Source organism: uncultured Aliiroseovarius sp. (genome assembly GCF_947497285.1).
GTDB lineage: Bacteria > Pseudomonadota > Alphaproteobacteria > Rhodobacterales > Rhodobacteraceae > Aliiroseovarius.
This window is the reverse complement of record NZ_CANMFT010000003.1, coordinates 171,094-227,525: the sequence shown is the minus strand read 5'-3', so window position 1 is coordinate 227,525 and position 56,432 is coordinate 171,094. Positions and strand designations below refer to the sequence as shown.

54 protein-coding genes, 2 tRNA genes and 1 pseudogene (2 of these 57 only partly in view) are annotated in these 56,432 nt (G+C 58.7%); 23 read left to right on the top strand and 34 right to left on the bottom strand.

The genetic code is table 11. The features are described 5' to 3' along the window. On the bottom strand, window positions 1-4,089 hold the 5' portion of the coding sequence (gene gltB / locus Q0864_RS06680) for a glutamate synthase large subunit (RefSeq protein WP_298567051.1). The gene continues 450 nt to the left of window position 1, outside the view; only the first 4,089 of its 4,539 coding nucleotides appear in the window; it begins with the start codon at window positions 4,087-4,089; the stop codon falls past the left edge of the window. A 60-nt stretch (window positions 4,090-4,149) separates the two neighbouring features. Continuing rightward, window positions 4,150-5,583: an NAD(P)-dependent oxidoreductase gene (locus Q0864_RS06675; RefSeq protein WP_298567048.1), complete on the bottom strand. Its 1,434-nt coding sequence runs from the start codon at window positions 5,581-5,583 to the stop codon at window positions 4,150-4,152. Between the two features lie 219 nt (window positions 5,584-5,802). On the opposite strand from Q0864_RS06675, the gene Q0864_RS06670 reads away from it, so the two are divergent. Beyond that, complete coding sequence (locus Q0864_RS06670) at window positions 5,803-6,606, top strand: undecaprenyl-diphosphate phosphatase (RefSeq protein ID WP_298567045.1); 804 nt, start codon at window positions 5,803-5,805, stop codon at window positions 6,604-6,606. Window positions 6,607-6,666: 60 nt separating this feature from the next. On the opposite strand, the gene Q0864_RS06665 is transcribed toward Q0864_RS06670, so the two are convergent. Beyond that, window positions 6,667-7,653 carry a complex I NDUFA9 subunit family protein gene (locus Q0864_RS06665; protein WP_298567043.1) on the bottom strand — a complete coding sequence of 329 codons (987 nt, stop codon included), beginning with the start codon at window positions 7,651-7,653 and terminating at the stop codon, window positions 6,667-6,669. A gap of 140 nt (window positions 7,654-7,793) precedes the next feature. On the opposite strand from Q0864_RS06665, the gene Q0864_RS06660 reads away from it, so the two are divergent. After that, window positions 7,794-7,880: transfer RNA gene (locus Q0864_RS06660), tRNA-Leu, on the top strand. Between the two features lie 48 nt (window positions 7,881-7,928). Here the strand turns inward: Q0864_RS06660 and Q0864_RS06655 are convergent. From Q0864_RS06655 to Q0864_RS06605, 11 genes and pseudogenes are all read right to left on the bottom strand, one after another. After that, the gene (locus Q0864_RS06655; RefSeq protein ID WP_298567041.1) at window positions 7,929-9,056 is read right to left on the bottom strand and encodes a beta-ketoacyl-ACP synthase III; all 1,128 of its coding nucleotides are present in this window, start codon (window positions 9,054-9,056) and stop codon (window positions 7,929-7,931) included. A gap of 79 nt (window positions 9,057-9,135) precedes the next feature. Next, entirely contained in the window at window positions 9,136-9,783 is a 648-nt protein-coding gene (locus Q0864_RS06650) for an RluA family pseudouridine synthase (protein ID WP_298567039.1), read from the bottom strand. Window positions 9,784-9,821: 38 nt separating this feature from the next. Continuing rightward, window positions 9,822-10,724, bottom strand: coding sequence for an EamA family transporter RarD (gene rarD / locus Q0864_RS06645; RefSeq protein ID WP_298567037.1), 903 nt, complete (start codon window positions 10,722-10,724; stop codon window positions 9,822-9,824). 90 nt (window positions 10,725-10,814) lie between these two features. After that, window positions 10,815-11,366: a GNAT family N-acetyltransferase gene (locus tag Q0864_RS06640; protein WP_298567035.1), complete on the bottom strand. Its 552-nt coding sequence runs from the start codon at window positions 11,364-11,366 to the stop codon at window positions 10,815-10,817. Next, window positions 11,363-13,858 (bottom strand): annotated as a pseudogene (locus Q0864_RS06635) (FAD-dependent oxidoreductase); the annotation flags it as partial. The gene Q0864_RS06640 and the pseudogene Q0864_RS06635, both read right to left, overlap by 4 nt. A 39-nt stretch (window positions 13,859-13,897) precedes the next feature. Then, window positions 13,898-14,848 carry a helix-turn-helix domain-containing protein gene (locus Q0864_RS06630; protein ID WP_298567031.1) on the bottom strand — a complete coding sequence of 317 codons (951 nt, stop codon included), beginning with the start codon at window positions 14,846-14,848 and terminating at the stop codon, window positions 13,898-13,900. A gap of 8 nt (window positions 14,849-14,856) precedes the next feature. Next, a complete protein-coding gene (locus tag Q0864_RS06625; RefSeq protein ID WP_298567030.1) occupies window positions 14,857-17,307 on the bottom strand; it encodes an FAD-dependent oxidoreductase in 2,451 nt (816 codons plus the stop codon). A 24-nt stretch (window positions 17,308-17,331) separates the two neighbouring features. Then, window positions 17,332-17,706 (bottom strand): GFA family protein, encoded by a 375-nt coding sequence (locus tag Q0864_RS06620; RefSeq protein ID WP_298567029.1) that lies wholly within the window; start codon window positions 17,704-17,706, stop codon window positions 17,332-17,334. A 10-nt stretch (window positions 17,707-17,716) separates the two neighbouring features. Next, the gene (locus Q0864_RS06615; protein ID WP_298567027.1) at window positions 17,717-18,289 is read right to left on the bottom strand and encodes an XRE family transcriptional regulator; all 573 of its coding nucleotides are present in this window, start codon (window positions 18,287-18,289) and stop codon (window positions 17,717-17,719) included. Between the two features lie 104 nt (window positions 18,290-18,393). Continuing rightward, a complete protein-coding gene (locus tag Q0864_RS06610; RefSeq protein ID WP_298567025.1) occupies window positions 18,394-18,849 on the bottom strand; it encodes a GAF domain-containing protein in 456 nt (151 codons plus the stop codon). 59 nt (window positions 18,850-18,908) lie between these two features. Beyond that, complete coding sequence (locus Q0864_RS06605) at window positions 18,909-20,087, bottom strand: acetyl-CoA C-acyltransferase (RefSeq protein ID WP_298567023.1); 1,179 nt, start codon at window positions 20,085-20,087, stop codon at window positions 18,909-18,911. Window positions 20,088-20,187: 100 nt separating this feature from the next. Here Q0864_RS06605 and Q0864_RS06600 point away from each other — a divergent pair, with 100 nt between their 5' ends. The 3 genes from Q0864_RS06600 to Q0864_RS06590 all read left to right on the top strand — a co-directional run bounded on the left by Q0864_RS06600 (window position 20,188) and on the right by Q0864_RS06590 (window position 22,735). Beyond that, the gene (locus Q0864_RS06600; protein WP_298567021.1) at window positions 20,188-20,535 is read left to right on the top strand and encodes an STAS domain-containing protein; all 348 of its coding nucleotides are present in this window, start codon (window positions 20,188-20,190) and stop codon (window positions 20,533-20,535) included. Continuing rightward, the gene (locus tag Q0864_RS06595) at window positions 20,525-21,031 is read left to right on the top strand and encodes an ATP-binding protein (RefSeq protein WP_298567019.1); all 507 of its coding nucleotides are present in this window, start codon (window positions 20,525-20,527) and stop codon (window positions 21,029-21,031) included. The genes Q0864_RS06600 and Q0864_RS06595 overlap by 11 nt, the downstream gene beginning before the upstream one ends. Before the next feature lie 117 nt (window positions 21,032-21,148). Next, window positions 21,149-22,735: a gamma-glutamyltransferase family protein gene (locus tag Q0864_RS06590; RefSeq protein WP_298567018.1), complete on the top strand. Its 1,587-nt coding sequence runs from the start codon at window positions 21,149-21,151 to the stop codon at window positions 22,733-22,735. 7 nt (window positions 22,736-22,742) lie between these two features. On the opposite strand, the gene hspQ is transcribed toward Q0864_RS06590, so the two are convergent. Then, window positions 22,743-23,069, bottom strand: a complete 327-nt coding sequence (gene hspQ, locus Q0864_RS06585; protein ID WP_298567016.1) for a heat shock protein HspQ — start codon at window positions 23,067-23,069, stop codon at window positions 22,743-22,745. Between the two features lie 222 nt (window positions 23,070-23,291). Here hspQ and Q0864_RS06580 point away from each other — a divergent pair, with 222 nt between their 5' ends. Then, the gene (locus Q0864_RS06580; RefSeq protein ID WP_298567014.1) at window positions 23,292-23,870 is read left to right on the top strand and encodes a transglycosylase SLT domain-containing protein; all 579 of its coding nucleotides are present in this window, start codon (window positions 23,292-23,294) and stop codon (window positions 23,868-23,870) included. A 27-nt stretch (window positions 23,871-23,897) separates the two neighbouring features. On the opposite strand, the gene Q0864_RS06575 is transcribed toward Q0864_RS06580, so the two are convergent. The 5 genes from Q0864_RS06575 to Q0864_RS06555 form a co-directional block, all read right to left on the bottom strand. After that, window positions 23,898-24,500, bottom strand: coding sequence for an outer membrane lipoprotein carrier protein LolA (locus Q0864_RS06575; protein WP_298567012.1), 603 nt, complete (start codon window positions 24,498-24,500; stop codon window positions 23,898-23,900). 103 nt (window positions 24,501-24,603) lie between these two features. Continuing rightward, complete coding sequence (locus Q0864_RS06570; protein WP_298567010.1) at window positions 24,604-24,951, bottom strand: RidA family protein; 348 nt, start codon at window positions 24,949-24,951, stop codon at window positions 24,604-24,606. A 102-nt stretch (window positions 24,952-25,053) separates the two neighbouring features. Then, window positions 25,054-27,966: a DNA translocase FtsK gene (locus Q0864_RS06565; RefSeq protein WP_298567008.1), complete on the bottom strand. Its 2,913-nt coding sequence runs from the start codon at window positions 27,964-27,966 to the stop codon at window positions 25,054-25,056. Between the two features lie 12 nt (window positions 27,967-27,978). Continuing rightward, window positions 27,979-29,163: an aminotransferase class I/II-fold pyridoxal phosphate-dependent enzyme gene (locus Q0864_RS06560; protein WP_298567006.1), complete on the bottom strand. Its 1,185-nt coding sequence runs from the start codon at window positions 29,161-29,163 to the stop codon at window positions 27,979-27,981. Window positions 29,164-29,291: 128 nt separating this feature from the next. Continuing rightward, window positions 29,292-30,620 (bottom strand): amidase family protein, encoded by a 1,329-nt coding sequence (locus tag Q0864_RS06555; protein ID WP_298567004.1) that lies wholly within the window; start codon window positions 30,618-30,620, stop codon window positions 29,292-29,294. Between the two features lie 84 nt (window positions 30,621-30,704). Here Q0864_RS06555 and Q0864_RS06550 point away from each other — a divergent pair, with 84 nt between their 5' ends. Next, window positions 30,705-31,931, top strand: coding sequence for an FAD-dependent monooxygenase (locus tag Q0864_RS06550; RefSeq protein ID WP_298567002.1), 1,227 nt, complete (start codon window positions 30,705-30,707; stop codon window positions 31,929-31,931). 4 nt (window positions 31,932-31,935) lie between these two features. Here the strand turns inward: Q0864_RS06550 and Q0864_RS06545 are convergent, their stop codons facing one another. The 5 genes from Q0864_RS06545 to Q0864_RS06525 form a co-directional block, all read right to left on the bottom strand. Then, window positions 31,936-32,127: a Trm112 family protein gene (locus Q0864_RS06545; RefSeq protein WP_298567001.1), complete on the bottom strand. Its 192-nt coding sequence runs from the start codon at window positions 32,125-32,127 to the stop codon at window positions 31,936-31,938. After that, window positions 32,124-32,768, bottom strand: coding sequence for an LON peptidase substrate-binding domain-containing protein (locus tag Q0864_RS06540; protein WP_298566999.1), 645 nt, complete (start codon window positions 32,766-32,768; stop codon window positions 32,124-32,126). The genes Q0864_RS06545 and Q0864_RS06540 overlap by 4 nt, the downstream gene beginning before the upstream one ends. A 27-nt stretch (window positions 32,769-32,795) precedes the next feature. After that, window positions 32,796-33,704, bottom strand: a complete 909-nt coding sequence (gene trxA, locus Q0864_RS06535) for a thioredoxin (protein ID WP_298566997.1) — start codon at window positions 33,702-33,704, stop codon at window positions 32,796-32,798. Between the two features lie 54 nt (window positions 33,705-33,758). Continuing rightward, window positions 33,759-34,547: an exodeoxyribonuclease III gene (locus Q0864_RS06530; protein ID WP_298566995.1), complete on the bottom strand. Its 789-nt coding sequence runs from the start codon at window positions 34,545-34,547 to the stop codon at window positions 33,759-33,761. Between the two features lie 87 nt (window positions 34,548-34,634). Beyond that, complete coding sequence (locus Q0864_RS06525) at window positions 34,635-35,012, bottom strand: VOC family protein (protein WP_298566994.1); 378 nt, start codon at window positions 35,010-35,012, stop codon at window positions 34,635-34,637. An 83-nt stretch (window positions 35,013-35,095) separates the two neighbouring features. Between Q0864_RS06525 and soxR the strand changes: the two genes are divergently transcribed. Next, window positions 35,096-35,560: a redox-sensitive transcriptional activator SoxR gene (soxR, locus tag Q0864_RS06520; protein WP_298566993.1), complete on the top strand. Its 465-nt coding sequence runs from the start codon at window positions 35,096-35,098 to the stop codon at window positions 35,558-35,560. A gap of 218 nt (window positions 35,561-35,778) precedes the next feature. After that, window positions 35,779-36,591: an endonuclease NucS domain-containing protein gene (locus Q0864_RS06515; RefSeq protein ID WP_298566992.1), complete on the top strand. Its 813-nt coding sequence runs from the start codon at window positions 35,779-35,781 to the stop codon at window positions 36,589-36,591. Between the two features lie 201 nt (window positions 36,592-36,792). Here the strand turns inward: Q0864_RS06515 and Q0864_RS06510 are convergent, their stop codons facing one another. Next, window positions 36,793-37,479, bottom strand: a complete 687-nt coding sequence (locus Q0864_RS06510; RefSeq protein ID WP_298566991.1) for a response regulator transcription factor — start codon at window positions 37,477-37,479, stop codon at window positions 36,793-36,795. 154 nt (window positions 37,480-37,633) lie between these two features. Here Q0864_RS06510 and ribA point away from each other — a divergent pair, with 154 nt between their 5' ends. Both ribA and Q0864_RS06500 read left to right on the top strand, forming a co-directional pair. Next, entirely contained in the window at window positions 37,634-38,713 is a 1,080-nt protein-coding gene (gene ribA / locus Q0864_RS06505; protein ID WP_298566990.1) for a GTP cyclohydrolase II, read from the top strand. Window positions 38,714-38,730: 17 nt separating this feature from the next. Next, window positions 38,731-39,222 carry a L,D-transpeptidase family protein gene (locus Q0864_RS06500; RefSeq protein ID WP_298567574.1) on the top strand — a complete coding sequence of 164 codons (492 nt, stop codon included), beginning with the start codon at window positions 38,731-38,733 and terminating at the stop codon, window positions 39,220-39,222. Here the strand turns inward: Q0864_RS06500 and Q0864_RS06495 are convergent. Together Q0864_RS06495 and Q0864_RS06490 are read right to left on the bottom strand one after the other, a co-directional pair. Further along, a complete protein-coding gene (locus tag Q0864_RS06495) occupies window positions 39,219-39,872 on the bottom strand; it encodes a YggS family pyridoxal phosphate-dependent enzyme (RefSeq protein ID WP_298566988.1) in 654 nt (217 codons plus the stop codon). The genes Q0864_RS06500 and Q0864_RS06495 overlap by 4 nt on opposite strands. Before the next feature lie 96 nt (window positions 39,873-39,968). Then, window positions 39,969-40,805 carry a porin gene (locus tag Q0864_RS06490; protein WP_298566987.1) on the bottom strand — a complete coding sequence of 279 codons (837 nt, stop codon included), beginning with the start codon at window positions 40,803-40,805 and terminating at the stop codon, window positions 39,969-39,971. A 296-nt stretch (window positions 40,806-41,101) separates the two neighbouring features. Between Q0864_RS06490 and Q0864_RS06485 the strand changes: the two genes are divergently transcribed. From Q0864_RS06485 to Q0864_RS06465, 5 genes are all read left to right on the top strand, one after another. Next, entirely contained in the window at window positions 41,102-41,617 is a 516-nt protein-coding gene (locus Q0864_RS06485; protein WP_298566986.1) for a DUF3576 domain-containing protein, read from the top strand. 74 nt (window positions 41,618-41,691) lie between these two features. Then, window positions 41,692-44,235 (top strand): leucine--tRNA ligase, encoded by a 2,544-nt coding sequence (leuS, locus tag Q0864_RS06480; protein ID WP_298566985.1) that lies wholly within the window; start codon window positions 41,692-41,694, stop codon window positions 44,233-44,235. Then, on the top strand, window positions 44,222-44,719 hold the full coding sequence (gene lptE, locus Q0864_RS06475) for an LPS assembly lipoprotein LptE (RefSeq protein ID WP_298566984.1): 498 nt from the start codon (window positions 44,222-44,224) through the stop codon (window positions 44,717-44,719). Before leuS ends, lptE begins: the two co-directional genes overlap by 14 nt. After that, a complete protein-coding gene (gene holA, locus Q0864_RS06470; protein WP_298566982.1) occupies window positions 44,716-45,741 on the top strand; it encodes a DNA polymerase III subunit delta in 1,026 nt (341 codons plus the stop codon). Before lptE ends, holA begins: the two co-directional genes overlap by 4 nt. Beyond that, on the top strand, window positions 45,738-46,328 hold the full coding sequence (locus Q0864_RS06465; RefSeq protein WP_298566981.1) for a glutathione S-transferase family protein: 591 nt from the start codon (window positions 45,738-45,740) through the stop codon (window positions 46,326-46,328). Before holA ends, Q0864_RS06465 begins: the two co-directional genes overlap by 4 nt. Here the strand turns inward: Q0864_RS06465 and Q0864_RS06460 are convergent. The 4 genes from Q0864_RS06460 to Q0864_RS06445 form a co-directional block, all read right to left on the bottom strand. Continuing rightward, the gene (locus Q0864_RS06460; protein WP_298566980.1) at window positions 46,319-47,500 is read right to left on the bottom strand and encodes a TIGR03862 family flavoprotein; all 1,182 of its coding nucleotides are present in this window, start codon (window positions 47,498-47,500) and stop codon (window positions 46,319-46,321) included. The genes Q0864_RS06465 and Q0864_RS06460 overlap by 10 nt on opposite strands. Then, window positions 47,497-48,822 (bottom strand): mechanosensitive ion channel domain-containing protein, encoded by a 1,326-nt coding sequence (locus tag Q0864_RS06455; protein WP_298566979.1) that lies wholly within the window; start codon window positions 48,820-48,822, stop codon window positions 47,497-47,499. The genes Q0864_RS06460 and Q0864_RS06455 overlap by 4 nt, the downstream gene beginning before the upstream one ends. Before the next feature lie 196 nt (window positions 48,823-49,018). Next, entirely contained in the window at window positions 49,019-49,630 is a 612-nt protein-coding gene (locus Q0864_RS06450; protein WP_298566978.1) for an enoyl-CoA hydratase/isomerase family protein, read from the bottom strand. After that, window positions 49,627-50,382: an SDR family oxidoreductase gene (locus Q0864_RS06445; RefSeq protein ID WP_298566977.1), complete on the bottom strand. Its 756-nt coding sequence runs from the start codon at window positions 50,380-50,382 to the stop codon at window positions 49,627-49,629. The genes Q0864_RS06450 and Q0864_RS06445 overlap by 4 nt, the downstream gene beginning before the upstream one ends. A 112-nt stretch (window positions 50,383-50,494) precedes the next feature. On the opposite strand from Q0864_RS06445, the gene Q0864_RS06440 reads away from it, so the two are divergent. The 4 genes from Q0864_RS06440 (at window position 50,495) to Q0864_RS06425 (ending at window position 53,865) form a co-directional block, all read left to right on the top strand. Continuing rightward, window positions 50,495-51,841: a TldD/PmbA family protein gene (locus Q0864_RS06440; protein ID WP_298566976.1), complete on the top strand. Its 1,347-nt coding sequence runs from the start codon at window positions 50,495-50,497 to the stop codon at window positions 51,839-51,841. Beyond that, window positions 51,834-52,607 carry a 3'(2'),5'-bisphosphate nucleotidase CysQ gene (locus Q0864_RS06435; RefSeq protein WP_298566975.1) on the top strand — a complete coding sequence of 258 codons (774 nt, stop codon included), beginning with the start codon at window positions 51,834-51,836 and terminating at the stop codon, window positions 52,605-52,607. Before Q0864_RS06440 ends, Q0864_RS06435 begins: the two co-directional genes overlap by 8 nt. Before the next feature lie 95 nt (window positions 52,608-52,702). After that, window positions 52,703-53,743, top strand: a complete 1,041-nt coding sequence (locus tag Q0864_RS06430) for a LacI family DNA-binding transcriptional regulator (protein ID WP_298566973.1) — start codon at window positions 52,703-52,705, stop codon at window positions 53,741-53,743. Window positions 53,744-53,788: 45 nt separating this feature from the next. Further along, window positions 53,789-53,865 (top strand) — tRNA-Arg (locus Q0864_RS06425). Window positions 53,866-53,875: 10 nt separating this feature from the next. Here Q0864_RS06425 and Q0864_RS06420 read toward each other — a convergent pair. Continuing rightward, complete coding sequence (locus Q0864_RS06420; RefSeq protein ID WP_298566972.1) at window positions 53,876-54,541, bottom strand: hypothetical protein; 666 nt, start codon at window positions 54,539-54,541, stop codon at window positions 53,876-53,878. A gap of 10 nt (window positions 54,542-54,551) precedes the next feature. Beyond that, the gene (locus tag Q0864_RS06415) at window positions 54,552-54,836 is read right to left on the bottom strand and encodes a hypothetical protein (protein ID WP_298566971.1); all 285 of its coding nucleotides are present in this window, start codon (window positions 54,834-54,836) and stop codon (window positions 54,552-54,554) included. Window positions 54,837-54,992: 156 nt separating this feature from the next. Between Q0864_RS06415 and Q0864_RS06410 the strand changes: the two genes are divergently transcribed. From Q0864_RS06410 to Q0864_RS06400, 3 genes are all read left to right on the top strand, one after another. Continuing rightward, a complete protein-coding gene (locus Q0864_RS06410) occupies window positions 54,993-55,556 on the top strand; it encodes a hypothetical protein (RefSeq protein ID WP_298566970.1) in 564 nt (187 codons plus the stop codon). A 117-nt stretch (window positions 55,557-55,673) separates the two neighbouring features. Beyond that, window positions 55,674-56,312, top strand: coding sequence for a ribonuclease HII (locus Q0864_RS06405; protein ID WP_298566969.1), 639 nt, complete (start codon window positions 55,674-55,676; stop codon window positions 56,310-56,312). Between the two features lie 112 nt (window positions 56,313-56,424). Further along, window positions 56,425-56,432: the beginning of a site-specific DNA-methyltransferase gene (locus Q0864_RS06400; protein ID WP_298566968.1), read on the top strand. It continues 1,093 nt past the right edge of the window; 8 of the gene's 1,101 nt are visible here — the first part of the coding sequence; it begins with the start codon at window positions 56,425-56,427; its stop codon lies off the right edge, out of view.

The following is a 56,432-nucleotide window of genomic DNA, read 5'->3' as shown; positions in this document are numbered from 1 at the left end:
CGCACCATACAGGACAGTGTTGCCGATGATGGTGTTTTCAGATGCGACGAGGGGGCTGGCAAGCGGGGGGCGAACCACAATTGTGCCGCCCGACAAACCTTTGCCGACATAGTCGTTCGCATCGCCTGACACCTCGACCTTCAGACCCGGAGCGGCAAAGGCACCCAGCGACTGCCCGGCAGAGCCTTGCAGCTTTACCGTCAGGTGGTCAGGCTGCAAATTGTTGCGCATCCCGAACCGCTTGACGATATGGCTGGAAATCCGTGTGCCCACCGACCTGTGGGTGTTTTGCACGGTATAGGACAGCTGCATCTTTTCACCATCCTCCAGAAACCGGTGTGCGTCGCGCACGATTTCGGCATCCAGCGTATCAGGCACAGGATTGCGGTCGCGGTTGCGGTTGTAGACGATCTTTTCCGCGCCATCGACGACCAGTAGAAGCGGGTTCAGGTCAAGGTCATCCAAATGTGCCGAGCCGCGGCTCACCTGGCTGAGCAGATCGGCACGTCCGATCACCTCGTCCAGTGACCGCACCCCGATCGAGGCAAGGATTTCACGCACTTCCTGCGCATAGAACGTGATCAGGTTGACCACCTTGTCCGCGCTGCCGGTGAACTTGGCGCGCAGGTCTTCGTCCTGCGTGCAGACGCCCACGGGGCAGGTGTTCGACTGGCACTGACGCACCATGATACAGCCCATGGCAATCAGGGCGGCGGTGCCGATGCCGTATTCCTCGGCCCCCATCATCGCGGCCATGACGATATCACGCCCGGTGCGCAAGCCGCCATCGGTGCGCAATGTCACGCGGTCACGCAGGTTGTTCATCGCAAGCACCTGATGCGCTTCGGTCAAACCCATTTCCCACGGCAGACCCGCAAACTTGATCGAGGTCGCGGGCGACGCACCCGTGCCGCCATTGTGGCCCGAAATCAGGATCACATCGGCCTTGGCCTTCGCCACGCCTGCTGCAATCGTGCCAACACCTGACGCGGCCACCAGCTTCACCGTCACCTTACAGCGCGGGTTGATCTGCTTGAGGTCATAGATCAGCTGGGCCAGATCCTCGATCGAGTAGATGTCGTGGTGTGGCGGCGGTGAGATCAGCGTCACGCCTTTGGTGGAATGACGCAGACGGGCAATCAGGTCGGTGACCTTCATGCCCGGCAACTGGCCGCCTTCGCCGGGTTTCGCACCCTGGGCAACCTTGATTTCAAGCTCTTCGCATTGGTTCAGGTATTCGGCGGTCACACCGAACCGGCCCGACGCCACCTGCTTGATCTTCGCCGACGGATTGTCGCCATTCGGTTCAGGGTGGAAATGCGCGGGATCTTCACCGCCCTCGCCACTGTCCGACTTGGCGCCGATGCGGTTCATCGCGACGTTCAGCGTCTTGTGTGCTTCGGGGCTGAGCGCACCCAGCGACATGCCCGGCGTCACGAACCGCTTGCGAATCGCGTTGATGCTTTCCACTTCCTCAATCGGAATGGGCTTGCCCAGCGGCTTAATGTCCAGAAGGTCACGCAGGTGGATCGGCGGATTGGCCCGCATGCGCGCCGAATACTGCTTCCACATCTCGAACGAGGCGCGGTCACAGGCCGATTGCAGCAGATGCATCGACTGCGCCTCCCAGGCATGCGTCTCGCCTGAGCGGCGGGCTTTGTAGAACCCGCCCACGGGCAGCACCTGATTGCCGCCGCCGTAGCCTGCCGCATGGATGTCTTCCAGCTTCTTCTGGATGCCGTTCACACCGATCCCCGAAATACGCGAGGTCATGCCGGGGAAATATTCGGCAACCATCGCACGGCTTAGACCGACAGCTTCGAAGTTCAGGCCACCGCGATAGGACGAGATCACCGAGATCCCCATCTTCGCCATGATCTTCAGAAGGCCTTGGTTGATCGCTTCACGATAGCGACGCACTGCTTCGGTCAGCGAGCAATCAAGCAGGTTGCGATCAATCCGGTCCGCAAGACTGTCTTCTGCCAGATAGGCGTTTACCGTGGTCGCACCACAGCCAACCAGAACCGCAAAGTAGTGCGGGTCAAGGCATTCCGCCGACCGCACATTGATCGACGTGAAGGTCCGCAGACCCTTCTTTACAAGCCAACTGTGAATGGCTGATGTCGCCAAAATCATCGGCATCGCGATGTTGCTTTCGTCCTGCCCTTGATCGGTCAGGATCAAGTGACCAGCACCAGACCGCACGGCCTCTTCCGCTTTGGCGCGGATGTCTTTCAGCGCGATGCGCAGGGCACCATCTTCGCCATTTGCCGGGAAGGTGCAGGCAATTTCGACCATCGGCGCATTAAACGCCTCGGTCATTTTCACAAACTGCTCGTTGCCAAGAAATGGGCTGTCCAGAACGATAATTTCGGTCTGCCCACCATTCTCGTCGAGAACGTTCTTGAGGTTGCCAAACCGCGTCTTCAACGACATCACGCGGAATTCACGCAAGCTGTCGATCGGCGGGTTGGTTACCTGACTAAAATTCTGCCGGAAAAAGTGGCTGAGTGGACGGTATTTCGTCGACAACACCGCCGATGGCGTGTCGTCACCCATCGAGGCCAGCGCCTCTTTTCCGTCCTCAGCCATTGGAGCAAGAATTTGTTCCAGCTCTTCGAGTGTATACCCGGCGGCAACCTGACGGCGGCGCAGTTCGTCACCGGTATAAATCGGTTTCTCGTCGATCGTTGACAAGTTGGTTTCCAGATCGCTGATTTTTCCGACCCATTCCCCGAATGGGAGCGAGGCCGCCAGACGGTCCTTGATCTCGGTGTCGCGATACAGTTTGCCCTCTGCTGTATCCACAGCCAACAGTTGCCCCGGACCAAGCGCGCCTTTCTCGATGACGCTGGCTTCGTCGATCGGGACCATGCCCGCTTCGGACCCGGCAATCACCAGGCCGTCGCCCGTCACGACATAGCGCATCGGACGCAGGCCATTGCGGTCAAGCCCGGCGCACACCCACCGGCCGTCCGTCATTGCCAAGGCAGCGGGGCCATCCCATGGCTCCATCACGCTGTTGCAATAGCTATACATGTCCTTCCAGGCCTGAGGCAAATCCACCGCCTGTTTCGACCAGCTTTCAGGCACCAGCATGGTCTTTGCCATCGGCGCGGACCGGCCGGCGCGCACCAGAACCTCGAACACCGCGTCCAGCGCGGCCGAATCCGAGCTTCCGCCGGGCACGATCGGTTTGATGTCCTCAGCCAGATCACCGAAGAAGCTGGAGGCCATGCGAATCTCGTGGCTTTTCATCCAGTTCAGGTTGCCCTTCAATGTGTTGATCTCGCCGTTATGGGCCAGCATCCGGAAGGGCTGCGCCAACCACCATTGCGGGAAGGTGTTGGTCGAATAGCGTTGGTGGTAGATGGCAAAGGTCGACGCGAACCGTTCATCCATCAGATCCGGATAAAACACGGCAACCTGTTCGGCCAGCATCATGCCCTTGTAGATGATTGAACGGCACGACAGCGACGCAATGTATAGACCGTTGATCTGCGCAGTTGCGGCCGCTTTTTCAATCCGGCGACGGATCACATAGAGCTCGCGCTCGAACTGATCTTCGTCAACGCCTTTTGCGTTGGAAATCAGGATCTGTTCTATCTCGGGGCGGGTCGCGTTGGCCTTTTCGCCAAGGCAGTCGATGTCAACAGGCACGTGGCGCCAGCCGTAGATCGAATAGCCCATCCGCAGGACTTCGGTTTCGACAATTGTCCGGCAGGCTTCCTGCGCGCCGAAATCCGTGCGCGGCAGAAACACCTGACCGACAGCAATCAGTTGATCCTCATGCGGTTCGTGGCCGGTGCGGCGGATCTGGTCGTGGAAGAACGGCACTGGGATCTGCACGTGGATGCCAGCGCCATCCCCGGTTTTTCCATCTGCATCGACGGCCCCCCGGTGCCAGATCGCCTTCAGGGCGTTAATGCCGGCCTCGACCACTTTGCGCGATGGCGTTCCGTCGACGGACACAACAAGACCCACACCGCAAGAGCTGTGCTCGTCTTCTTCGCGGTACAGGCTGTGTTCCGACATGAACTTGCGCTTGGCTTCTTCGCGGCGCACCCAGTTGGCATCATAGTTCGTCATTTCGTTTCTCCTCACGGAAGGTCGCTGGCGAGATCGCCTTGCAGACCCGGAAAAATGTGGTCACTGCGCTGCGATTGCCGCCTTGGCATTCAGCGTCTCAAGAATATTGTCTCCGGCTTCGCGCCCGTCACGGATGGCCCAAACCACCAGCGAGGCGCCACGCACGATGTCGCCCACGGCCCAAACCCCCGGCAAGTCGGTCTGGTGGGTCCCAAACGCAGCCTTCACGGTGCCCCAGCGCGTCACGGCAAGGTCTTTCTCGCCCCAGAGCGTTGGCAGATCTTCGGGTTCGAAGCCCAGCGCCTTGATCACAAGGTTGCTGTCTTCGGTATAGTCTGACCCCTCGATCACTTCTGGGCTGCGGCGACCGGTTGCATCCGGCGCCCCAAGGCGCATTTTCTGAACGATCACGCCTGTCACGGGGTTGCCGACAAAACCTTTCGGCGCTGCCTGCCAGACAAATTCAACGCCCTCTTCTTCAGCGTTCTGGGTTTCACGTTGTGATCCGGGCATGTTCTCGCGGTCACGGCGATACAAGCATTTGACCGATGTCGCGCCCTGACGGATCGCTGTGCGCACGCAGTCCATCGCGGTATCACCACCCCCGATGACAACGACGTTTTTGCCCTCTGCGTTCAGCTCGCCGCTTTCATACTCCGCGACAGTGTCACCAAAGTTCAGCCGGTTCGAGCAGGTCAGGAAGTCGATCGCGCGCACGATACCTTCTGCGCCAGCCCCCGGTCCCGAAAGATCGCGGCTTTTGTAAACGCCCGTGGCCAACAAAACCGCGTCATGCTTGGCGCGAATATCCTGAAACGAGATATCGTCACCGACATTACAGTTCAGCACGAACGCAACGCCTGCATCTTCCAGCAGCTTGACGCGCCGCATCACGATGTCTTTTTCCAGTTTGAAGCCGGGAATGCCGTAGGTCATCAGCCCACCTGCGCGGTCGTGGCGGTCATAGACCGTCACCTTGACACCTGCACGCACCAGCACGTCGGCGGCAGCCAGCCCGCCCGGCCCAGCGCCGATAATCGCAACGCTTTCATCCCGCTTGGCCGTCGGTGTGATCGGTTCAACCCATCCGTTGTCCCATGCCGTGTCGGTAATGTATTTTTCGACGGCACCGATGGTAACCGTGCCGTGACCAGATTGTTCAATCACGCAATTGCCTTCGCACAGGCGGTCCTGAGGGCAGATACGACCGCAAATCTCGGGGAAGGTGTTGGTGGACTGGCTCAGGTCATACGCTTCTTTCAGACGACCCGAGGCGGTCATGCGCAGCCAGTCGGGAATGTTGTTGTGAAGCGGGCAATGCGATTGGCAGTATGGCACGCCGCACTGACTGCAACGACTGGCTTGCTCCGCGGCTTTTTGCGCTGCGAATTCGGCATAGATTTCGTGAAAGTCTTCGCGGCGCGCATCGGCGGCGCGTTTTTCGGGCATATCCCGTTCGACACTCACGAATTTCAACATTGGCTGCTTTGCCATACTGGCTCTCCGTCACTGGACCTCGGACTCGCGCTTTTAAACAAGCTCCGCATAAATGAAAAGGCAGTATAGCTGACCTTTATTGAGCATTTTTCGTAGAAATTGTAGTTTTGCCAAGAAATTCCGGAAATTTAAGTCATTATTATTGACCTTTAATCGCCTTTCCCTTTCTGAGTGGCATGTTTAGCTTGCAAAACAACGCAATTCGGAAAGCCCTGCATGTCGCTTGCCCATCTGTTCCTCGTCGCTGTGATTCAGGGAATCACCGAGTTTCTGCCTGTCTCGTCGTCAGGGCATCTGGTGCTTTTGCCCCACCTGACCGGCTTGCCAGATCAGGGGCAGGCGATCGACGTTGCGGTCCATATCGGCACGCTTGGCGCTGTCATACTGTATTTCTGGAAGGACGTGCGCATGGGGCTGGCCGGCATTCCGCGTATGCTGACAGGCCGTCTTGATACGCCCGGCGCAAAGCTGGCCTTTTTGCTCGCAATCGCAACCATCCCCGCCGTGATCTTAGGCGTCGCTCTGAAGATCACGGGGCTGGACGACGCGATGCGGTCGGTCAAGGTTATCGCGTGGACCATGATCCTGTTCGGCGTGGTTCTGTATTGGGTAGACCAGAAAGGCCCTACCCACAAAAGGGCCGGAGACTGGTCGCTGCGGGATGCGATCATCATGGGCTTGTGGCAAGCCCTTGCGCTTATTCCGGGCACATCCAGGTCCGGGGCGACAATCTCGGGGGCGCGGGCATTGGGATATGAACGGCCCGACGGGGCCAAGTTGGCTATGCTGATGTCTATTCCGACGATCTTCGCCTCAGGTGTTCTTCTGGGCGGGGAGGTGATCGCCACTGCCAATCTGCAGGTTGCAAAGGATGGCGCGATCGCCGCAGGATTTGCCTTCGTGTCGGCCCTGCTGGCGCTTAGCCTGATGATGCGGCTTTTGCGGTCAGTCAGCTTCACCCCCTATGTCATCTATCGCATCGCCCTTGGCGTGGTGCTGTTGGGCATCGCATACCTGTAGCCCAAAGAAAAAGGCGCGGCTCCAGACCGCGCCCTTTCAGTGTTTTCTGACCTCTGCGGACTACCCGTGCGCGCGCAGGTTCTTGGCAGATTGCTGGATCGAGGCGTATTGGCCGCCGTGACGGTAGCGCCACAGATAATCGGGCAAGATCGCCTCCATCGCAGTTGGGCTAATCCCCAACTCAGCGAACCCTTTCGCATCATCCGCGACCACATTGTCATGCGCCAGTGACCTGACCTGATCACGGGTCAGCGGTGCCTTGATTAGCCCGCCGGAAATCCACTGAATAAAATCGAAGACACCAGCCTGAAGGCGCGCAATTCCAGACGGCAAGTTGATCACCCAACGGCGGCGCTGCACTTCGTCCAACATGACGTCAATCAACGCGCGCAGGGTCAGAACTTCGGGCCCGCCAAGTTCGTAAATCCCCGGCGCAGCCTGACCGAGAACGGCCTTTTCGGCGGCAGCGGCCACATCATCCACGAAAACTGGCTGGAACCGAGTGCTTCCGCCGGTGATCGGCAAGATTGGCCCGAAACGCGTCATGCCCGCGAACCTGTTGAAGAACTCATCCTCTTGCCCAAAAATCACCGAAGGCCGCAGGATCACTGCATCGGGGAAGGCCGCCAGAACGCCAGCTTCACCCTGAGCCTTGGTTTGGGAATATTCGCTGTCGCTTTCGGTATCGGCACCGATGGCCGACAGCTGCACCAACCGTCCGACGCCTTGTTCGGCGGCAATGCGGGCGACTCGCTCTGCGCCTTCGTGGTGAACGGCGTCGAAGTTGTTTTTGCCAATCGAATTCAACACACCCACGCAATTGACCACGGCATCCGCGCCACGCATTGCGTCGCGCACTGAAGCATCATCACGAATGTTGCACAGGATCGGTTCGACTTGACCGACCGCGCCATAGGGCTTGACGAACAGTGCCTCGTTCGGACGGCGCACGGCAACGCGAACGCGCCACCCCTGCTTGGCCATGCGGCGCGCGATATAGCGCCCGACAAAGCCCGAACCGCCATAGATGGTGACAAGCTTGGACATGGTTGCTCTCCTTGAAAACCTTGACGATTGCATAGCTTTCTGAGCCGCCCAGAGCAAGGAGCAAACCGAATTCGCGAAAACCCCGCGAATCCGGTTGACAGTATTGGCGGCGCACTTTACATCGCGGCTTCACCAACCGTGCCCAGATGGCGGAATTGGTAGACGCGCTAGCTTCAGGTGCTAGTGTCCGTATGGACGTGGAGGTTCGAGTCCTCTTCTGGGCACCAAAATCCCGAAAGTTTCTGAACCGCTTCGCCTTGCCTGCAAGGCGCGTATCACGCTTTGCGCACAATCACCGATCCGACCGAATACCCTGCGCCAAACGAACAGATCACACCTGTATCGCCTGATTTCAGGTCGTCGGAATACTTCGAAAACGCAATGATGGACCCGGCCGACGATGTGTTGGCATAGTCTTGCAGGATGTTGGGCTGCTCGGCCTCTTCCGGCACACGCCCCAGAACCTTTTTGCCAATGAAGTCGTTCATCGTCTTGTTCGCCTGATGCAGCCACAGCCGCTTCAGATCATCAGGTGCCACACCGATATCGTCGATATGCCCCAAGATGTGCTTTGAGACGATGGGCAACACCTCTTTGAACACCTTCCGCCCGTTTTGCATGAACTGCATGTCGCGCCGGTCTGGCAGATTGTCCGTTTCCTCACGCGTGCGGCGCAAAAAACCGTTATTGTTGCGGATGTTGTTGGAAAACTGCGTCAGGCAGCGGGTCGACAGAATCTCAAAATGGTCGCCCTTTGCATCTTCTTTGCGTTCGATCAGCGTCGCGGTGGCGACGTCGCCGAAAATGAAATGGCAATCGCGGTCACGCCACTCAAGATGCGCCGAACAGATCTCCGGGTTCACCACCAGTGCACGCTTCACAGACCCCGACCGGATCATATCCGCAGCCGCCTGAATGCCGAACGTGGCCGAAGAACAAGCGACGTTCATATCAAACGCAAACCCGCCCGCGCCCAGCGCCTCTTGGATTTCAATCGCGATGGCGGGATAGGCGCGTTCATGGTTCGAGGCTGCGCAAATGATCAGGTCGACCTCGTCTGCGGTGCGACCAGCCTTGGCCAAAGCTTTCTTGCAGGCATCGGCGCCCATCTCGGTCATGATGCCGGGTTCATCATCCGTGCGTTCGCGCAAGGTCGGGTGCATGACATCTGGATCAAGAACGCCTGTCTTGTCCATCACATAGCGTTGATAAATGCCCGAAGCGGACACGATGAATTCTTCACTGGAGTGCCCGATTGGCGCCACCTCGCCTGCTTCAATTGCACGGGCGTTCTGGGCGTTGACCTTGTCGGCGTAGGCATTGAATGCCGCGACAAGTTCGGCGTTGGTGATGGTCTGATCCGGGGTGAATACACCGCTGCCAGAGATGACGGGCTGGAACATGTGGGTCTCCTTGAAGGTCTTTGCAGTCAAGCAGGAAGCGATGGGGGCGGCAAGGGGAACTGAAGCATGCTCCTACCCCCTAGAACGGGCACTTGGCCTTGAAGGTTAGCCCTTTACCGCCATCCGGGTGGCGCAGGCGAAGGCTTTCGGCGTGCAGCATCAGTCGCGGCGCGTCACGGGCAGGGCCGTCGGCATAGAACGGATCGCCCAATATAGGATGGCCGATTTCCTTCATATGCACCCGCAATTGGTGGCTACGCCCGGTTTGGGGAAACAAGCGAACGCGGGTCGCGGTGTCTTCGTATTTCAGAACTTTCCAGTCAGTGATAGCTTGCTTGCCATTCTCGAAATCCACGTGTTGCTTGGGGCGGTTGGGCCAATCAACGATCAACGGTAGGTCCACGGTGCCTTCGCGTTCGGCCACACGGCCCCAGACGCGGGCCACATAGGCTTTCTTGATCTGCCGCTTCTCGAACTGAAGGCCTAGATGACGCTGGGCATGAGGGGTCATGGCAAACACCATGATGCCTGACGTGTCACGGTCCAGTCGGTGCACCAGCAATGCGTCAGCAAACACCGCCTGAATGCGGGCGATCAGGCAATCGGCCAGATGTTCACCCTTGCCCGGCACCGACAACAGCCCTGCAGGTTTGTCGACCAGCAACAACTCGTGGTCTTGGTGGATGATCACCAAGGGGTCATTAGGTGGGGCGTATTCATCTGACATGCGCGCCAAATAGCCTGTGGGCCGCGTGCGGGCAAGCCTCAGCGGCGACGACGCATTCCGCGCAGCATCGACGTGGTATAGATCACCAGCGCCAGCCAGATCAGCGGAAAGGCGATCTGCTTTGCGCCCTCAAAGGGCTCGTCAAACACGAACACCGCGACCAGAAAGATCATTGTCGGCGCGATGTATTGCAGGATCGCGATGGTCGACAGCCGCAATAGCTTAGCGCCATTGGCATAGAGCATCAGGGGAACCGCCGTCACCACGCCGCAGCCCAGCAACAGTGCCGTGTCCAGACCGGTCAGCAGAAAATGGCTTTGCCCCTGCGCGGTCAGCCACACCATGCACCCAAGCGCGGGGATCAGCAGGATTAGCACCTCGAGCAAGAAGCCCTGATTGGGGCCGATGGGCAGGGATTTCTTGCACAGCGCATAAAACCCCCATGTCAGCGTGAGGCCAATCGCCACCACCGGCAGCCTGCCCGCATCAAGGGTCAGGATCACGACAGCGATAAAGGCCAGTGCCACGGCAACCATCTGCGCGCGGTTCATCCGCTCGCCCAGCAAAACCGTGCCAAGTAAGATCGAGAACAGCGGGTTGATATAATAGCCTAACGCAGCCTCTAGGGCCTGTTCATGCGCAATCGCCCAGACATAGATACCCCAGTTTACCGAGATCAGACCCGCAGTCAAAACCGCCAACATGAGCATCCGCGGATTTGCGATCGCCTCGCGTAAGGCGCGGGTGCGACCCGTGGCGATCAGGATGACCCCCGCGACCGGAACAGACCAGATAACCCGGTGCGCGACCACCTCGATTGCAGGCATATGTGCCACGGCTTTCATATAGAGCGGCAAGAACCCCCACAGGAAATAGGCCGAAATGGCCAGCCCCAACCCCTGCGGCGTGTCTTCGTTTTTCAGTGCTGTAACATCCGCCATCGCGCGCTCCTTTCCCCTGTTTGTAGGGCAGTTGGGGCGGGAAGCGATAGCGGGATTTCCGTGCGCTGTTTCATAACGAAACGTGATGGTTCATCGCTTGGCAGCTTTCACGCGCGTCCAGGCGTCCCGGTCAAGAGCGTAACAAAGCCATGTCGCCTTTTTCCCGGCTCCGGTTAGTTCGAGCTCCCTTTTCGCCATCAAAACTGCCCCAAGCTTTGCGGTGGCTTTTTGCGAGCGAATATTTGTCGGGTCGATGTGAAACCAGACCCGGTCAAAGGTCGAAAAGGCGTGATCCAGCATCAGGGTTTTAAGTTCAAAATTCACCGCTCCGCCCCAGAAACTGTGGTTCAGGAACGTGAACCCGATCGCGATATCGTCGGGCGCATCTGGGCCAACATAGTAGCGCGAACATCCGATCAGATCGTTGCTTGTCAAATCCATGACAACACACGTACCGCCTGCGTTCAGAAGGAAGTCGAAATAAGGGTCGAACACGTCAGAATTGAACCGATCCCGCGCGGGGTGGCCAGCCCAGGTTTCCGGGTCACATGCTGCGCGAAACAGCCCGGTGCGGTCCGATGCATGCAAGCCGCGCAGCGCGATTGTCCTTCCTTCCAAACAAGGTTGGTCGTCAAAGCTCATTCACGCACCCGTTCCGATTTCGGGTCATACATCGGCTTCAACGACGCTTCGGCTTTCACCCGCGTGCCGGCCACGTCGATCTCGTAGGTGGAGGCCAGAATATCAGACACTGTTTCACCCTGACACGGCACATATCCCATACCGATCGCGCCGCCCAAGTGGTGGCCATAAGCGCCAGAACTCAGGTATCCCACGATCTCGCCATCACGGATGACAGGTTCCTTGTGATAGAGAAGCGGCTCGGGATCGGTCAGCTTGAACTGCACCATGCGCATCTCAAGCCCACTTTCTTTCTTCGCCAACACGGCGTCGCGGCCGATGAAGTCGGGCTTTTCGACCTTCACGGCAAATCCCAGACCGGCCTCTAACACGTGGTCTTCGCAGGTGATGTCATGGCCGAAGTGGCGGAAGCCCTTTTCGATCCGGCAGTTGTCCATCATGTGCATCCCGCACAGCTTCAACCCCATGTCTTTTCCGGCTTCAAACAGGGTCTCAAACGCATGGCACGCCATCTCGGATGAGACATAAAGCTCCCACCCTAGCTCACCCACGTAAGACACGCGGTGGGCGCGGGCCAGACCCATGCCCAGTTCGATCTCTTGCGCGGTGCCGAAGGGATTAACGGCGTTGCTGAAATCGCCCGTGCTGACACGTTGCAGCAAAGTGCGGGCGTTTGGCCCCATAACGGCCAGCACACCTTCGCCTGCGGTCACATCGGTGATCACAACGCGGGCATCACCGACATGGCGGCGCATCCAGGTCTCGTCTGCCAGTCGCGTTCCCGAAGGCGTGACGACCAGATAGGCGGTTTCCGACAGGCGGGTGACGGTCACGTCAGCCTCGATCCCGGCGCGTGCATTCAGGAACTGGGTGTAGACGATCTTGCCGACGGGCACCGACATGTCGGCACCGCAAACCTTGTTCAGAAACGCCTCAGCATCCGGACCTTCGACGCGGATTTTGCCGAAGGACGACATGTCATATATACCGACATTCTCGCGCACAGCGCGGTGTTCTTCGGCGGCATTGTCAAACCAGTTTGCGCGACCCCAAGTGTATTCGTATTCACGCGCTTGCCCTTCGCGGGCGAACCAGTTCGCCCGTTCCCAGCCTGCGGTTTCGCCCATGACCGCGCCCTGATCCAGCAGGTGCTGGTGGAACGGGGTACGCCGCACACCGCGCGCGGTGGCTTTCTGGCGGTATGGAAAGTGGTCGGCATATAGCAGGCCCAGCGTCTCTTTCGACCGCTCATAAAGATAGTGTCTATTTCCCTGAAACGGGTGCATTCGGCCGATATCCACATCGCCCAGATCGAAGGGTTTTTGCCCGTCTTCCATCCACTGCGCCAGCGCCATCCCGGCACCGCCCGCCGACTGAATGCCGATCGAGTTAAAGCCCGCCGCGACCCAGACATTGTCCATCTCGGGCGCAAGGCCAAGGTGATAGGCATCATCCGGCGTGAAGCTTTCCGGGCCGTTGAAGAAGGTGTGAATACCGGCCTCGGCCAACATCGGCATCCGGTTGCAGGCGGCTTCCAGGATCGGCTCGAAATGGTCGAAATCTTCGGGCAGCTGGTCAAATTCGAACGTGTCGGGAATGCCCTCCATCGCCCATGGCTTGGCGTTAGGTTCAAATGCGCCCAGTAGGATTTTGCCCGCGTCTTCCTTGTAATAGGCACATTCATCGGGCACCCGCAGCACGGGCATTTGGGTCAGCCCTTTGATGCCTTCGGTGACGATATAAAAATGCTCGCAGGCGTGCAGCGGCACGTTCACGCCCGCCATCTTGCCAACCTCACGGCCCCACATGCCCGCGCAATTGACGATCATATCGCACGCAATGTGACCCTGTTCCGCCCCATCATCCGATACCCAGTCAACGCCGGTGACCTTGCGCCCGTCACGCGCGATGTGGGTAACGTTCGTGCGTTCCTTGATTACCGCACCGTTTTGCCGCGCACCCTTGGCCATCGCCAAAGCGATGTTGGCCGGGTCCGCTTGCCCATCGGTGGGTAGCCAGATGCCACCTGTCACGCCCTCAAGATTGATGTGCTCGTAACGCTCTTTCACCTCAGAAGGCGAGAGTTCCTCGCACGCGACACCAAAGGCACGCGCCATGGCGGCGCTGCGGTAAAGCTCTTCGCGCCGCTCGTCGGTCAGGGCCACCGATACCGACCCACACTGCCGCATCCCGGTTGCAACGCCTGTTTCTGCCTCGAGCCCCAGATACAAATCCGCCGAATATTTGGCGAGCTTCGTCATGTTCGATGACGTTCGAAGTTGTCCGATCAATCCGGCCGCATGCCACGTGGTGCCAGAGGTCAGCTGCTTACGCTCAAGCAGAACAACATCTTTCCAGCCGAGTTTGGCAAGGTGATAGGCAACGGAGCAACCGATCACGCCGCCTCCGATGATGACAACACGGGCATGGGTGGGAAGACTCATAGCAACACTCCTGTTGGGTTTAGCTTGACGGTTGCACGATTGTGAGGATCGAAATCTTCTTTTTCCGCCATTTTTGTCGGAATTATCTCATCCACATCGGACCCGCGTTCGCCTAAGCGCCATCGGTGTCACACCAAAATGCCGCCGGAATAGGGTCGAAAACCCATTGGGAAATCCACAAGCCAGCCCGACATCGCGAACACTCATCGAGGTTTTGAGAAGTAGGGTATTGGCGTGGTTCAACCGCAACTCGCGATAATAGGTATTCGGCGTCGTGCCAAAATGTGCGCGGAACTGGCGTTCCAGCGAACGCTCTGAGATGTTGAGGTATCCCACAAGCTCGGAAATCCGCAGCGGGTCCTCCAAATTTGCCTGCATCAGTTCGACGCATTGGTCGAGCGACCGATTGCCGGTGCGCGTGAGCTCTTTCCCTCCGAATGGCTGAAGGGTCGAGGATGTGCGGATCGTTTCGTGCAGGAAGATATCCGCGACCGTTGCGACCGAGGCCGCACTGATGTGACCGCTTAGCATTCCCAGCACAAGGTCATAGGTCGCGCCCATTCCGGCGCTGGTGGTGATCTTTCCGTCATCAGCAGCCAGCGCATATGACCCGGTGCCCGGCGTGCCACGTTCGTTCAGAAGCGCGCGATTTTCCCAGTGGGTCGTATGGCTCATCAATTGCTCGCCCGTCTCGGCGATATAGCGGCTGGCGGCTTCTGACAGCAAAAACACCCGTGCGCCGGACCATTGATAGGCTCTGATCTCTTTGCCCAGGGACAGGTCGGGCGCGTCAGGGTTCGAATTGCCCAACACGAACACGTAGTTCGCAGATGGCTTGGCGTCTGTCGGTTCCGTGTCGATGGTGATCGCGGCGCGACAGGTGACTGGGCCGCCGCGACGCGACAGCCAGTGCCATCGAAACGCTTCCCGTGCGGACACACGATTGGCGGTGCGCAGCAGCTCGACGACGGCGGTGAATTCGGTCAGTACGAAGCCGTCCGCGACCAGAATATCGACAAGGATCGGTGGGGGCGGCATTGCGTTCATTACACACGCAGCCGTTCGTTGTTCGGATCCCACAGCGGTTGGTCGGGCTGCACGATTGCTGGACGTCGTTCGCCGTAGATCTCGACCTGAAGCTCGGTGCCGGGGGTTGCAAGATCAGCGCGCACCATACCCAGCGCGATTGAGGCACCCACGCGATAGCCCCAGCCGCCAGACGTGGTTTCGCCGACAATCTGACCGTCATGCCAAATGCACGACATATAGGGCGCGTCGGTATCCCCCGCGTCGACGATCATCGTGACAAAGCGCTTCTTTGGGCCGGTTTTGGCTTCGGCCCGCAGCGCCGCTTTGCCCGGGAAGTCTTGCGGCTTGTCCAGACGCGCGAAACGATCCAGCCCCCCTTCGAACATGGTGTAGTCGGTGGACAGGTCGCCTTTCCACGCGCGATACCCTTTCTCAAGCCGCAGACTGTCCAACGCATACATGCCGAAGGGCTTGGCACCCGCGCCGATCACCGCATCGTAAAGCGCGGGGATACTCGCGTTGTCGGCGTGGATTTCCCAACCCAGTTCCCCGGCAAAGCTGACCCGGGCAAGGGCGCAGTCGACCCCAGCCACGCTCGCGGGCTGATGCGACAGCCAAGGCGCGGTCAGATCGGCCTTTGTCCCCAGCCCTTTAAACAGATCGCGGGCCTTGGGTCCGGTGACAATCAGGGTGGAATAGTCTCTTGTATGGTCCGTTAGCGACAGCCCCGCAGGCAACGCACGGGCCAAGACTTCGAAGTCATGCCATTGCGCCGTGGCGGCGGTGATCAGGGTAAAGAAGTCGTCCGCATGACGCATACACGACATCTCGGTCAGGATGCGCCCGCGGGTATCGGCGAAATAGAGAAGGTTCATCCGACCGATTTTTGGCAAACCCCCGGTGCACATGCCGCGCAGCCATTCCGCTGCGCCATCGCCCGACAGGTTGAAGCGGGAAAACCCCGGCAGGTCCAACACGCCCACACCGTCACTCACGGCTTCGCATTCTTCGCGGATACGTTGCTCCCACGGACCCGAGCGACCCCATGTATGCGTTGCCTCAAGCGAGGTATCGTCACCGGGCTTGGCGTACCAATTCGCGCGTTCCCAGCCGTTATAGACACCCATAACGCCACCAGCGGCGATCACTTTGTCATGGATGGGAGACAGCTTTTTGTCACGTGCGGCGGGCCATTCGTGGCGAGGGAAATGCATGGCATATTCGTTGCCATAAACCTCCATCCCTTTTTGCACGCAGTAATCGTGGTCGGTATAGTCGGTGTAACGGCGTGGATCGACAGACCACATATCCCACTCGGTTTGTCCGTCCACGATCCATTCCGCCAGCACCTTCCCAGCACCACCACCCTGCGCGATCCCGAAGGTGAATACACAGGCCTCAAACGCGTTCTTCACGCCGGGCATGGGGCCAAGCAGAGGTAGCCCATCGGGCGCATAGGGGATCGGGCCGTTGATCACACGCGACACGCCAGCCGTGGCCAGCGCTGGCACGCGTTCCATTGCGTCGGTCACGATCTCTTCGATCCGGTCCAGATCGTCGTTCCAAAGCTGAAAGCTGAAATCATCGGGCATCGGGTCGGCGTCGGTATGCCAATGCGCCTTGCAGTTGGGCTCATAGGGGCCGAGGTTGAAGCCATGTTTTTCCTGCCGCAGATAATACGACACATCCACATCCCGCAGCAGAGGCAGCTTCTTCCCGGTTTCTTTAGTATAAGTCTCTATTTCAGGGATTTCTTCGGACAATAGATATTGGTGGCTCATCACCATCATCGGCACGGTGCGCCCTCCATACGGTTTGAACCACTCACCGACGCGCTGGGCATAATACCCGGCCGCGTTCACCACATAATCGCAAGCAATGTCGCCCTTTTCGGTGTGGACGGTCCACGTGCCGTCAACGTGCTGGGTGACGCCATTTGCCGGACAGAACCGCACAATCTTGGCGCCCATATCGCGCGCGCCTTTTGCCAGAGCCTGCGTCAACTGCGCCGGGTCTATGTCACCGTCATGCGGATCATACAGCGCACCCACAAGATCATGCGTTTCGAGAAACGGATACCGCGCCTTGGTTTCATCCGGGGTCAGGATCTCGATATCCATTCCTTGATAACGACCCATCGAAGCTGCACGCTGAAACTCCTGCATCCGTTCCTTCGTATGCGCCAAACGGATCGACCCGGTGACGTGGTAGTTCATCGGATAATCCACCTCGTCGCCCAACCGCGCATAAAGCTCGGTCGAATAGCGCTGCATGTTCATAATCGCCCATGAGGTTGAGAAGGTCGGAACATTGCCCGCCGCGTGCCATGTAGACCCCGCCGTCAGCTCGTTCTTTTCCAGCAGAACGCAGTCGGTCCAACCCTTCTTGGCAAGGTGATACAGCGACGAGGCGCCGACGACACCGCCGCCGATGATGACGACGCGGGCTTTGGTGGGGAAATCAGACATTTTGGGCTCCGTCCATTTTGGGTGTCACTGCGCGCTTTGCGGCAGGCCGTCTGTGATGTCGTAATAGTCGCCTTTGTCGGCAACAAAGATGTGCTTTTCCAGTGTCAGACCGGTTGGGCCGTCGATGGCACCCAACGAGAAACTGATCGTGTCATCGTCATGGGCTTTCCAGAACAGAAACGACCCGCAGGACGCGCAGAAACCGCGCTTGGCCGTGGGGCTGGCCGCATACCAGGACACGTCACCCGTGATTGTCAGGTCGCGTTCCGGCACATAGGCAGACGACCAAATCCCGCCGGATTGCTTGCGGCACTGACCGCAGTGGCACATCGAATTGCCCTTCGGCCTCGCGGACGTTTCGAATTGGATATTGCCGCAGAGGCAGCTTCCTTTCAGCATGGCGATCTCCTTAATACACCGGCGGGGCGATGACCCACACGGCGACGGCGGGTTCGTCATAGGGGTTGGCCCATTCGTGCAGTTCGTTACGGATGCGAAAACTGTCACCCGGCCCGACGGTGAAACGGCGGCCACCGATTGTCAGATCGAGTTTTCCGGCCACCATATAGCCAAGCTCTTGCGTTGGGCGCAGCGCCGGTGTCTGCATTTTCGAACGCGGCTTGAACGTGGAATGAATCACTTCAAAATCATCCGTCAGGTCCGGCGAAAGCAGTTCTTCAATCAGCCCCTCGTCGCCAGACCCCATCGGGCGGCGCGCTCCCGCACGCACGACATATCCCTGCTCATCAGCCAAGGCAGAAGTATGCGCAAATAACAGCGACATCGGCACGCCCAGCGCCTTGGCAATAACCCGCAAGTCCGAAATCGATGGGTCGGATTTGTCACGCTCAACCTGACTAAGCCACCCGACCGAGCGGCCAAGCGCAGCGGCCAACTCGGTCAGCGTCAACCCGCGCGACTTGCGCAGCGCGCGAATATCCGCGCCGAGGCTTCTGTTTGAGGCGGGATCACTGTGCAGCATCCTGAACATTCCTCACGGCTTGAAACCCCACGTGAAAATTTCACGTCTTTTTTCACGATGGGGCGAAGAGATGATTCGAGGCAAGTGGAAATTCTCAATGCCACTTAGCGCGTGAAGGTGTCGCTCAGGATAGCGGCCAATTGATTTGCATCGTCTTGCGTAAACGCATTGGGTTGATTGCTGTCGATATCAAAGACCGCAATCAGGTCGCCCGCCCCATTCCAAACCGGCAATACCAACTCGGACCGGGTCGAGGACGCACAGGCGATATGGCCGGGAAACGCGTTCACATCCGGCACCAATTGCGCCTGCCCCGTGCGCGCCGCCGCGCCGCAGACCCCGCGCGAGAACGGAATTTGCAGGCAGCCATGCCCACCTTGATAGGGGCCGATTTTCAGTAAATCAGGCTCTGTTACACGGTAAAACCCCGTCCAGTCGAACCGATCATCTGCGTGATGCACTTCGCATGTCACAGTCGCCATCAAGGCAACCTCGTCACGCTCCCCTTCGGTCAGGGATGCGATGGTCTGTGCAAGTTCTTTGTACTCGACGCGCGGCATGGGGGCTCCGAAAACCTAGGAGCGCGGATGATCCGCGCCCCTTTTGTATACGGTCGAGCTTATACGCGTTCAATCGCGATAGCTGTGCCTTCTCCGCCGCCAATGCAGATCGCCGCAACGCCGCGTTTCAGCCCACGTTTTTCCAGCGCGTTCAAAAGCGTCACGATGATCCGCGCGCCCGAGGCGCCGATTGGGTGGCCCAGCGCACAGGCGCCACCGTTTACGTTCACTTTGTCACGGGTCAGACCCATTTCGTGCATGAAGGCCATCGGCACGACGGCGAAGGCCTCGTTCACCTCCCACAGATCTACGTCGTCCGTCGACCAGCCAAGCTTCGCCAAAAGCTTTTTGGCGGCAGGAACCGGCGCGGTGGGGAACAGGTTGGGTTCCTGCGCGTGGCTGGCGTGACCCAGAATGCGCGCGCGAATTTTCAGGCCTTGCGCCTTGGCAGCCTCCTCAGACGCGACAACCAGAGCCGCAGCGCCATCTGAAATCGACGAGCTGTTGGCCGGCGTCACGGTGCCATCCTTGCGGAAGGCCGGTTTCAGCGTCGGGATCTTTTCAGGCCGCGCGTTGCCGGGCTGTTCATCCTCGGACACCACGACATCACCCTTGCGGGTCTGGATGGTTACGGGCGCAATCTCACCCTCAAACGCACCGGAATTTTGCGCCTCAAGCGCGTTTGAAAGTGATTTCAGTGCATATTCATCCTGCGCCTCGCGGGTGAACTGGAAGCTTTCGGCGCAATCCTCGGCGAAGGTGCCCATCAGGCGCCCTTTGTCATAGGCATCCTCAAGCCCATCAAGGAACATGTGGTCAACCACTGCACCATGCCCGATCCGGGCACCGCTGCGCATCTTTGGCAGCAAATAGGGCGCTTCGGTCATGCTTTCCATGCCGCCGGCAACCATCATTTCGGTGCTGCCCAGGGCGACTTGATCATAGGCGATCATGGCAGCTTTCATGCCTGACCCGCACATCTTATTCAGCGTCGTGGCCGGCACCTCTTTCCCCAAGCCTGCAGCGAATCCCGCCTGACGTGCGGGGGCCTGGCCTTGCCCGGCCGGCAAAACGCAGCCCATCAGAAGTTCTTCGATGTCGCCAGCCTTGGCACCAGCATCGACCAGCGCGGCTTTGATAGCCGTGCCACCAAGCTCTGACGCACTGACACCGGAGAAAGCGCCCTGAAAACCTGCCATGGGCGTGCGTGCAGCCCCCGCAATAACTACGTTTTTCATCTTCTTCTCCATCCCGGTTTCAAAATCTGTGACACGCTTACCGAATGGTAAGGATCGCCGTCTAGTCTGTTTCTCAACTTAGCCCTGAAGGAGAGACCCGGTGCAACTGACCTTTCAAGACATAGCCGACACGCGCGTGATCGTCGTTGGCGATAACAGGATCGATGCCGCAATTGCCATCAGCTTCAAGGATCGCATGCGCGAACTGACTGAAACCGGCCCAAACCGAATTCTTGTCGACATGACCTGCGTGGACTTTATCGATTCCAGCGGATTGGGCGCCATTGTCGCGGCGATGAAGCAGGTTGCCGACAGCAAATCGTTGGAACTGGCCAACCTTTCGAGCACGGTCAAGAAAGTCTTCCGACTGACCCGTATGGATACGGTGTTTGCTATTCATCCCAGCATTGACGCCGCGATCGGTGGCGGCATAGCCAATGCTGGCTAAGAAATTGTGCTTCACGGGGTGCGCGAATGACCTGCACGACAAGGCTCTGCCGGCACAGAAAGCCGAAATGAACTTGGTTTTTCCGGGAAATGCGCTGGCCGTCAGGCGCGCCCTGAAAGCGTCAATGGTGGGCCTGCGCCATCTCGACCTTTCCCAAGACGAAAAAGGGGTGGTCGAAATTGTCCTGGCTGAGGTGCTGAACAACATCGTCGAACATGCCTATGACGACACACACACTGGGGTGATCGAGCTTACCGTTTCGCGACAGGACGACGATCTGATTTTTCTGGTGTTGGATGATGGTCTGCCCCTGCCTGAGGCAAAAGTCCCTGCGGGCGCTGCTCATAATCTGAACACGCCGACCAGCGACTTGCCGGAAGGTGGTTTCGGGTGGTTCCTGATCAAGCAACTGACCCGCAACCTGTCGTATCAACGCAGTGGCAATCGCAACCGGCTCTCGTTCTCAATTGCCTTGAAAGACACGCAGAGCTTCTGAGGCAGGCGCACAGCCAACACCACGCTCGATCAAACAGTGAGCTTTGAAAATTGCCGCTGTATTGGCAATCGCAACCCGACCCCGTAGGTTTTACCTAACTCTAACCAACGGGATGTCATGCGCGACTTTCATCTTCCTGGCCGGTCGGCTGTATTTGCGACAAATGCCATGTGCGCCACGTCGCACCCTCTGGCCACGCAAACAGCGATCGATATCCTGAAAGCTGGTGGCAACGCCGTCGATGCCGCAATCGCTGCCGCTGTTTTGCTTGGGTTATGCGAACCGCAAATGACAGGGATTGGTGGCGATTGCTTCGCGCTTGTTGATGCGCCGGGTCAGGATGGGATCATCGCGTTGAACGGATCCGGCCGTGCGCCCAAAGGCCTGAGTGCTGCGCGACTTCGCGCCGCCGGGCATCAGACAATCCCCTTGCGGTCGGTCGATGCCGTAACAGTCCCCGGCGCGGTTGATGCCTTCTGTCTGCTGTCGCAAGATTGGGGTCGGCTACCGCTATCCCAAGTGTTGGCGCCTGCAATTCACTATGCCGAGGAAGGTGTACCCGTGGCCCCGCGCACCGCCTGGGACTGGGCCATTGCACACCAAGAGGGCGTTCTGACCGGCTGTGCCAAAGACTTCTATCTGCACCACGGCAACCCGCCACGTCCCGGCGATGTTTTTCGTGCGCCCAGTCAGGCCAGTGTGCTCAAGCAAATAGCCGCGCATGGTCGCGCAGGCTTCTATGAAGGCGAAGTGGCTGATGATCTTGTCACCTCCCTGCAGGCACTGGGCGGCACCCACCAACTTGATGATTTCGCGGGACCCCATGCTTTCTATATGACACCGATATCGGGAAGCTACAACGGGATCGAACTGGTAGAACACCCGCCGAATGGGCAAGGCGCAACAGCGATTTTGATGGCCAATATCCTGTCGCATTTCGACATAAGCTCATTTGATCCTTTTGGCGCAGAGCGAGTCCATATCGAAGCGGAAGCCGCTAAACTCGCCTACGACACGCGCAATCGCTTCATTGCCGACCCTGACGCCGCAAGCCGGCTGGACCATATGATGTCCAAAACGACAGCAGCGCAGTTGGCAGGCCTGATTAACCCGACCCGCGCGCTGCCGTCGCCTGCCGTGGTAAGCGAAGCCGTCCACAAAGACACAGTCTATCTGACGGTTGTGGACAGCGACCGGATGTCGGTATCGCTGATCTATTCGATATTCCATGCCTTCGGTTCGGGCCTTGCCTCGGATCGGTTCGGCATCCTGTTCCAAAACAGGGGCGCCGGTTTCAGCCTCGCCGCGGGTCACCCGAACGAAGCGGCCGGTGGCAAGCGGCCTATGCACACCATCATCCCGGGGATGCTTTGTGACGGCGGCAAGGTGGTGATGCCTTTTGGTGTCATGGGTGGTGCTTACCAGCCGAATGGCCATGTGCGCCTTCTGTCCAACATGGTCGATTTTGGGCTAAACGCCCAAAGCGCGATCGACGCGCCCCGCTCGTTCTTTGATAAAGGCATGTTAAACCTCGAACGCGGCTACGCAACGGCTGTGCGTTCACAGCTTGAGCACATAGGGCACAAGACGGCGATCCCCGAACAACCAATCGGCGGCGCACAAGCCATTCGCATTGATCATGATCGGGGAGTTCTTGAGGGCGCATCAGATGCGCGCAAGGATGGATGTGCGATCGGGTTTTGACCCAAGATCAGTTCATTTGCACCTGCAAAGGATACTGACCATCCTCAAAATCACCGAAAAACTCCGGCAGATCGGGATGCCCGACCGGTTCACCCGAATAGTCGGCAATCAGGTTCTGTTCGGACACATAAGCGACATAATAGCTTTGGTCATTCTCAGCGAGCAGATGGTAGAAAGGCTGATCCTTCTGCGGACGGCTTTCTTCGGGAATGGCGTCATACCATTCATCGGTGTTGGAAAACATCGCATCGACATCAAAAACCACACCCCGGAAGGGGTGCTTCCGATGGCGGACAACCTGCCCAAGACGATATTTCGCACGCGTTTTCAGCATTCTTAACAACCCCTAAGTCCCTGAATAGCGTTTTATCCAGCGCGTTGTCCATGCAACGCGGCCGGATTTCTGGGAAACAAATTGTGTAAACATAGTCGAAATGAGCGGAAATCCCGCATTTTGGCAGGCCCTCGCCGGCAACGAAAAAACCGACTTCTTTCGATTCACAGCCCCAACAATTTCCGTTATGATCGAAAAAAAACAAATGATTGCGAGAGGCAGATGAGCAGACTTCTTCGCACGGCATTGGTTCTGTTGTTCGTGGCATCCTGTGGAGGGGACTCCAAGGCGCCACGGAATCTGGACAATGCGTGCAGCATTATCGCGCAACGGCCCAATATCTACCGGGCAATGAAGCGCACCGAACGAAAATGGAATGTGCCCGTCGCTGTGCAAATGGCGATGGTCTATCAGGAATCAAAGTTCATCAGGGATGCCCGCACCCCGGTGAAATACGTTCTGGGCGTGTTGCCGATGGGTCGCCAAAGCTCGGCCTATGGGTATGCACAGGTTCTTGATGGCACCTGGAAAGAATACCAGCGCGACGAAGGTGGCCGGGGCGCACGACGCACCGACATCAAGGATGCGACCGATTTCATGGGTTGGTATATGAACGAGACACGCGCCAAGACCGGGATCCCCCTGACTGACGCGCGCAACCAGTATCTGGCATATCACGAGGGTCGGACGGGCTATCTGCGTGGCAGTTATAAGTCAAAAAGCTGGTTGGTTCGTATCGCGGACGAGGTCAACGCGCGCGCCATTCTTTATCAGCGTCAGCTGGCCGCGTGTCGACGCTGAGCCCTTTGTGGGCTCAGCCAAGGACCTCTAGCGCGCGCGTTCCTTGATCGCCGCCGTGATCGAGAAAAGAGAGCTTTTCAAAGCGCCACCCGTGGTTAGCTCACCCAAGATGACGGTGGTTTGTGACCCGGCGTTGTCGGTGATGATCCACTGACGCAGTTCGGTCGGGCTGTCGGTAAATTTCAGCGCGATCGTTCCGATCTCGGGGTTTTCCGGGTCTTGTGCGACGACCGTTGTCGCGGTTCCATCATAGGTGTGGCCCACCACCATCTTTGCCTGCGAAAGGTTCACGTCTTTGGCCAGAATCAGGCTCAGAGGCGTGCGTTTCAGCGGGTATTGCTGAGGGCCTGCGTTGGATTTTCCATCAAAAATCGCGACCTGAGAGCCACCGGCGACGACCAGCGCATCTGTTGGCGGATTGTATTCGAAACGCGCCCGACCCGGTCGTTTCAAAAAAATCGTTCCCGTCGAGATCGTTCCATCATCGTTGATCTGTGTAAACTGCGCCTTGGCCGTGTCCAGCTTGTTCAGATATTGCGAGATGGCATTCAGCGACAGCTTCTCGGCAAAAGCCGGAAGTGCGGTCATAGTCACCGCGGCTGCGGCGATCATTATACGAAAGGGGGTCATCTATCCTACCTATACTGCTCGGGCGCATCTTATCCCGTTTAAGCTGGGGAAATTAAGCCTGAACAGTGCGTGATAAGCGATAACACGCCAGCGTCTTTGCCTGCTACTCTGCAACCGCTGCTGTGATGATGACTTCGACCTTCAGCTCTGGTGTCGCAAGGTCGGCCGATCCGGTGGCGCGGGCGGGCGCGTGGCCTTTGGGCACCCAAGCATCCCAAACCGCATTCATCTCGGCAAAATCTGCCATGTCTGACATCCAGATGACAGCCTGCAGCATATGCTTGGTCGAAGACCCCGCCTCGTTCAGCAGGGTTTCACAACGAGCCAGGCATTCGCGCGTCTGTGCGGCCACGCTGTCACCAGGATTGCCAACTTGCCCGGCAAGGTAGACAACTCCTTTGTGCGTGACGCTTTGGCTCATGCGGTCTGTAGTATGGCGTCGTTGGATCATTTTCGGCCTCATTAGTGTCTATTATTGCCTATTTACGCGGCTTTGATTGTGCAATCGCAGCGGCCTGCCGGGTGCAGGCACACTGCGTGATCTTGGCTGTCCCTACTGCTCTGGGATCAGGATTTCGCGTTTGCCAACATGGTTCGAAGCAGAAACGAGCCCTTCGTCTTCCATTTGCTCAACCAATCGAGCGGCCTTGTTATAGCCGATCCCAAGTTTGCGCTGGATGTAAGAGGTCGAGCACTTGCGGTCCTTAATCACAATTGCCACTGCCTGATCATACTGCGCATCTTCGCCCGTGGTGTTGCCACCGGTGTTCAAGCCAAGAACCGCGTCGATATTGTCCGCCTTGTCGTCGGCAGGTCCTTCGACCACGCCCCCGACATATTCGGGTGCGCCGAAGCCCTTCAGATAGGTCACGATCTCTTCGACTTCTTCATCGGACACGAACGGTCCATGCACGCGGATGATCCGCGACCCACCGGCCATGTAAAGCATGTCCCCCATGCCCAGAAGCTGCTCGGCCCCTTGTTCGCCCAGAATGGTGCGGCTGTCGATTTTCGATGTCACCTGGAACGAGATCCGGGTCGGGAAGTTCGCCTTGATCGTGCCAGTGATCACATCCACCGACGGGCGCTGCGTGGCCATGATCAGGTGAATACCCGAGGCCCGCGCCATCTGCGCCAGACGCTGGATGCAGGCCTCAATTTCCTTGCCAGCGACCATCATCAGGTCGGCCATTTCGTCCACGACCACCACGATATAGGGCAGCTTCTGCGGTGCAAATTCCTCGGTTTCGAAAATCGGCTCGCCGGTGTCGTCGTCGAACCCGGTTTGCACGGTGCGTTCGAACATCTCGCCTTTGGCCAACGTGTCGGCGACGCGGCCGTTATAGCCTTCGATGTTGCGCACGCCCATTTTGGACATCTTGCGATAACGGTCTTCCATCTCGCCCACGACCCATTTCAGAGCCACGACGGCCTTTTTCGGGTCGGTCACGACCGGCGACAACAGGTGCGGAATGCCATCATAGACACTAAGTTCCAGCATCTTCGGGTCGATCATGATCATCCGACATTCTTCCGGCGTCAGGCGATACAACAGTGACAGGATCATCGTGTTGATCGCCACCGATTTGCCCGATCCGGTCGTCCCTGCAATCAGCAAGTGAGGCATCTTGGCAAGGTTGGCGACGATCGGGTCGCCCCCGATATCCTTGCCCAGCGCCAGTGGCAGACGCATATTGCCGTCGCCAAAATCGCGTGTGGACAGGATTTCGCGGAACGACACCATTTCACGCTTTTCGTTCGGCAATTCGATACCGATCACCGATCGGCCGGGCACGGTGGATACTCGCGCGGACAAGGCTGACATCGACCGGGCAATATCATCGGCCAGTCCAATGACCCGGCTGGCCTTCAAGCCCGGCGCGGGTTCCAGTTCATACATCGTGACAACGGGGCCGGGGCGGACTGAAACGATCTCACCTTTCACGCCATAGTCGTCCAGCACGGCTTCCAGCATCCGGGCGTTTTCCTCTAGCGCCTCATCCGACAGGTGATGGCGTTCGATTGTCACCGGATTGGCCAGCAGGTTTAGCGGCGGCAGTTCATAGTCAGGATGGCTTTCTTCAAACTTCAGCGATGGCTGGGCTTCGGCCTTGGCCCGTGTCGAAGGTTGAACGGGCTTGCGGGTCGTGTGCTGCACAACCTTCTTGGCGGGCTGGGTCAGGCCTGCATGGGCCGGCGTGTAGACGCGCGGTTCGGCTGCAGCAGCGTTTGGATCCATCAAATCCTCGACGATCAGGTCATCGTCCTGCGACATTTCCGACGCATCCACTTGATCTGGGCTGGGTGCGACGGCGATCGGCTCTGGCTGCGGGGCCGTGTTCAGGATGATCGGGTCGGGGCTGCGGCGGTGGCGCGCAACGGCACGTTCCAGCGGCGGCTCCAGCCGGGACGGGTCGGCCAAGGGCGTATGGTGCGCGCGGTTTTTCAAGGCTGACGCAATCTTGGCACGAATACGATCTTCGCCCCCCAAACCTTCGGGGATGTCACCGTCAAATGTAGGCATCTCAACCAATTCTGGTTCGGGCGTGCGACGGAAAAGTGTCTCTAACAAACCCGGTTTCGTAGGTGCGGGCGCGGGCGCGGGGTCATCGAACATCTCGTCATGGGACGGGGCGACAGCGCCATGCAGCGGCGGTTCAGGACGACGCACGCGTGCCGCGCGCAACGGCGGTGGGGCGGTGAATTCGTTGTCAAAGACCTCATCATCCTCGGCGCTGGTGATGCGATGGTCCTTACGGGCAGCGTTTCTTGCCTGCATGCGGCGGGCCGTGGCCGTTGCACCAAGTGCCGCACCCTTGGCACCTTTGCCCAAAAGCGAAACGACACCTGCATAGGTCATCACAACGCCAACAAGCAGGAAATGGCCAAGGCGCTGAAGTTCGAAACGGTCAACGCCGATGACAAACAGGACCGCGAAAAGCGCCGCCACAGCTGCGATCGCAGACATGATCTTCAACCCCAGACCGGCGCTGAAGGGCAGGCCTGCCAGAAGTGCGCCCAGAACGGTATCGCCAAACAATCCGCCCAACCCGAACGAATGGGTCCAACCCGCGCCCGGCACCAATGTCGAGGCATAGATGGAACACAGCGCGACGGCGATCGGCGCAAAGATCAGGCGCCCCATGGCGCGGTCTTCGCCAATATGAAAGGTCATACGAACGCCCCAGACGCCAAGGATCAACGAAAGCGACCACGCACCAAGCCCAGCGATAACCGCAAGCGGCGAGGCGATGAATGCCCCCAAACGCCCCAACGCATTTTGCGCCGGCGTGTCAGTTGCCGACATCCAGCCCGGATCTTCCGGTGAATAGCTGCCAAGGATCAGGGCTAAGATGATGCCAAGCGCAATAAGGCCCAGCCCCAAAAGCTCTTTGCCTCGCCGCTCGATCACAGCCTGCGTGTTGCTGTCAAAGATGGGATCCCGTTGTTTCGCCTGATACGCCATACCACCACGTCCTCACTTAAAGAGGCAGTCACGGATCTTTTCCAACCCGTGCTGCATTTCTTGTTTTGGGGCCACCAGGGCGACCCGAATATACCCCTTTCCGGGGTTTTTACCGTTCACATCCCGCGACAGATACGCACCGGGAAGCACCCGCACGCCTGTTTCGGTCCAAAGCTTCATTGCCGCCTTTTCACCGTCTTTGACCGGCAGCCAAAGAAAGAAGCCCGCATTTGGTGCGTTGTAGCCTTCGACGCCTTCGAACACTTTGTCCGCCAGCGCGTATTTTTCCTGATAGAGCTTGCGGGATGCGGCCACATGCACCTCATCCGCCCAAGCGCGTTCCGCGACGCGCTGCAAGGGCAGCGGCAACGGCGCACCGGCATAGGCCCGCAATTGGCGCACGCGGCGGATAGACTCCGGCCCGCCAGCGACAAATCCAGACCGCAGGCCCGGAAGGTTTGATCGTTTTGACAGCGAATGAAACGCCACGACCCGTTCAGGGTCTGCGCCGCCCTCTGATGCGACTTCAAGTGCGCCGGGGGGCGGGGTGTTGCGGTAGATCTCGGAATAGCATTCGTCGGCGAATATCTTGAAATCGTACTTTTCGGCCAACGCAATCAGGTTCGCCCAATAGTCGCGATCTGCAACGGCACCCTGTGGGTTGCTTGGCGAGCAGATATAGGCGACCTCGGTGCGGTTCAGAACGTCTGGTGAAAGTTGCGAATAGTCGGGCAGGAACCCGTTTTCAGCCGTAGCAGGCAAGAAGACAGGTTCAGCGCCAACCGTCACTGCGGCCACCGCATAGACCTGATAAAACGGGTTGGGGATCAGAACGACGGGCCGTTCCCCGCGTGCGGTCATTTCGGGGCACAGTGCGATCAGCGTATTGAACAACCCTTCGCGTGTGCCGTTCAACGCCATGATCTGGCGCGTCGGATCAAGGCGGACACCATAGCGACGTTCAAGCCAACCCGCGATCACTGCAAGAAGCTCTGGCGACCCATCATTTGGCGGATACAGTCCGAATTCTTCGGTGTGATCGGCAATAACCTGCGAGACCCATTCCGGGAATGGGTGCTTTGGCTCACCGATGGTCATATGCATCACCTCACCGCCCGGCTGATGGGCATCAAGGAGGCTCCGCAACCGCGGAAATGCATATTCTGGCAAGCTGGAATACCGCTCGGGAAACGTCATGTGAACGTCTTATACTGCCTCAAATATCGGGATCATTGCGCCCCGTTTGAACCAACGATAGCCCGCATTCCGCGGCGGGTCCAGAAAAACGCCGATAAATTCGGTGCTTGCAGGTTCAAGATGTGTCTTTACGCCAACACCGCTTCGGCAGCAGCGCCCAGGCGCAACAGGCGTTGTTCAGCCATAGGCGCACCCAGCATCATAAAGCCAGTGGAAGGAAGGCCCGTCGGCACCGTCAGTCCGCATGACCCCATCAGATTTCCAATCCGGGTATTTCGCAGCGCCCAGAGGTTTTCTTCGACATAGTAGTCATGGTCGTTCATCAGACGGTCGATGTTTGGCGGCATGATAGGCGACGTGGGCAGAACCACGGCATCGAAACCGGCAACCAGAGCGTGGTATTCTTCTCGGATCGCCTTGAGCCGCTGCCATGCGCGCACGAAGGCCGTGCCAGAAAACTGCGCACCTGCGCGGAAACGGTCGCGCACTTCGGCGAACATTAGGTCGGGTTGGGCCTCGATTTCGTCTTGCCATGTGGCATAGGCTTCGGTGGTGAACAGCACGCCCGACATGGAGAGGGCCTCATCTACAATCGGCAATTTGGCGCGCCGAACCACGGCGCCCCCGTCCATCAGGCGATCCAGCGCACTGTCGAAACCAGCCTTCGGAGCCCCCCGCGCACCTTCCAAACCATTTTCGAGCACCAATAGCCGTGCGCCTTTCAAACTGGCACCGCGCAGATCAGCGGGCGCAGCACCTTCAAGAACCGCAAGCATAAGCGCTGCATCTTCAACCGTTCGGCACAGCGGTCCGACCGTATCAAAACTGGCGGCCAACGGCACGACACCGTCAAGCGATAAGCGACCGGAGGTGGTTTTCAGACCCACAAGGTCATTCCAGGCCGAAGGGATGCGCACAGATCCGCCCGTATCAGACCCTATTCCGCCTGCAGCGAGCCCAAACGCTACCGATGTTGCCGCACCCGAGCTGGACCCGCCCGACACCGCGTCGTGATCATTCACACATGGGCTGGTCGCCGTCACCGGGTTCAGGCCAAGGCCTGAAAAGGCCAGCTCACTCATGTGGGTTTTGCCGAGGCAGACCAGACCCTGCGCGGTGGCATTGCGCAGCACTTGCGCGTCGCGTGTTGGCAGGCGGTCCTTCAACAACGCCGATCCGGCCTCGGTCGCGACCCCTGCCGTGTCAAACAGGTCTTTCCAGCTGATCGGCACACCGTCCAGCATCCCCAGCCGATTACCGGATGCGGCGCGAGCAGCGGCTGCGCTGGCCTCTGAAAGCGCCCGATCTTCGGTGAGCCGCGCATAGATGCGATCTGCAAATTTGTGCGCCTTGATCGCCTCAAGAAAGGTCTGGGTCAGGGCGATCGGGTTGATTTCACCAGAGCCAATCCCGCGGCCGAGGTCGCCCATGCTCATGGTCAGCCATGCGTTGTTCATCGGGCCCTCCTGTTCTGTATAATCGTGACGGTAGCGGCGCTGGCGCGCATGGACAATCCCCGACAACGGGTTCAAAAAGGCAATATGGAATTTGATGCCGATATTCTGATCGTTGGCGGTGGGTTGAACGGCCCTGCTTTGGCGCTTGCTCTGGCCGATACCGGCTTTACCGTCACGATTATTGACGCGTTGCCCAAAGGAGCGCGTGGGGGCGAGGATTTCGATGGTCGTGGTTATGCGCTTGCGCTGGCCTCGCAACGGCTGCTGTCAGCTCTTGGTGTCTGGCCTAAGGTCGCGCCCAGTGCCCAACCGCTTCTGGATATCCGCATTTCCGACGGTAGGCCCGGTGAAGGCCCCAGCCCGTTCGTGCTTGAGTTCGACCACGCCGAAATCGACGAAGGCCCAATGGGCTATATGGTCGAAGATCGGTTCCTGTCCCGCGCCCTTCTGGACGCGGTCGAGTCGCACCCGAAAGTGACCCTAATTGACCAGGAAACCGTGGTTGCGCAGACGGTCGGCCCCGCCTCGGCTACACTTGAACTTGCGTCAGGCAAGCACCTGAAAGGCCGATTGGTCGTGGGCTGTGATGGGCGCCGATCCGGCACATGTGAACGCGCTGGCATTAAACGGCACGGCCATGATTACGGGCAGACATCGCTGGTCTGCGCGATTAGCCACGCGCTGCCGCATAACGGCGCGGCGCACCAGTTTTTCATGCCGTCTGGTCCCTTGGCCATCTTGCCGTTGCCGGGCAACCAAAGCTCGATCGTGTGGACCGAAACTCATGAAGAAGCCGCCCGCATCCATGCGCTTGATGACGAAGGCTATCTTCAGGAACTGCGCCCAAGGTTTGGGTCGTTTCTGGGCGACATCACTCTGGCGGGCGCGCGCTTCACCTATCCGCTTAACCTGACGGTTGCCGACGCTTTTGTGGCCGACCGACTGGCGTTGGTGGGTGACGCCGCACATGGATTGCACCCGATTGCGGGGCAAGGGTTGAACGCCGGATTGAAAGATGTGGCCGCCCTGGCCGAGGTGTTGACCCTCGCCCGTCGGCGCGGCGAGGATATCGGACGGCTGGATGTGCTAGAGCGTTACCAGCAATGGCGCCGGTTCGACGTGGCGCAGATGGTCGCCGCGACCGAAGCTACCAACCGATTGTTTTCAAATGATAATCCCATCCTACGCACCGTTCGCGATCTTGGGCTTGGGGTGGTGAATGCGATGCCGGGTCTGCGTCGGGGCTTCATCCGCGAAGCCGCTGGGCTGACCGGCGATCTGCCGCGCTTGCTTCAGGGCCGACAGATCTGAGGGCCTAGTCTTCGATCTTGCGCGCTTCGTCCACCAACATCACCGGAATGCCACCCCGGATCGGAAAAGCCAACCGGGCCGCTTTCGACACAAGCTCCTGCTTGTCGGCGTCATAGCTCAGCACGGTTTGAGTGACCGGGCAGACGAGCGCTTCGATCATGCGACGGTCAAATTGAGTTGCTTGCGGGTCGGTCATTGCACTTTCTCCTCGCCCACGCCTTTACGAAGGGCATATTCCATCAGCGTTACCAGAGTCTCGCGGCGGGTGCTGAGCGACGGCGCCTCCAGCAACGCCTGCTTGTCTTCCGGGTCGAACGGGCACAACATCGACAGCGCGTTGATCATCAACTCGTCTTCGGCAGTTCGCAGGCTTTCCCAGTCTGTTTGCAGTTCTTCCAGTTCGAAAAAGCGGGTCAATAGGTCCAAAAATGCGTCACGGTCCATGCTTGGGTCGTGTTCGGGCTGCCCAAGATCACGGTCGAAGCTGCGCCAGTCCAGTTCGGCCCGAAGATATGGCGTGAAGCCCTGTTGCACAGATCCCAGACGAAACCGTGACACACCGGTCAAGGTGATCATATAGCGCCCATCCTCGGTTTCGGTGAACGAGGTGATACGCCCTGCACAGCCGATGGAATGCAGTCGCGTATCTTCGCCGCATTCTTCGCCCATGGGCTGGATCATCCCGATCATCCGTTCAGGTGTCTTTAGCGCGTCATCGAACATCGCCAGATAGCGCGGTTCGAATACATGCAAAGGCAGCCGCCCGCGCGGCAAGAGCAGCGCCCCCGGCAAGGGGAACAACGGCAGGAAGTCGGGCAGGTCAGCAGCTGAGATCATGGGCCCACTGTAGCGCGGCTTGCGCGATCACACAAAGATCATCGACGACAGCTTGCGCCGACCGGTCAAAGCAATCGGGTCCTTCGCATCCAGCGCGTCGAAAATCGTGAACAGTTGCGCCTTGGCGGCCCCGTCATTCCAGTCTCTATTCCTGCGGAAAAGCTCTAGCAATTCGTCAACGGCGCCTTGCACGTCGCCTGACGCATTCAGGGCAACCGCCAGATCAAAGCGCGACTGGTGATCATCAGCGTTCGCGTCCACCGCAGCGCGCAGTTCGGTCACCGGACCTGCGTTTTCGGCCTGCCGCGCCAGTTCGATCTGCGCGCGCGCGGCCTCAAGTTCAGCGGCGTCAGAAATCTCAGCAGGAGCGCCGTTAAGAACGGCTTCGGCCTCATCGGGTTTGCCAGCCGCAATATGCGCGCGTGCCAGCCCACCAAAGGCGGCGGCACTGTTGGGGTCTTCTTCCAGAATCGCGGCATAGGTTTGCGCGGCGTCGTCAATTGCGCCAGCCTCAAGCATCTCGTCTGCGGCAGCAATCGCATCCGCCAGCCCGTTATCCGCATCACCGCCCAGCGCAGCCACTCGGTTCACAAACTCCTTGATCTCAGACGGCGGCACGGCGCCTTGAAACCCATCGGCGGGCTGACCCTGCCAGAAGGCGTAAACCGTTGGGATAGACTGCACACGCAACTGACCTGCGATCATCTGGTTTTCGTCCACATTGACCTTAACCATGCGGACCTTGCCACCCGCTTCGGTGACGGCAGCTTCCAGCGCGGGGCCAAGCGTTTTGCACGGTCCACACCATGGTGCCCAGAAATCAACGATGATCGGAACCTCTTGGGACGCTTCAACCACGTCCTGCATGAAGGTTGCTTCACTGACATCCTTGATCAGATCAACTGCGGCCGGTGCACCACCAAGTTCGAGTTCCATCGCGTAAGCTCCTTCAAATTCGCTAGGGTCTATATGACCCCTACCCTGCCGGTTTTAAAGGTCGAAAGTGGCAAAGACCGGGGCGTGGTCAGATGGTTTTTCCCACCCGCGCGCATCGCGCAAGACCCGCGAAGCGTGACCCGCGTTCGAGATGTCAGGCGTGGCCCAGATGTGATCCAGCCGCCGCCCCTTATCCGCCGTGTTCCAATCCTTCGCACGATAGCTCCACCAGCTGTAAAGCTGCCCCTCGGGGATATCCTGCCGGGTGATATCGACCCATTTGGCGGCGTCCTGAACCTCGGCCAGTGCTTCAACCTCGACCGGCGTGTGGCTGACCACTTTCAGAAGCTGCTTGTGAGACCAAACATCGTCTTCGCGCGGAGCGATGTTCAGATCGCCCACAAGGATCGACTTGCCCGGCTTTTCGCGGGCAAACTGGTCGCGCATGTCTGTCAGGTAATCAAGTTTCTGCCCGAACTTCTCGTTCACCTCACGGTCCGGCACGTCGCCGCCTGCGGGCACATAGAAGTTGTGGATCGTGACGCCGTTTTCCAGCTGCCCCGCGATGTGGCGGGCATGATCAAGACCAGCGAAACCGAAGCTCACCACCTCTTTCATCGGCAGGCGCGACAGGATCGCGACGCCGTTATAGCCCTTCTGCCCGCGCGCCACCATGTGGGTGTAGCCCAGCGCGGCGAAGCCTTCGGTCGGGATCTTCTCGACCGGGCTTTTGCATTCCTGAAGGCACAGAACGTCAGGGCCTTCCTCGGCCAGAAGCTTCTGCACAATCGGCTCGCGCAGACGCACCGAGTTAATGTTCCATGTGGCAAGGGTGAAGCTCATGATATCCTCCGGTGAACGCGCGTTTGGGGCGACCATAGAGGACGGGGCAAAAAGTGAACAGGGGCGAGTTTCGCCCGCCCCCGCCCGTCAGGCATAAGACACCACTTCCCATTCCATGCCATCATGGTCATCGAAATAAAACCGCCGCCCCGGTTCATAATCTCCATGGTTATGCGGCGTGAATCCGGCGGCTTTCACCCGCGTTTCAACTGCGTCGATGTCATCCACGGTGACGCCCACATGGTTCAACCCGGCGCGCGTGGTATAGGAATGTTGCGGGTCATCAATAGCCTTATTGGGCGTGTATAGAGCCACATAGCTACCCTCATCGCCCACATGTGCGGTATACCCACCCGACATCGCATCGCCTTCCCAACGGATTTTCCAGTCAAACACCGCGCCCAACCAGGCGGCTGTCGCCTTGGGGTCGCTGACGGTCACATTAACATGTTCCAGAACTGCCATTTTGGCCTCCTTGATTTCATTTGCGACTCGGTTGATAATTCCTAAAGCTAACTTTAGCTCAAGCTTTTTCTTTAGGGATTCCCATGGACCGCAGAAACGAGATTTCGATCGGAACGCTGGCGGGTCGCACCGGGCTGGCCGTGTCCGCGATCCGCTATTACGAAACCCAAGGGCTGGTCGCACCCGAACGCAACGCGGGCGGACAAAGGCGGTTTTTACGCTCGGACATACGACGCCTAAGCTTCGTGTTGATCGCGCAGAAGTTCGGGTTCACCTTAGACCGCATCCGCGAGGTGCTGTCCCGCCTGCCCCAAGGTCGAACCCCCACCGCGAAAGACTGGACCGAGATTTCCCAAGGCTTCCGTGCAGAGCTTGATGAACAGATCGAGGCCCTAACCCGCCTGCGCAACAAGCTGGACGGCTGCATTGGGTGCGGGTGTTTATCGCTAGACCGCTGCGCGCTTTACAACCCGGATGATGTGGCGGCGGATAAAGGGGCTGGGCCAAGGTATTTGATGGGGGACGAGGCGGTTCGGCCGGAGGGGTGAGGGGGGTCGTGTTTGACAAATGTCTGGTTCGAGTCCGTTCCGGAGATTGGAGCAAACATAGAAAGCAACAAAGAAATCTCGATGAAGTTTCACTATGGAGTGATTGGCGAGGTGCTCTGTCTTGTTGTGCTGCAATCATCGTATTATGGAATCTGAGCTATCTTAATGCGGTGTAACCTGCATCCAGATCAAACCGACGCCGAAAGAATGGAGCGTGCATGGCAAGCGAGCGGTACTTTGAAATCCTTCTCTCTCGATCCGTCTCATGTGTTTTTGGCGAAGGATATTCACTTGTCGCACAACAACTGACGCTGCCAAGCGGGCGCATCGATTTGTTGCTGCAACATTGCGACGGCGCAAAGCACGTGATCGAAGTCAAGAAAGATAGGGCTAAGTCTGATGCCGTTGATCAAGTCGGGCGTTATGTTGAAGACTTTAAGTTACAAGGTGCCGGGATCGTGCACGGCTGGGTTGTCGCAAACGAAATCCCGGAACAAACAGACCTTTATGCCGCGGAGAAGGACATTCGAACACTTGCAATTCCTGAAAGGGACTATGCGGCGATCATGACCGCATCGGGCGTGTCAGAAGAAGATCTACTCGGAAAACGTGTGCAAGCTGGCATACTCATTGGCGGCGGGGTCCAGTCATTTCCCAAAAATGCGGTACCTCTTGAAGATGCCATTACCAATTTGAGCGCCGATTTGCGGGCCTATGTAGTGCACCAGCATAGTGTTGGCACTTTCGAATTTCAAAGTGGGAAAATGCAAATTGCCGTCATTTATAAGGGCGTGAAAATCGGAGGTATAAACCGTGGTCACAAACACAATTTTATATCGTCAAACATCATCCTTGATGGGGCAGACGAAGCTGTTTTAGTCAACAATGGCTTCGTGAGGGTTACAAAGACCCAAGCTAGTAGCGCTCACGTGCATGTATATTGGAAAAACAAGATCGATGACGTTGAAGCACTGGACAATGTTCTAGCGCATTTTTCGGCTTCGATAGATAGACGTCTATTCTCCAAGTAGCGCTTGCAACGACTTGGCCACCACCACGTCGTAGCCCGCCCTGCGGAGCGACCACTTGGTGCAGTCCGCGAGCGCTAAAGTGAGGGCTTCAGAGGTCGGCGTTGTCAGCACAGCCGACATTCACAAAAAAATGACCGGGCACAAAGGCCCGGCCAGTCCGTCAGGGAGGAATGTGCCCATAACCCCGGGCACGAGGGAATTCTAAGCGTTCAGGCGATACCCGCCGCTCTCCGTCACCAACAGCCGCGCGTTTGAGGGATCGGGCTCGATCTTTTGGCGCAGGCGATAGATATGTGTCTCTAACGTGTGGGTTGTGACGCCTGCGTTATAGCCCCAGACCTCGTGCAGCAGCACATCGCGCGCCACCACGCCGTCGTTTGAGCGGTATAGGAACTTGAGGATATTGGTCTCTTTCTCGGTCAGGCGAACCTTGCGGTCATCCTCGGTGATCAGCATCTTCATCGACGGTTTGAACGTATACGGCCCAAGCTGGAAGATGGCGTCTTCGCTCTGCTCATGCTGGCGCAGCTGGGCGCGAATGCGGGCCAGAAGCACCGGGAATTTGAAGGGTTTGGAGACATAGTCATTCGCCCCCGCATCCAGACCCAAAATGGTGTCGGAGTCGGTGTCATGGCCGGTCAGCATCACAATGGGGCATTTCACGCCCTGCTTACGCATCACGCGGCACAGCTCGCGCCCATCCGTGTCGGGCAGGCCCACGTCAAGGATCACAAGGTCATAGATCGCCTCTTTCGATTTGGTGATCGCCTCGGCACCGTTTCCGGCTTCGAACACATCGAAGTCCTCGGTCATCAAAAGCTGTTCGGCCAGCGCGTCGCGCAGGTCTTCGTCATCATCAACCAACAGTATCTTTTTCAGCGTGGACATATCCGGGCTCCTCTGTCGTGCTTTGACTAGACATGTTGCCCGCTCGCGCGATTGGCAAGATTTGCAACATACGCCTCACGGCCTCGTGTCAATTCGCCGGTAAATGTTTCATATCGTGACAGTTCCCACTAACTATGGGGCTGAAAGGACCACCATGACGCTTGCCCCCAATCAGACCGAGCTTTTAGCCCGCGCCCGTGCGGATCTGCGCATGGGGGTGCCGGTGGTGCTGACCCGTGGGGGGCGCACGGTGCTGGTGGCGGCGGCTGAAACGCTATCGTCGGGACGGTTGGCGGACATGCGGGCCCTTGGTGCGCCTGTGCTGGCCATCACGCCTCGCCGGGCGGACACCTTGAAGGCGCGCGCCTATTCCGATCAGGTTGCCCGGATCGAGCTGCCTCGGGACGCGGGTTGCGACTGGATCGCGACCGTCGCAGACCCGGCCGATGACCTGACCCACCCGATGAAAGGGCCGTTTCGAACCGTTCGCGGCGGGGATGATACGCTAGAGGCGCTGTCGATCACCCTGTGCAAAACCGCCCGTCTGTTGCCGGCGACGTTGGTTATAGACGTCTCTAACGCACCGGAAATCGCGTCTCAGGACAACCTGACGACCATATCGCTGGACGACGCCATCGTGGACGATCTGTCCCTGTCTTCCGTCATCCACGCCCGCCTGCCCCTGTCCGTCAGCGACGCCGGTCGCCTGCACATCTTCCGCCCAAACGATGGCAGCGAAGAACATTACGCGGTTGAAATCGGGCGCCCGTCCCGCGACGAACCGGTTCTGGCGCGCCTGCACTCGGCGTGTTTCACCGGCGACGTGCTGGGCAGCCTGAAATGCGACTGCGGCCCGCAACTGCACACCGCGCTGGCCCGGATGGGAGAGGAAGGGCGCGGCATTCTTCTTTACCTCAACCAAGAGGGGCGCGGCATCGGGCTTGCCAACAAGATGCGCGCTTATTCCCTGCAAGACCAAGGGTTTGACACGGTCGAGGCGAACCACCGCTTGGGCTTTGAGGATGATGAGCGCGATTTCCGCATTGGGTCCGAAATCCTCAAGTCTCTGGGGTTCTCATCCGTGCGCCTGATGACAAATAACCCGCGCAAGGTCGCGATGATGGAGGGTGCTGGCATCCACGTCGCCGAACGCGTGCCGCTGAAAGTGGGCAAAGGCACACACAACGCGGATTATCTGGCGACCAAGGCGGCCAAATCGGGGCATCTTCTGTGATCCCCCGTCGCGGCGACATGGTTGTCACACGTTGGGGCGCGCGGTTCATGGGGCGACGCTTTCCCGTCGCAATCGGGCGCGGTGGCATGACCAACGACAAGCGCGAAGGCGATTTGGCCACGCCACGCGGGGTCTGGCGGATGGTTGGTGGTGGCTTCCGGGGGGACCGGACGACACCCCCACAGACCGGCTCAATTCCGGTGCGCCCCATTGGGCCGCGCGACATCTGGTCGGATGATCCAAACGACCCGGCCTATAATCATTGGGTCACGGCAAAGGATTACCCGTTCAGCCACGAAGCCCTGCGCATGTCCCCGCGTCTTTATGATCTTGTGCTGATAAGTGACTGGAACTGGCCCGTCGCGGAGCCCGGCAAGGGGTCTGCCATCTTCATTCACCAATGGCGCAAACCGCGCCACCCAACCGCCGGGTGTCTTGCCTTTGCACCCGACGATCTGCGCTGGATCGTCGCGCGCTGGACACCACGCAGCCGGATAATCGTGCGCTAGCCGTAGTCCCGCTCGCCAAAAATCGCAGACCCTACCCGGACATGCGTCGCACCTTGCGCAATCGCGCTTTCGAAATCGCTGCTCATCCCCATGGAAAGCTGCGTGAGCCCGTTGCGCTTGGCCATCTTGGCCAGCAGTGCGAAATGCAGGCTGGGTTCTTCCTCAACGGGCGGGATACACATCAGACCGACGACGGGCAGACCCAAGTCGCGGCATTCGGCGACAAAAGCGTCCAGATCGTCGGGCATGATCCCGGCCTTCTGAGGCTCCTCGCCGGTGTTCACCTGAATGAACAGTTTCGGGCAATGCCCTTCTTCTTCGGCGATGCGGGCGATGGCGCGGGCCAGCTTGGGGCGGTCAACCGAATGGATCACGTCGAACAAGCCCATCGCCTGACGGGTCTTGTTGGATTGCAGCGGGCCGATCAAATGCAGCTCGACCCCGTCGAAACGCGCTTTCAGGTCCGGCCATTTGCCAGCGGCTTCTTGCACCTTGTTCTCTCCGAAAACGCGGTGGCCTTCTTCAAGCACTGAAACGATCCGTTCCAGCGGCTGAACTTTGGAAACTGCAATCAGCTTGGTCGATCCCGGCGCACGACCTGTGCGGGTTTCTTCCTTGGCGATACGATCCTGGATATCTGAAAGCGGCATGGGCACCCCGGTTGTCTGATGGTTCAGATACAGGTGTCCCAAAAGAAAAGAGCGGGCACAAGGCCCGCTCTTCCCTAAGTAACTAATCCGTTAGAATTAGAATACCATGATGATGCCGAGGTCAGCAACGGTCACGCCGCCAACTTCACCGACGCCAGCGTTGACGGAAGCACCGCCACCCAGGTCGTATTTAACACCAATGCCGTATGCGTCAGCCGAAACACCAGCAACGTCGACTTCCGAGTAAGCGGCGGTCACACCAACTGCACCCATGGTGTAGCCAGCAGTGATACCGTAGGAAGTGATGTCAGCATCGTCGGCGCGCGAATACAGAGCGTTCAGCGAGAAGTCAGCGATATTAGCGCCAGCTTTCACGTGGAATGCGCTGCCAGCAGCGATGTTGCCCCAGTCATCATAACCGATGCCGAAGTTGTAGTCGCCCATGTTGTAGGTGGCGGCGATCGAGAAGTTCTCCATGCCTTGCATGTCGTACGACATTGCAACACCGAAGTCACCGAAGGTGCCATCATACATCACGTTGCCCATGTCGGCAGCGTCAACCAGAGCTTCTGCAACGTTGTCGGTGCCGAGGCCCGAGTAACCGATGTCCGACAGACCCAGTTTTTCGTCAACAGCCGAACCAACGTTACCAACCGAGAACTTGCCGAAGCCGCCTTCGATATAAACAGTGGTTTGGTCGACCAGGCTAGCGCCATTTGCGGTCGTGATGTCGAAGTCTGCGCCGAAGCCCAAGCCGCCATCAGTTTCACCAGTCATCGAAACCGACAGAGTGGTGTAGTAGTCGGGCGACCAGTCGCCAGAAACGTCGTCGTAGATGAAGCCCATACCGGCTTCGCCCGAGAAGCTGATTTCAGCGGCAGCAAAGCCAGCCGAAGCAACCAGGGCGGTCGAAGCGAAGAGAATCTTTTTCATTTCGTTTTCCCTCATGTGTTTTCAAGAGTGCACCTCAATTCAGGGAAATCCGAATTGAGTATGATGGTTCAATCTACCTTTCCGCCGAGGTTTGCAAGAAATGCTAAACCAGAATTCGGATTGCGGCCGGAATTGGTGCTTCTATGCCACAGTTTCGCCAAGCTCATCATCCCGATCACAGGAATACCCGTCTTTTCCAGCGGTTTGGCGTGCACGGGCCGCTTTTGGGAAAACGCTTGCTCGCCTCATGGCCCTTATATACTAACAAGAGGAAATTGAGGAAACGGGGCTGTTTTATGCGCATCGTCAAGTCTGTCGCATTCGGGATTTCATTGGTTGGCATTCTCGGGCTGTCTGCCTGCGGTGGCGGTAGCGGATCTGCCGGGTCCGGCAATATCTTTGGTGGTTCTGGAAACAACCAGCAGCAGGGTCAGGCGATTCGCCATACCCCTCAAGCAGAAGAGCCGCGTGAAACCATCTGGGATCTGTTCAAGAACGTGGACGACCCCAATACCACGGTCGAGGTGAACCGCTATATCTGGAACGCTTCGTTGGATGTATTGAGCTTCATGCCGGTTCAGGCGGCTGATCCTTTCTCGGGTATCATCGTCTTTGGCTTTGGTCGTCCGCCCGGTGGCGGCACCGCCCATAAAGCCACCGTTTATGTGCGCGACCCCGCGTTGGACGCCCGGTCGCTGTCAGTTGCGCTTTATACAAGCTCCGGTCCGGCCAGTGCCGAAGCGGTGCGCAAGGTCGAAGATGCGATCCTGACCCGCGCGCGCCAGCTGCGGATTCGTGACGGCAACCTCTAGACCCGGATCGACCATAGGAATAAGACAAGCGCCGGGCCACACGCCCGGCGTTTCTACATCAAGGACACGACCCCATGTCGCGATACACCGCCGCCGATATCGAACCGAAATGGCAAGAAGCCTGGGACACGGCCGGGATTTTCACCGCCAAGCGAGATGAAACCCGCCCCAAGTATTATGTGCTTGAGATGTTTCCCTACCCATCGGGCCGCATCCATATGGGGCACGTGCGCAACTACACCATGGGCGACGTGATCGCGCGCTACAAATCTTCCTGTGGTTACAGTGTGTTGCACCCGATGGGATGGGATGCGTTCGGGATGCCGGCTGAAAACGCGGCAATGGCGCAGGGTGGCCACCCCGGCACGTGGACCTATGACAACATCAAGACCATGAAGGGTCAGATGAAGCCTTTGGGCCTGTCCATCGACTGGTCGCGCGAATTCGCCACCTGCGACCCGGAATATTACGGCCAGCAGCAATCCATGTTCATTGATTTCATGGAGCGCGGGCTGGTTTACCGCAAGAACGCCACGGTGAACTGGGATCCGGTCGATATGACCGTTCTGGCCAATGAACAGGTGATCGACGGCTGCGGTTGGCGATCCGGTGCCCCGGTGGAGCGTCGCGATCTGACGCAATGGTTCTTCAAGATCTCGGATTATTCCGCCGAATTGTTGGAGGCGCTGGACGGGCTGGACAACTGGCCCGAGAAGGTGCGCACCATGCAGGCCAACTGGATTGGCCGCTCGCAAGGTCTGCAATTCAGCTTTGAACGTGTGGATGGCGGCGAGATTGAGGTCTATACGACCCGCCCCGACACGCTGATGGGCGCGTCCTTCATCGGTATCTCGCCCGACCACCCAATTTCCAAAGCACTGGAAGCCGAAAACCCCGAGATTGCCGCCAAACTTGCCGATATGCGCAAGGGCGGCACCACGGAAGAGGCCATCGAAACTGCCGAGAAGCTGGGTTACGACACCGGCATCCGCGTGAAACATCCGCTGGACCCGAATTGGGAACTGCCGGTCTGGATCGCCAACTTCATCCTGATGGATTACGGCACCGGCGCGATCTTCGCCTGCCCGGCCCATGACCAGCGCGACCTCGATTTCTGCCGCAAGTATGATCTGCCGGTGATCGACACATTCCTGTCGCTGGACGATCCGCAACCCGTCAAGAATGACGCCTTCGTGCCGCCAAAAACCGAAAAAGTGAAATGGATCAACCACTTCGCTGATTTGGACGAGGCCACGGGCGACGAGGCGATAGAGGCCACCATTGCGTTTGCCGAAAAGGCTGGCTGGGGCAAAGGCGTCGAGAAGTTCCGCCTGCGCGACTGGGGCCTATCCCGCCAGCGCTATTGGGGCTGCCCGATTCCCGTCGTTCATTGCCCCGACTGCGGCGTTGTGCCTGAAAAGAAAGAGAATTTGCCGGTTAAACTGCCCGAGGACGTCACGTTTGACGTGCCCGGCAACCCACTGGACCGTCACCCGACATGGCGCAACTGCAAATGTCCGTCCTGCGGCAAGCCTGCCCAGCGCGAAACCGACACGATGGACACGTTTGTCGATTCGTCCTGGTATTTCGCGCGCTTCACGTCCCCCAACGCGGCCACGCCCACTGATATGGACGACGCGTCTTATTGGATGAATGTCGACCAGTATATCGGCGGCATCGAACACGCGATCCTGCACCTGCTCTATTCCCGCTTCTTCGCCCGCGCGATGAACATCTGCGGCCATCTGCCTGACAAGGCGATCGAGCCGTTCAATGCGCTGTTCACGCAGGGCATGGTGACGCATGAAATCTATGTCACACGCGATGAAAACGACCGGCCCGTGTATCACTTGCCCGAAGACATCGAGTGGACCGAAAGCGGTGCGCGCCTTGGGGCCTGCGGGACCGAGGTCGAGGTCATCCCATCCGCCAAAATGTCGAAATCCAAGAAAAATGTGGTCGATCCGGCGAACATCATCTCATCCTTCGGCGCCGATACCGCCCGCTGGTTCGTGCTGAGCGATTCGCCGCCCGAACGCGACGTGGAATGGACCGCGTCGGGTGCGGAAGCCGCAGCCAAGCACTTGGCCCGCGTCCACGCCACCGCCACCAAGATCGCGGAAATGGACGATGCAGACGGCGATGACACCGACCTTCTGCGCGCCATGCACAAGGCGATCCATGATGTGACGATGGGCATTGAAAGCTTCGGCTTTAACGCCGCCATCGCCAAGCTTTACGCCTTTCAGAACGCCATCGCGAAGTCGAAAGCTGGCGGCAAGGCCCAGAAACAAGCGATGCAAGCACTGGCCCAGTTGATGAGCCCGATGACCCCGCACCTGTCGGAAGAAATCTGGCAAATGCTGGGTGGAGAAGGGCTGGCGGCCCAAGCCCCATGGCCCAAAGCGGACGAGGCGATGCTGGTCGACGACACAGTCACCCTGCCCATCCAGATCAACGGCAAACGGCGCGCAGAAATCAGCGTGCCGAAGGATATGGACAAGGCCGAGGTTGAAAAACTGGCGCTGGCCGAGGATGCTGTGATCAGGGCGCTTGATGGCAAGTCGCCCAAGAAAGTCATCGTGGTTCCGGGGCGCATTGTGAATGTCGTTGTCTGATCGCCGGTTTTTCCTGACCTCATTGGTCGCCACGGCGGCGCTATCCGCTTGCGGATTTACCCCGGTCTATGCGCCGGGTGGGTCGGCTGACGGGTTGCGCGGGGCCGTAACCATCGCCGCGCCGTCCGACGCCAACAGCTATGAACTGGTAAAACGGCTGGAAGAGCGGTTGGGCCGCAATCTCGCTGCGCCCTACAAGCTGGACTATACGATCACCACACGCGCCGAAGGTGTGGGCGTCACGCCGCGTCAGGAGATCACGCGCACGCAGGTGCTTGGCGCAATCGAATTCGCCGTGACTGCGATTGCGACCGGTGAAGTCGTGCAGCAAGGCAGCGTGTCAAACTTCGCGTCCTATTCGACCGAGGGCTCGACGGTTTCGACCGCTTCGGTGGAACGCGACGCCTATCGGCGCCTGATGGTCTCGCTGGCCGACCTGATGGTTACGCGGTTCGCGGCGACCTACTCGGGCTGGGACGAATGAAGCTCGCGCCACGCGATGCCTCTCGGTATTTCGCCAAGCCTGACACCGGGCGCACTGGCGTTTTGATCTTTGGCGGCGACGCGATGCGCGTTGCGCTGAAACGGCAAGAGCTGATCAAAAACCTAATTGGTCCTCAGGGCGACGAAGAAATGCGTCTGACCCGCATTTCCGCCGGTGAATTGCGGAAAGATCCGGCGCTTCTGACCGATGCGATCAAGGCGCAGGGGTTTTTCCCCGGCCCGCGCGTTGCCTTTGTCGAGGATGCCACTGAAACCATCGCCGATGTGATCCTGTCCGCGCTGGACGGCTGGAAAGACGGGGACGCGCAGGTCGTGGTAACGGCGGGCAACCTGAAGCCGCGCGGCAAGTTGCGCAAGCTCTTTGAAGGTCATCCCAACGCGTTTGCAGTTGGCATCTATGATGACCCCCCGTCGCGCGACGAAATCGAGGCAGATCTAAAGCGCGCCGGCGTCGGCCAGATTGGCCCCGAAGCGATGAATGAGCTGGTCGGCCTGTCACGTGTGTTGGACCCAGGTGATTTCCGGCAAACCGTAGAAAAGCTGGGGCTCTACAAGCTTTCCGACGCAAGCCCGGTGACCACGGATGACGTGTTGGCCGTCGCGCCGGCTTCCGTCGAAGCCGAAATGGACGACCTTCTGCACACGGTTGCCGAAGGCCGATCGGGCGAAATCGGCCCTCTTTTGACCCGATTGCAGGGCCAAGGCAGCGACCCGGTCTGGATTTGCATCAATGCGACCCGACATTTCCGGCTTTTACATGCAGCCTGCGCCGATCCGGGCGGCCCCGGCCAAGGTATCAACCGTCTGCGCCCGCCGGTTCACTTCAAGAATCGCGACCGCATGGTGCGACAGGCCCAGCAATGGGGCCTAAGGCGGCTTGAACAAGCATTGGAAATTCTGGTCGAAACAGACCTTACCTTGCGCTCTGCGCAAAAGGCCCCGGTGATGGCGTTGACGGAACGCATGTTGATCCGGCTGGCAATGTTAGGTAGCCGAGCATGAACTATACCGTTATCGGACCAACCGTGACCCGCACCTTCCGGGTCCTCTGGATGCTAGAGGAGCTTGGCCAAAGCTATGCGCGGATGACGCACCCTCCACGCTCTGACGCACTCATGGCGTTCAACCCGGCTGGCAAGGTGCCGGTGCTTTTGGATGGCACGGCGGTTCTGACGGACAGCACCGCGATCATCCAGTATCTGGCTGACAAACATGGCGACATGACACACCCTGCAGGGACGATCGAACGAGCACGGCAGGATGGATTTACCCAGTTCATCCTTGATGAGCTGGACGCAACGTTGTGGACGGCCGCACGGCACACCTTTGTCCTGCCCAAGGAAAAACGTGTTCCCGAGGTGAAACAGAGCCTGAAATGGGAGTTTTCCCAGTCGATTGACGAGCTGATGCGACGCAAAGGGGATGCGCCCTTCCTGATGGGTGAAAAAATGACCGTGCCGGACATTCTAGCGGTGCATTGCGGAACATGGGCGATTGCGGCGGGTTTCCCACTGGAGAACACCGATTTCCGTGCTTACGCCAAACCTCTGCGAAGCCGTGGGGCGTATCAACGCGCCTCTCAGGCCTGATTGCGCACCCAGTTTGCCGCCGCGTGCCCGGCGTGGTGACCGGTTGCAAAGCAGGTGGTCAACAGATAGCCGCCCGTTGGGGCGTCCCAATCCAGCATCTCGCCGCAAGCGAAGACGCCGGGAAGGGCACGGATCATCAGCCCATCATCCAGCGCATCAAAGGACAGCCCGCCCGCAGTCGAAATCGCTTCATCTATTGGGCGCAGGCCTTTGTGGCGGATCGGCAGCGTTTTGACCAAGCGCGCAAGTGCCTGCGGATCGCTTGGGAGGGGGCGCGAAAACTCCTGAAGCAGCGCAATGCGCGCGGGATCAAGCTTGAGCGTCTTTCGCAGATGGTTCGACAAGCTTGTCTTGCCTTGGGGCTTAGCCAACCGCGCGGCAACATCCGCCAACTCACGCCCAGGAACCAGATCAACCGTCAACGCCGCTCCCTGACGCACCGCACGGCTGATTGCATAGATCGCACTGCCTTCCAGCCCACGCGACGAGATCACGAACTCACCAAGCACTGTGCGATCACCGGCGGTCAAACGCGCGGGCTTTATGGGCGCGCCGAAGTGCCGCTCCATATGCGGCGACCAAGCAACGCGCAGACCCGCATTCGAGGGCGCAAACGGCGTGCAATAGACACCCTTTTGCGCAAGGATAGAGACCCATTTTCCATCTGACCCCAATCGCGACCAGCTTGCCCCGCCCAATGCCAGCACCGTCACGTCGGGGGTCAGGATCTGCCTGCCAGATGGGGTCTGAAACTCAACCGAACCACCGTCCAGTCCAACCCAGCGCCAGCCTCGGTTCAGGGTGACGCCGCGCGCTTGCAATTGCGCCAGCCACGCGCGCAACAGCGGTGACGCCTTCATCGCTTTCGGGAACACCCGGCCCGAACTGCCAGTGAACACCGACTGTCCCAAGCTCTGCGCCCATCGCTGAACATGCTCGGGGCCAAATGCAGCGACGATCCGACGCAAGCTTTCCGGTCCATGGATATGGCCCAGAAAATCCTCAAGCGGTTCGTCCTTGGTCAGGTTCAGGCCGGATTTACCCGCCATCAGAAACTTGCGCGCTGGCGATGGCTTGGCGTCGGCGATTGTGACCAACAGGCCTGCTTCGGACAATTGGGATGCCGCCATCAGCCCAGCAGGGCCCGCACCGATGACGAGCGCACGTTTCACGAAAGCGCTTTGTCCGGGGTCTTCATTTCGACCACACGATGCGGATATGGGATTTCGATGTTGTTGGCCTTCAGCGTCTTCCAGATCTGCATCATCACACGTGGTGTGAATTTGTTGCGACCATCGTCAATACCGTTGACCCAGAACTCCAAGGCGAAATCGATGCCGCTGTCGCCAAAGGCGCGCAGCTCGCAGTCGGGCATATGTTCGTCGCTGTCAGTCAGCACGAAATCAAGCTTCGCAACTTCGGTTTCGATGATCTCGGAAAGAGCTTCAATGTCGGTATCATAGCTAACGGAAAAGGGTGCCTCATACCGGTTTGCGCTGCCTGCGTCCGAATAGTTCACCACCCGGGTGGTGATAAAATGTTCATTGGGAACCACGATCCAACGGCCGTCAAACGTCTCTAATATGGCGGCGCGAGCGGTCATTTTGACGATGGTGCCTGCTTCTCCGCCATCAAGTTCAACATAGTCGCCAACCGTCGCTTGCCCTTCCAAAAGCAAGATGACGCCCGAAATGAAGTTCGAGGCGATCTGCTGCAAACCGAAGCCAAGACCGACACCGATCGCACCACCCAGAACCGCCAACGAGGTCAGGTTGATGCCCATGATGTTCATCAAGATCAGAAAAGCGGCGCCAAAAATTCCGATCTCGGCCGCTTTGGCCGCCAATTCGCGCGTGGCGGGGCGCATTTCTTTCTGCTGCTTGATCGCCTGCACGGTTTGATCGTTCGACCATCTGCCAAACCAATAGATAAGGCCGCTGATTACTGCAAAGCGGATCGCGAACAGCAGCGAGAAGCTCATATTGCCCAGCGGCACGATCGTTTCGTCCAGCTTAGTCGCCACCGGGCCCAAAAATCCGACAGCATAAAGTGCGGCCACCGGCACCAGAACATACTTGCCAATCAGCTTCAGGAACGGATCCTTGAGGATTTGACGCGCGAAAGCGCGCACCGCAAGGAACAGAAAGACCCGTTTCCCAAACGCAATCACCGCTCCGGAGCCAAAGACCGATCGGGTCACCTGTTCGCCCAGCGCGGTGAAGGCCCACGCCAGCAACGGCATCGTCAGCGGCAAGAAAATCAGAGTGAAAAGTCGAGCCTTGGCAATCAGGTTCGTGCGCTCCTCCGCGGGCGTCAGAACCTTGGTCAGAAAGGGCGCGAGCTTGCTGTTCACCACCCGCGCAGCAAGATAGGCCACCACCAGCACCGCGAATTGCGACCACGCCGCCGGAGACAGCAGCCACCCTTCCGCGATCTCCCACGCCTGAGTCAGATAGGCCAACGCCTGATCCAGAATTTCCGGGCGGCTTTCCATGTCCATCCCCTTACAGAAAGAGTCCTTGTGAAACTGTTCCGCATGGATAGCGGTTTGACCTCAAAGGGCAAGGATTCTGTGCTTTTGGCGCGACTTTGGGTGAAAAGCGGCGCTATGGAATGGTGTCATAGCCGACGAGGTTCATCTAAAAGAGTCACGCAACAAATGGCGCAATTGGGGTTGGATAGAGCCACAATCACCCCATCATCGCTTTCATCCGGGCGACATGCTGGGCGGTTTGCCCGCGCGCATGTTCAGCCAGCTCCAAGGCCGCTCGCATTAGGTCATCTGCCGGCACGACGCGATCAATCAGGCCCCACTGCACCGCTTCGTCAGCCGATACTTTTTGTCCTGCCATAAGGATCATCTTGGTGCGCGCCGGACCGATCAAAGCCTCCATTCGCGCCGGATCAGATGGTTGCGGCAAGAACCCCAGCTTCATCACCGGATAGAAAAATTTCGCTTCTGGCACGGCGATACGCAAATCGCACGCCAAGGCCATGCCGAAAGCGCCCCCAGCCAGCGTTCCGTTCAGGGCGGCAATGGTCAGGCAAGGCGCTGCGGCAATCGCGCCGGACAGCCGTTCCCATACGTCGTCAGTGGCCAAACCTGCGCGCGCCTCGTCCAGATCTGCGCCAGCTGAAAACACCTTGCCTGCGCCCGTTAACAACAGAACGCGCGCATCACCTGCTGCATCTTGAGCAATCTGGTCAAGCTCTTCAAGCATCGTTTTGGTCAACGAATTTGCTTTGTCAGGGCGGTTGATTGTAACCGTCCAGACGCCGCCCTCTTTTGTGACGTCGATCATCCGCGAACCTTTGCGCGGTCACGAATGTCTTCTTCCCGCAGCGAAATCTCTTCGCCCAGAAATTCGTCTGCATCATCACTGCACATCCACAAAAGTGCGCGCGCGGGCCATTCCGGAGGGATATGGTCGGACCATTTCAGTTGCGCGACGGCGTTGATGCCGGATGACTTGATCTCGCGCTGCATCTGCGTGGCCACTGTTCCGGGCGACAGGCCCATGGCGCGAATACCTTTGCCCGCACCTTCTTTGTGCAGCGCCTTGGTCATCATGTGAACGCCAGCCTTTGAAACACAGTAGTGCGCCCAACCCTCCAGCGCGGTATGTGCCGCGCCTGAGCTGATGGTCAGGACCGAGCCGCTTTTCTGGGCGGCCATAATCGGCATCACGGCACGAATGCCGTAGTAAACGCCTTTCAGGTTCACGTCGATCACGTGACCCCATTCGGCCGGATTAGAGTCTATTATCGGCCCAATTGGGTCGATAATTCCGGCGTTATTGATCAACACATCAACGGTTCCGAAGCGTTTCACCGCAGCGTCGACAGCGGCTTTCACATCTTCCCAGCGCGAGACATCACAGGGCACCGCAAGCGCCCGGTCCCCGATCGCTTGTGCAATGGCGTTGATTTGCGAAGTTCCGCGCGCGGTCAACACCACATTCGCGCCAGCTTGGGCGAAGATATGCGCGGCAGCCTCTCCTATCCCGCGGCTTGCGCCGGTGATCAGAACTGTTTTTCCGGTCATGTCAGTCATCATCATTCCTCCCTTGTTTCTGTGCTAGCGCAGCGCGCGTCGTTAGGCCAGAGACACCTTGCGACCACGCCCGTCGATCGTTACCTGAAGGACAGACCAAGAAAGGACCATCATGACCGACACGCTTGAACGGCTGACCCAACACCTGCTGGATGCCGCCCGCAACGCTGGCGCCGACCAGGCCGATGCGCTGGCCGTCGATGGAACATCGCTGTCCATCGACGTGTTGAATGGCAAGCTTGAACATGCTGAACGGTCCGAGGGCATTGATATCGGGTTGCGGGTTTTGGTGGGGCAGCGGCAAGCCTGCGTTTCGGCCTCTGACACCTCGGCCCTGACCATCGAAACGATGGCTGAACGTGCGGTGGCGATGGCGAAAGAGGCACCAGACGATCCCCATATTCGTTTGGCAGAGGCGCCTGATCTGGCGCGCAGCTGGGATCTTGATGCGCTGGAGCTTGTTGACCCGGCAGATGAACCCGACCCCGCCATGCTGGAACGCGACGCAGCCGAAGCTGAAGCCGCAGCTTTGGCGGTCAAGGGAGTCACACAAGTGTCCACCAGTTCTGCAGGCTATGGGCGGCATCAGTTTCATTTGACCACCAGCAATGGCTTTTCGGGGGGATATGGGCGCACAAACCGCGCCATTTCGGTCGTAGCAATTACCGGCGAGGGCGCTGCGATGGAACGCGACTATGCAGGTGAAATGCGGACGTTTCAGGCAGATCTGCCCAGCGCGCATGAGATCGGCACCAAGGCCGGCAATCGCACAGTCGAACGTGCGGGCGCGCGCAAGCCCCCGACTGGCGCTTATCCGGTTTTGTTTGATGAACGCATTTCCTCGTCGCTGGTCGGACACCTTCTGGCCGCCGTAAACGGGGCGTCGATTGCGCGAGGGTCGTCGTGGCTGCGCGACGCCTTGGGGGAACAGGTTTTGCCTGACGGGATAGACCTGATCGAGGACCCGCATCGCCCCCGGATATCCGGTACACGCCCTTTTGATGGCGAGGGGCTGGCAACCTATCGTCGCAAAATCATCGACAACGGCATGCTGACTGGGTGGACGATGGATCTTGCCACCGCACATAAGCTGGGCTTGAGAAGCACGGCAAGCGCCTCGCGGGGCACATCGTCTCCACCCTCGCCTTCGATCTCAAATGTGACCCTAACGCAGGGCAATATGACCCGCGATGATCTGATTGCCCAGATGGGCACGGGGCTTTTGGTCACGTCGATGATTGGGTCCACAATCAACCCCACGACCGGGGACTATTCGCGCGGTGCGTCGGGGTTCTGGGTTGAAAACGGGCAAATCGCCTATCCGGTGAATGAATGCACCATCGCGGGCAATCTTCGCGATATGCTGGGGCGCATCATTCCTGCCAATGACGCCGAAACCCATCTTAGCCGGATGGTTCCAAGCCTGCTGATCGACGGGATGACGTTGGCCGGTGACTGATGACCTTTCCCTTCTGATCGACGCCGCGCGCGAAGCTGGCAAGCTGGCAACCGGCTATTTTCACGGCGACGCCCAGCGCTGGGACAAGCCCGGGGGGCAAGGCCCCGTGACCGAAGCCGATCTGGCAGTGGACCGAATGCTGCGCGAAGGTCTGACCAGCGCGCGCCCCGGATATGGCTGGCTGTCAGAGGAAACCGAAGACACCGCGGCGCGGCTGGATGCAGACCAAGTCTTCATTGTCGACCCGATCGACGGCACCCGGTCTTTCATCGAAGGGTCACGAACCTGGTCCCATTCTCTGGCCATCGCCCGCAATGGCATCGTCGAGGCAGCCGTTGTCTATCTTCCCATGCTGGACAAGCTTTACGCCGCGGCGCGCGGACAGGGGGCGACCCTGAACAACACGGCGCTTTCCGTCAGCGCCCAATCTGACGTGACTGACGCGACCGTGCTTGCGACGAAGGCCAATTTCGAGCCTTGGTTTTGGACTGACGCAAAGGCACCGCCCGTGAACCGGCAGTTTCGCAGTTCGCTGGCTTATCGGTTGGCGTTGGTGGGCGAGGGGCGGTATGACGCCATGCTGACCCTGCGCCCGACCTGGGAATGGGATGTTGCGGCCGGAAGCCTGATCGTCGAAGAGGCCGGCGGCAAAGTCTCTGACAAATCACGGCTGGCTGCGCGCTTCAACAACCCCACACCGCAGCTGTCAGGCATGGTGGCTGGCGCGCCGCAACTTCATGATGCTTTGGTCAGGCGTTTGGTCTAGGCCTGTTAGTCTAACATCGCAGTGAAAAGAGGGCATTGCCAAGCTTCACTTTATCGCTAACATGTGTGCAATAACAGACATGCTAGGACAGTTTCGTGACTGATCGACCCACCCCCCCGAACCGCCGCCCGCTGACCCTCAGGGACGTTTCCGAAGCCTCTGGCGTCAGCGAAATGACGGTCAGTCGGGTGTTGCGAAATCGTGGAGATGTCAGCCAGGCGACCCGCGAACGGGTTCTGGAAGCCTCGAAAGAGCTTGGCTATGTGCCCAACAAAATCGCCGGTGCGCTTGCCTCGCAGCGGGTCAACCTTGTGGCTGTGATCATCCCATCCCTCAGCAACATGGTGTTCCCCGAGGTGATGACAGGCATCAACGAAGTGCTGGACGAAACGCCTTTGCAACCCGTTGTTGGCGTCACCAATTACAAACCCGAACGCGAAGAAAAAGTCCTTTACGAAATGCTGTCATGGCGGCCCTCCGGCGTGATCATCGCTGGGCTGGAGCATTCGGATGCATCCAAGGCAATGCTGAAAGCAGCCGGCATTCCTGTGGTCGAGATCATGGACACCGATGGCGAGGCGATCGACGCCTGCGTGGGTATTTCGCACCGACGTGCCGGGCGCAAGATGGCGCAAGCAATCCTGAAGGCCGGGTATCGTAACATTGGATTTCTTGGCACAAAGATGCCGCTTGATCACCGCGCGCGGAAGCGGTTCGAAGGCTTCACCGAGGCGCTCGCCAAAGAAGGCGTCGAAATCGCGGATCGTGAGTTCTATGAAGGCGGATCCGCCTTGGCCAAAGGTCGCGAGATGACCGAGGCCATGCTGAAACGCACACCAGAAATCGACTTCTTGTATTACTCCAACGATATGATCGGTGCGGGCGGTCTTTTGTATTGCCTTGACCAAGGCATCGACGTGCCAGGCCAAATCGGGCTTGCCGGTTTCAATGGGGTCGAACTGCTGGATGGCCTGCCGCGCCAGCTTGCCACAATGGATGCCTGTCGCGCCGAGATCGGCCGCGCGGCGGCCCGGATCATCGCCGACCGCAGCGCCGAAGATGGTGAGGCTGGCGGCGGAGAACGGATTGAGCTGTCGCCCAAGATCGCCGCCGGAGACACGCTGAAACGGCGCTAAACCACGCTGGACAAGCCGTTTTCTGATCACTATCCCAACCCAAACGGCCCCGTGGCTCAACTGGATAGAGCAGCCCCCTCCTAAGGGGCAGGTTGCAGGTTCGAATCCTGCCGGGGTCGCCATCGCCCAGCGTCAGAGCATTCGGATCACATCCTTGTCGATCGACAGCATGTAGCCGCGCCGCGCGATCGTTTTCACCAAAAGCTCGCTCATCAACTGGTTGCCCAGCGCATCGCGCAGGCGTTTGATGCGGGTGGCTCCAGCGGCTTCGTCGCAATCAGACGGATCACGGCCAGAAATCAGCCCCTCAAGCTCGGACCCAGACAGCACCTCTTCATCCATACGCGCCTCCGCAAGGGCAGACAGGGTTTCGATGGCGGCTTCGGTCAGGGAAAACTCCATGTTGTTCAGATAGACAGTCCTTTCTTCGCGGCTGATCAAAAGCGAATTGACCTGAATACCGGCGCGCTCAATCTCGCTCATGCGGCGGTTGAGGCCGATGATAGTGATGAGAAAGACCAAGGCGGCAATCAACAGCGCGGTCGAAAACACCAGCAGCACGAAAATGACCATGCGGTAGCTGGTCAACGTATCTGCAAATGCCGTCCCTGACTGTGCAAGAATCTCCAACAGTTTGATTTCCGCACCAGACGTCAGCCCGTCGTTTTCGACGAAGATCTGTTCGACGCGCGCATTGAACGCGTTGGCATCTGGCAAAGTCATGAACAACAGAACGGCGGCAACCAAAAGCACGCCGACGATTGTCACAATTCCTAGTGTCACGATGCGGTTTGACATGCGTCGTGCGTCAGTAGCGAAGGAAGTAGGCTCCGGCACTCTCTTTCCTTTCTGCAAGACCTGCTTCGTCAAAAATGGACTGCACCTTCAGAAGAAGCCAGCCCTGATCGGCAAGCCGCGCCCGGATCTGGGTCGCCGCGGCCTTCCGGTTTTCACATGCCGTTTCAGGCAATTCCATTACACCATAGTGCAATTTCAGGGGATCATCCTGCTTGGCCTTGTAGTCCGCATAACACCCAGCCTGAGCGGGCAGGGCAACGGCAGCAAGCGCAAGGGAAAAGAGTATCTGTTTCATCATGCGCCAACCATGCGGTGGGACCGGTGGTTATTCAATATCAAAGCCATGGCCAGGGCATGACCTGTGGCTGTTATTGCCTGTCAAAGCAGCAATGGGCGACGGTTTCTACACCTTCCCCGCGTCCCTTGGATGCCTTTTTTGAAAGGAAACATGATGACCCGCTGCTTCACCGCTTCCCCCTTGAAAATGCTGCTCAGTGCGGCATTGGCGCTGGCGCTGGCGACCTCGCCGGCGACTGCACAAGACACGCGCCAACTACGTAAAGACGATTCCGATATTGCACCATTCCTTGCCGCCATTCTGGGCATTGCGACGATTGGTGTCCTGTTGTCTGACAAAAAAGACGACGCGCGCAAGCCCGTCGCAACCCATCGCCACGGTGGACACCGCCCGCATGTGCACCGGCCGCATGGTCACCACCCACATGGGCACCCCTCAAAGCGCCCGCACAAACCGGTCGCAAAGACCCCCCATAAGGTCGATCGCTATAACGCGCTTCCTGCCTCTTGCCTGAAACGGTTCGACACGCAGTTCGGTCGGTCGAAATACATGGGCAGGTCTTGCCTGCAGAAGCGCATCGATCGGCGTGTGAAGCTGCCCCGCGCTTGCTTGGACACCATAGTTGTGCGCGACAGATACGGTAAATACGTGCCGCGCGATGTTTATGAGCCGGTGTGCTTGCAGAACAAAGGGTTTCGCATCGTGCGGTCCCGCTAGGCCCATCGAGCCGCGGGGCACCATCCCCTTAACCCGGTGCGCCGCCAAACTGGCGGGAGGTTTCCTCCCGCCCTTTTTTTGCTTGCGGGCCTTGGCAGGATGGGCCACCCAAAGGGCATGACCAAGCCTTTGCCTGACTTCAGCTTTGAAACCGCCGCTCTGTCGCGCGGATATTGCCGTGTCGCGGGCGTGGACGAGGTGGGGCGCGGCCCGCTGGCTGGCCCGGTAACCGCCGCTGCGGTTGTGCTTGACCCGAACAATATCCCCGAGGGACTTAACGATTCCAAGGCGCTGTCTGCGAAAAGGCGCGTCGCGCTTTATGACCTGATTGCCGCGACCGCGGATGTTTCCATCGCGCATGCTTCGGTTGAAGAGATCGACGAGATCAACATCCTGCGCGCCAGCCATCTGGCCATGGAACGCGCTGTTGCCGGGCTGATCCAAGCCCCGGATCATCTGCTGATCGATGGAAATATGACCCCCCGTGGACTGACCATTTCCTCTGAGACCATCATCAAAGGAGACGCACGGTCACTGTCGATTTCCGCCGCTTCGATCGTCGCCAAAACCTGTCGGGATCGGATCATGGTGGATTTGGCGCAACAGCATCCGGGCTATGGTTGGGAAACGAACGCAGGATACCCGTCAAAAAGCCACAGGTTGGCGCTTCAAAATCTTGGTGTGACCCCACACCATAGACGTTCGTTCAAGCCGGTACACAATATCTTGTATCAAGATAAATATGTAAGTGACTGATTCAAAAAAGAATTTGACGGCGAATCACCTTTGACTCATTCTGATCTCATCAAAACGAGCGCTTCAATGCGCCACCAAAGAGCGCAAAATGCGCCGGGTACAAGAGGCAGAAATGACGAC

Coding starts and splice junctions, on each gene's coding strand:
- lptE (WP_298566984.1), top strand. CDS start 44,222: ATGTCGTTGTCTGATCGCCGGTTTTTCCTGACCTCATTGGTCGCCACG.
- Q0864_RS06655 (WP_298567041.1), bottom strand. CDS start 9,056: ATGTTCCAGCCCGTCATCTCTGGCAGCGGTGTATTCACCCCGGATCAG.
- Q0864_RS06500 (WP_298567574.1), top strand. CDS start 38,731: ATGGTTGTCACACGTTGGGGCGCGCGGTTCATGGGGCGACGCTTTCCC.
- Q0864_RS06525 (WP_298566994.1), bottom strand. CDS start 35,012: ATGGCAGTTCTGGAACATGTTAATGTGACCGTCAGCGACCCCAAGGCG.
- Q0864_RS06540 (WP_298566999.1), bottom strand. CDS start 32,768: ATGATCTCAGCTGCTGACCTGCCCGACTTCCTGCCGTTGTTCCCCTTG.
- Q0864_RS06555 (WP_298567004.1), bottom strand. CDS start 30,620: ATGAACAACGCATGGCTGACCATGAGCATGGGCGACCTCGGCCGCGGG.
- Q0864_RS06445 (WP_298566977.1), bottom strand. CDS start 50,382: ATGACTGACATGACCGGAAAAACAGTTCTGATCACCGGCGCAAGCCGC.
- Q0864_RS06630 (WP_298567031.1), bottom strand. CDS start 14,848: ATGCCGCCCCCACCGATCCTTGTCGATATTCTGGTCGCGGACGGCTTC.
- soxR (WP_298566993.1), top strand. CDS start 35,096: ATGGACCGCAGAAACGAGATTTCGATCGGAACGCTGGCGGGTCGCACC.
- Q0864_RS06595 (WP_298567019.1), top strand. CDS start 20,525: ATGCTGGCTAAGAAATTGTGCTTCACGGGGTGCGCGAATGACCTGCAC.
- Q0864_RS06485 (WP_298566986.1), top strand. CDS start 41,102: ATGCGCATCGTCAAGTCTGTCGCATTCGGGATTTCATTGGTTGGCATT.
- Q0864_RS06440 (WP_298566976.1), top strand. CDS start 50,495: ATGACCGACACGCTTGAACGGCTGACCCAACACCTGCTGGATGCCGCC.
- Q0864_RS06640 (WP_298567035.1), bottom strand. CDS start 11,366: ATGAGCTTTGACGACCAACCTTGTTTGGAAGGAAGGACAATCGCGCTG.
- rarD (WP_298567037.1), bottom strand. CDS start 10,724: ATGGCGGATGTTACAGCACTGAAAAACGAAGACACGCCGCAGGGGTTG.
- Q0864_RS06455 (WP_298566979.1), bottom strand. CDS start 48,822: ATGGAAAGCCGCCCGGAAATTCTGGATCAGGCGTTGGCCTATCTGACT.
- Q0864_RS06580 (WP_298567014.1), top strand. CDS start 23,292: ATGAGCAGACTTCTTCGCACGGCATTGGTTCTGTTGTTCGTGGCATCC.
- Q0864_RS06450 (WP_298566978.1), bottom strand. CDS start 49,630: ATGATCGACGTCACAAAAGAGGGCGGCGTCTGGACGGTTACAATCAAC.
- Q0864_RS06545 (WP_298567001.1), bottom strand. CDS start 32,127: ATGACCGACCCGCAAGCAACTCAATTTGACCGTCGCATGATCGAAGCG.
- Q0864_RS06570 (WP_298567010.1), bottom strand. CDS start 24,951: ATGATCCAACGACGCCATACTACAGACCGCATGAGCCAAAGCGTCACG.
- Q0864_RS06550 (WP_298567002.1), top strand. CDS start 30,705: ATGGAATTTGATGCCGATATTCTGATCGTTGGCGGTGGGTTGAACGGC.
- Q0864_RS06665 (WP_298567043.1), bottom strand. CDS start 7,653: ATGTCCAAGCTTGTCACCATCTATGGCGGTTCGGGCTTTGTCGGGCGC.
- Q0864_RS06590 (WP_298567018.1), top strand. CDS start 21,149: ATGCGCGACTTTCATCTTCCTGGCCGGTCGGCTGTATTTGCGACAAAT.
- Q0864_RS06670 (WP_298567045.1), top strand. CDS start 5,803: ATGTCGCTTGCCCATCTGTTCCTCGTCGCTGTGATTCAGGGAATCACC.
- Q0864_RS06650 (WP_298567039.1), bottom strand. CDS start 9,783: ATGTCAGATGAATACGCCCCACCTAATGACCCCTTGGTGATCATCCAC.
- Q0864_RS06510 (WP_298566991.1), bottom strand. CDS start 37,479: ATGTCCACGCTGAAAAAGATACTGTTGGTTGATGATGACGAAGACCTG.
- hspQ (WP_298567016.1), bottom strand. CDS start 23,069: ATGCTGAAAACGCGTGCGAAATATCGTCTTGGGCAGGTTGTCCGCCAT.
- Q0864_RS06560 (WP_298567006.1), bottom strand. CDS start 29,163: ATGACGTTTCCCGAGCGGTATTCCAGCTTGCCAGAATATGCATTTCCG.
- Q0864_RS06410 (WP_298566970.1), top strand. CDS start 54,993: ATGACCCGCTGCTTCACCGCTTCCCCCTTGAAAATGCTGCTCAGTGCG.
- Q0864_RS06565 (WP_298567008.1), bottom strand. CDS start 27,966: ATGGCGTATCAGGCGAAACAACGGGATCCCATCTTTGACAGCAACACG.
- Q0864_RS06675 (WP_298567048.1), bottom strand. CDS start 5,583: ATGGCAAAGCAGCCAATGTTGAAATTCGTGAGTGTCGAACGGGATATG.
- Q0864_RS06610 (WP_298567025.1), bottom strand. CDS start 18,849: ATGCCGCGCGTCGAGTACAAAGAACTTGCACAGACCATCGCATCCCTG.
- Q0864_RS06415 (WP_298566971.1), bottom strand. CDS start 54,836: ATGAAACAGATACTCTTTTCCCTTGCGCTTGCTGCCGTTGCCCTGCCC.
- Q0864_RS06490 (WP_298566987.1), bottom strand. CDS start 40,805: ATGAAAAAGATTCTCTTCGCTTCGACCGCCCTGGTTGCTTCGGCTGGC.
- Q0864_RS06495 (WP_298566988.1), bottom strand. CDS start 39,872: ATGCCGCTTTCAGATATCCAGGATCGTATCGCCAAGGAAGAAACCCGC.
- Q0864_RS06605 (WP_298567023.1), bottom strand. CDS start 20,087: ATGAAAAACGTAGTTATTGCGGGGGCTGCACGCACGCCCATGGCAGGT.
- Q0864_RS06420 (WP_298566972.1), bottom strand. CDS start 54,541: ATGTCAAACCGCATCGTGACACTAGGAATTGTGACAATCGTCGGCGTG.
- Q0864_RS06615 (WP_298567027.1), bottom strand. CDS start 18,289: ATGCTGCACAGTGATCCCGCCTCAAACAGAAGCCTCGGCGCGGATATT.
- Q0864_RS06515 (WP_298566992.1), top strand. CDS start 35,779: ATGGCAAGCGAGCGGTACTTTGAAATCCTTCTCTCTCGATCCGTCTCA.
- holA (WP_298566982.1), top strand. CDS start 44,716: ATGAAGCTCGCGCCACGCGATGCCTCTCGGTATTTCGCCAAGCCTGAC.
- Q0864_RS06530 (WP_298566995.1), bottom strand. CDS start 34,547: ATGAGCTTCACCCTTGCCACATGGAACATTAACTCGGTGCGTCTGCGC.
- Q0864_RS06405 (WP_298566969.1), top strand. CDS start 55,674: ATGACCAAGCCTTTGCCTGACTTCAGCTTTGAAACCGCCGCTCTGTCG.
- Q0864_RS06575 (WP_298567012.1), bottom strand. CDS start 24,500: ATGACCCCCTTTCGTATAATGATCGCCGCAGCCGCGGTGACTATGACC.
- Q0864_RS06620 (WP_298567029.1), bottom strand. CDS start 17,706: ATGCTGAAAGGAAGCTGCCTCTGCGGCAATATCCAATTCGAAACGTCC.
- ribA (WP_298566990.1), top strand. CDS start 37,634: ATGACGCTTGCCCCCAATCAGACCGAGCTTTTAGCCCGCGCCCGTGCG.
- Q0864_RS06465 (WP_298566981.1), top strand. CDS start 45,738: ATGAACTATACCGTTATCGGACCAACCGTGACCCGCACCTTCCGGGTC.
- trxA (WP_298566997.1), bottom strand. CDS start 33,704: ATGGAACTCGAACTTGGTGGTGCACCGGCCGCAGTTGATCTGATCAAG.
- leuS (WP_298566985.1), top strand. CDS start 41,692: ATGTCGCGATACACCGCCGCCGATATCGAACCGAAATGGCAAGAAGCC.
- Q0864_RS06625 (WP_298567030.1), bottom strand. CDS start 17,307: ATGTCTGATTTCCCCACCAAAGCCCGCGTCGTCATCATCGGCGGCGGT.